This is a genomic window from Goodfellowiella coeruleoviolacea (assembly GCF_024171785.1).
Classification (GTDB): Bacteria; Actinomycetota; Actinomycetes; order Mycobacteriales; family Pseudonocardiaceae; genus Goodfellowiella; species Goodfellowiella coeruleoviolacea.
The window spans coordinates 1-57,671 of record NZ_JAMTCK010000018.1; the positions used below are offsets into that span (position 1 = coordinate 1).

Here is a 57,671-nt window from a genome sequence, read left to right on the forward strand (position 1 = left end):
TCGTGCAGCGCCTGCCCGTTGCCACCCAGGTTCGCCGCGCCCGTGCGCAGCAGCTCCGACAGCGCCCCGTCCGCGTTGGCCCCACCCGGCCCCAACGCGGTCGCCAACCCGTCCAGACTGGCGTACAACTGGTCCAACTCCACCGGCGTGGCCGTGCGCTCCCTCGGGATCACCGCGTTGTCCCCCAACCGCGGCCCACCCACGTACACCGGCGCCAACTGCACGTACCGGTCACTGACCACACTCGGCGCCACCACCACCGCCCGCGCCTGCTCCGGCACGGCCACCGCCCGGTCCACCGACAAACCCACCCGCACCCGCTCCCCCTCGGGCACCACCTCGTCCACCGAGCCCACGCGCACGCCCAACACCCGCACGTCCGACCCCACGTACACCCCCACCGCCGAGGAGAAGTACGCGGTGATCCGCCGACTGTTCGCGCCCCGGAACACCCACCACAGCGCCCCCGCCACGACCAGGACCAGCACGCAGGCCACGGCCAGGTACCTGGTCAGCCGGGCGCTCCAGCCGAGGTGGCTCATCGGCCACCGTCCTGCGGTCGGGGCGGGACGCAGCCCGAGGACGGTGTCGCCGGCGGTGCGGCGACCAGCCCGCACAGGTAGGAGTCGAGCCAGCGGCCGTTGCCCATGGCGTTGCTGAGCAGGCGGTAGTACGGGCCGAGCAGTTCCAGGCTGCGGTCCAGGTCGTCCTGGTTGCGCCGCAACACCTCGGTGACCTCGTCCAGCTGTTCCAGGGCCGGGCGCAACCGCGCGGTGTTGTCCGCGACCAGCCCGGACAGCTCGGTGGCCAGCCGCTGGGTTCCGGTCAGCAGCGCGCTGATCGCCTCCCGCCGCCGGCCCACCTCGGCGAGCACCACCTCGCTGTCGGCGAGCAGCCGCTCGAACTGGTCGTTGTGGTCGGCCAGGGTGGTGCTGAGCTGGCGGGTGTTGGCCAGCAGGGTGGCCAGCCGCTCGTCGCGCGAGGAGATCGTCCGGGACAGTGTGGACAGTCCGGCCAGCGCCTCGCGCACGCTGTCCGGGGAGTCCCGGAACGTCTGCGACAGCACGGTGAAGCTGTCGGCGAGCTGCGTGGTGTCGATCTGCCCGACCGTGGTGGCCAGGCCGTTGAACGCCTCGATCACGTCGTAGGGCGCGGCCGTGCGGGTGCGGGGGATGGGCTGGTCCGGGTCGAGGGGTGCGCTGCCGACCGGGTCCAGGGCCAGGTACTTCTGCCCCAGCAGGGTCTTGACCCGGATCGCGGCGGTGGTCTGGTCGCCGACCCAGACGTCGCTGACCCGGAAGGCGACCAGCACGTGGTCCCCGGCCAGCCGCACCGAGGTCACCTCGCCGACCTTGAACCCGGCCACCCGCACCTCGTTGTCCGGTGTCAGGCCGGCGGCCTCGGAGAACTCCGCGGTGTAGGTGGTGCCGCCGCCGATGATCGGCAGGTCCTCGGAGTTCGTCGCGGCCAGCACGAGCAGGCCGAGCAGGACCAGGCCGACCAGCCCGGTCCGCACCGGGTTGCGCGCGCGGGTGTCGCGCCGGTCGTGTCGCGTCATCCGTGGCACCTCGTTTCGGTCACCGGGATGCCCACGGGTGGGCCGCCGGGGGGTGTCGGCGCGTCGGTGGACGCCGAGCAGAGGAAGTAGTTGAACCAGGACCCGTAGGACACGACCCGGCCGAGCGCGTCGAGCTTGACCGGCAGCCGCCGCAGGAACTCGTCGAGCACCGGCTGGTTGTCCGCCAGGGTGCGCGACACCGCGCCCAGCGCGGCGATGTCGTCCTTGAGCGGCTGGCGGCCCTGCTCCAGCAGGCCGGCGGTGCTGTCGGTCAACGCGGCCAGCCCGCTGATGGCGTTGCCGATGGGTTCGTGGTCGGCGGCCAGCCCGGACACCAGCTGCTGCACCGTGGTGACCAGTGTGGACAGTTGGTCGCCCCGGGAGTTCACCGTGTCCAGCACGGTGTTGAGGTTGTCGATGACCTCGCCGATCACCTGGTCCTTGCCGGCCAGGGTGGTGGTGAGCGAGGCGGTGTGCGCGAGCAGGCTGTCCACCGTGCCGCCCTCGCCCTGCAGCACCTGGATGATCTCGTGGGAGAGCGTGTTCACGTCGTCCGGGGACAGCGCCTGGAACAGCGGCCGGAACCCGTTGAACAGCACGGTCAGGTCCAGCGCCGGCCTGGTGCGCTCCAGCGGGATCACGCCGCCGGGCGGCAGCACCGCGTTGACCGGGCCGGGCTCGCCCTGCTCCAGGGCGATGTAGCGCTGGCCGACCAGGTTGCGGTACCTGATGGTGGCGGACACCGACGCGGACAGCCACCGGTCACCGTCCACGGAGAACTCCACGGACACCTGGTCGTGGGCGAGCAGCCGCAGCCGCTCCACCTGTCCTATTCGGACACCCGACATGCGGACGTCGTCGCCCTCGGCCAGCGCGGTGACGTCCGAGAACACCGCGCGGTAGGTCCTGGCGTCGCGCACCGCGGTGTTGGCGATGGTCAGCGCCAGCACCGCCGTGGCCAGCACGGTGACCACCACGAACGCGGTCAGCTTCACCAGTGGCGCGAGCACGCCGCGCCCCGCCGCCTGTCCTGGAGAACTCATCGGCCCCCCACCGCTACCTGGTCAGGGTCATGGTCAGGGTGTTGCCCGGACCGGAGATCAGCCCGGTGAACAGCGCGTCCAACGGCTCGGACGTGCCGCAGCCGGCGAACTCGGGGATGGTGTAGGTGGCGGTCAGCGTGCCCCCCTTGGTCGGCTGCAGCGGTCCGGTGAGGTCGATCGAGGCCGGCCGGACGGTCTGGCAGCTGGGTCCGACGTTGAGCGGGGCGCCGCCCATCATCACGTCGCTGAGCTTGATGATCACCTGCGAGTTGGCGGTCGCGATCCCGCGCTGGTAGATCCCGCTGACCCGGGCCGCCGGCAGCATGTCGACATTGCTGGTGCTGGGCACGAAGTTGAAGTTGACGAAGTAGCTGGCGGAGGTCGGCAACGACATGTCGCCGACCAGGACGCCGGTCTGCAGGTTGATGCTGGTGCTCATGGAACCGGGCCCCAGCCTCATCTCGGAGCCGAACTTGGCGATCCTGGACGTGCCGTTCATGACGTAGGTCAGGTCGAGCAGCGGACGCACCTCGCCGTCCGGCGGCGGCTGTCCCTGGTCGCCGCCGCCCCGGGGGTCGCCGCCCGACCCGTCCCCGTCCGGTTCGGACGGTGGTGGGCTGGCCGGCCGCGAGGACAGCGCCAGGCTCGTTGGCGCACGCGGCGGGGACGTCCGCTGCTCGCCGGGAGCCCGCCCCGCCGCGGTGACCACCACGGTCGCCAGGGTGGCGTCCTGGTCCGCGTCCTGCGTGCAGGACAGCACCGCGGCCCCCGGGTCGGTGCCCTTGCCCTCGGGGCCGTCCAGGCTCAGGGTGACGCTGACCGCGCCCACCGCGAAGGTCACCGGGCCGGGCCGGGGCATCGCCAGCGGCGCCAGGTCGGCGCTGCCGGCCAGCACGAGTTCACCGCTGGCCGGCAGCGGGGTGGCCGGCACCACCAGGTCCGGCAGCATGACGTCCTGGGACACGTCGTGCTGCCGGGTGCTCACCCCGACCCGCACCGCGCCGTGCACCGCCCGCGCGCCGCGCGCCGCCAGGGTGAGCGCGGTGGCCTCCGGCAGCCGCAGGGTGGCCGTGAACCCGGTGACCTGGAACTGGTCCCCCACGCGCACCTCGTCGGGGAACCCGGCGGCGAACTCCACGGTCACCGGCCGCGGGTCGGCCGAGTCGACCTGGCAGGTGTAGGCCAGTGCGGTGGTGGTCGGCCCGGCCACCGCCGACCCGGCCGCCACCACCACCGCCCCGACAAGCCCCACCACCACACCGACCGCCAGCGGGCGGCGCGGCCGGTGGGGTGCGGGCAACCCGGATGTCCTCATCGCGCTGGGTGTGGTCCGGTCAGCGCCGCGGCTCGGTCGCCAGTGGGGCGGACGCGGCCACCGGGATGGACGTCAGCAGCGTGTTCTGCCCCGCGTCCACCACGCAGTCCAGGTGCAGCGGCCCCAGTTCGGTCAGTGAGCCGTCGGCCTTCTTCGGCAGCAGGTCGGAGGTGAAGTCACCCACGTTGATCGCGGCGTTTCCCGCGTGGGTGACGGTGAAGGCCGGGACCGGGCCGGAGGCGACCACCACCATGTCACCCGTGGGCGGCACGGCGGTGACCGGCACGTTCAGGTTGGGGATGGCCACCGCCTGGCTGGTGCCGGCGCCGTCGGTGACCCTGACGTTGGCCGCGGCCGAGCCCTCGACGGTGGCCCCGTCCAGCAGCCGCAGCACGTCCACGGTGTCGGCCGGCACGGTCACGGTCGCGGAGAAGCCCGTGGCCTGGATGGGCTGGTTCACCACTCCGGAGTTCGGGAAGGTGACCTTGATCGCCACGCTGAGCGGACCCGGCCCGATCAGCGGGAACTCACAGGTGTAGTTCAGCGTCTTGGTGACCGTGGCGGCGGCCGCGACACCGGAGCCGAACAACCCGCTGCCCAGCCCCGCGAGGAGCCCGACGGCGGCGACGACGCCGACGCGGCGCGCCCGTACCAACAATCCGTTCGGTCTCATTTCTCTCTCCCAACCAACAATCATCACGAGAACTGCGAAATGCCACGAGGGTCGGCCGGTCAATAGCGGCGGACAGCGCGACAAAACCACGAGAAGACCAACCGCGACGAACCGGCCAAACAATAGTTGGACGTCTGCACCTCCGACCAGCAGAACGTTACTGGCCGGTCACCTGGCACACAAGAACGCGTGAAAAAATACGCCGAACGGCATCCGCGAGCACTGTTTTTTGTAGCAAAGTGATAATTTCCGCGCCGTGACCTCATCCCTGCGGCACAACAGGAGCACCGCCAGCCGCGCACCCGTCCGGGCCGCTCACCCGCTGTCCGACCGCCCCACCAGCGGACCGGCCGACAATCCCGGTGAATCGTTTCCGAGCCCGCGCCGAAACGTTATCGAATCAGCGCCGGAGCGCCCACCCCTCACTTTTTCGCCAGCCCGTCAGTCCGCCGGACGGACCAGGTGAGCACATCCGGGAAACCGTTCCTGGTCGACCGACCGGACGAACCGGTGCGACCGGCCCGAACCGGTTCCCGCGACGCCCACCATTGTTGGCCGCGACAATCCACGCCGATCACACATCCGGTGCGGGCGGAGCGCGACCATCGAGGGACGGGTGACTCCGCTGCGTGCCCAGGCGCGCTGGTCGTCCCCACCGCTCGTACCCTCGATCGCGTGAGAGCGACGGAACCTGATGACATCGACTTCGCCAACGCCCGCGTGTACGCGGTCCCGATGCGCACACCGTTCCGTGGCATCACCGTCCGCGAGGGGATGCTGATCGAGGGGCCCGCCGGCTGGGGCGAGTTCTGTCCGTTCACCGAGTACGACGACCAGGTCAGCGCGGCCTGGCTGGCCACGGCCATCGAGCAGTGCGCGACCGGCTGGCCCAGTCCGGTGCGCGACCGGATACCGGTCAACTGCACGATCCCGGTGGTCCCGGCCGAGCGCGCGCACGAGATCGCGGCGGCGTCCGGCTGCGGCACCGCCAAGGTCAAGGTCGCCGACCGCCCCGACTCCCACCAGGAGGACCTGGCCAGGGTGGCGGCGGTGCGGGCCGCGCTCGGTCCGGGCGGCGCCGTCCGGGTCGACGCCAACGGCGCGTGGGACGTGGACACCGCCGTGCGCCGCATCTGGGAACTCGACCGGGCCGCCGGCGGCCTGGAGTACGTGGAGCAACCCTGCGCCACCATCGAGGAACTGGCTCAGGTGCGCCGCCGCACCCGGGTGCGCATCGCCGCGGACGAGTCCATCCGCCGCGCCGAGGACCCGCTGCGGGTCGCGGTCGCCGGCGCCGCCGACATCGCCGTGATCAAGTGCACGCCACTGGGCGGGGTGCGCCGCGCCCTGGAGGTGGCCGAGGCCGCCGGCCTGCCCTGCGTGGTCTCCTCGGCCCTGGAGACCAGCGTCGGCCTGGCCGGCCAGCTCGCCCTGGCCGGCGCACTGCCCCACCTCGACTTCGCCTGCGGCCTGGGCACCCTGTCCCTGTTCACCGGTGACCTGGTGCCGGCGGCCGAGTCACTGGTCACGGTCGACGGCCAGCTGCCCGTGCCCACGACGCCCCCGCGCCCGGACCCCGACCTGCTCGCCGAGTTCGAACTCACCGACCCGGAGCGCCGCGCCTGGTGGCGGGCCCGGCTGGCGCGCGCCCGCGCCGCGCTCGCCGCGTGGCGCTGACCCGCCCGCTCAGTCTCAGTCCCGGGTCTCCGCGACCAGCTCGCCGATCGCGGCCACCAACTGGCGTGCGCTCGCGGGCGTCAGCGTGACCCAGCCGCCCCGGCGCAGGTGCATGATCCGGCCGGCGGGCACGTCGTGGAACCCGACCACCCGCCGGGCCCGGCGCCACGTGCCCGTCGACCCGGACACGGTGACCCCGAACTGCCCCCGCCAGCCCGCCCCGTCCACCATGCGCGCCACGGCCCGCGCCTGCGCCGGCCGCACCCCGCGCCGGGTCAGCACGTCCGCGAGCACACCCACGTCACCGGTGCGCTCCTGGGCGGCCTCGGCCACGGCCTCGTCCAATGTGGACGATTCCAGGCTGACCGAGTCCCAGCGCGGCGCCTCGGCCGGCGGCAACAGCCCGACGAGTTCGGTGCACAGCGCCGGTTCCGGCAGCGTGCGCGTGACAACGCTGTGCTCCTCGTCGTCGATCACGGCCAGCACCGCCGAGGCGCCCGACACCGCGCCCCACGCCCGCAGCCGCCGTTCGGTGTGCAACCGGGCGTCCACCGCCCAGGAGAACCGCGCCAGCCCGGCCAGCTGCCCGGCCAGGTCCGGGTGCACGCCCCGCCGGTCGGCCAGCCCCCTGGCGGCCAGCGAGTCCAGTGTGGACTTGACGAGGGTCTCGCGCTCCGCCCAGGTGCGCCCGGGGCTGGGCAGGTCCAGGGCGTGGGGCAGCTCACCGAGTTCCAGCACCCGCCAACACACTTCGAATTCCTCGGTGGACAGCTCGACCGGTGTCCACTCACCTATGGCAGCAGTCATCGCCTCACCAGCAAGCGACCGGGGATCAGGGGTTCGGGACGTCGAACGGGACGAGAGCGCGATCAACGGTTCGGCAGCTCACCGATCACCGGTGGGGCCACCTTCTGCCCGGCCTCGTCGTCGAAGAAGTACTCATCGGTGGGGCGGGCGTACCTGTCGGAGTGCTCCAGGTCGTCCTCGCCCGGGCCGCCGGGCCGCCCGGCCGCACCCACACCCGGTCCGGGGCCGGCGCCGGCGGCACGCCCGGCGGCGGGTGCGGACGCCGGGCCGGGGCGGTTGCCCGCCGCCCCACCAGCCCGCTCGTCCGCGAACGCCCCGACACCCGGTCGAGCCACCCCGCCAGGACTCCCGCGACCGTGCCCGCCCCGGTCGGGAACGCCACCGGGGACGCCTCCGCGCACCCCAACGCCAGGAAGGCCGGGCGAGCCGACGCCACCCACACCGCCACCACCGCGCCCGGCCGGCACACCCGGTCCCGGAGCAACCCCACCTACCGGCAGCCCCCACGCCTGCTGGCGCTGCGCTTCCCGCTGCTGCCGCAGGGTGTCCGCGTACTCCCGGCGCAGCTGTTCGAGGCGCTGCCGCTCCGCCTCCGCCGTGCTGTCCACAACGGACGCCTGCTGGGTCCGCCCAGCGGTTCCCGGCACGGGCCGCGCCCCCGGCACGAGATCCCGCCCCTGCTGCGCCGGCACCGCGTACCGGTGGTCCGGTTCGGGAGTGGGCACCGCCGGCACGGGCTCCGAGCGCACCTGGCCCCCGGGCGGGACGGGCCGCGTGGGCGGGATGTCAGCCTGGCCGGCGCGCCGGTCAGCGGAGTACGTCGTCGGATCAACCGACTGGACGTGGGTGGACTCGACCGCCGGAGCCGGGTTCACCGCCATCTTCGGCGGCTCGGTCAAGCTCGGCAGGCTCCTCACCCTGTCCCGCGTGGCCGACTCGTACTCGTAGAGCGCCCGGTTCGCCTCCGCGTCCGCCTGCCGGTACGCCGCCACCTTCTCCTGCAGGTCGGTCTGCACGGCGAACACGCCGAACGTCCACGCGTTGGCCGTGATCGCCATGCCGTCCTGGAGGCGGTCGCCGAAGCTCTGCTCCAGGCTCGGCACCGGCGGCACCTTGTTGCGCACGTCGCCGACGGCGGTCGCCTGCTCCTCGACGCCCCGACTGGCCTGGCCGGTCATGTCGCCGGAATCGCTCAACCAGGCGGCGGCCGCCAGGAACCGCGCGCTCGCCGCCTCCGCCGCGGCCCCTTCCCACGATGCCCCCACATCGGAGATGGCCCGCCGCAGCCGGTCCTCGGACTCGGCGATCTCATCGCCCAGCCCGCGCAGCCCGTCCTGGGTGCTCGTCAGGGCCAGCGGTCCGGTCCCGGTCCGCATCCACTCGTTCTTCTCCTCCAGGGTCATCGCCTCGAACCGGTTGTGCCGGATCTCCGCAGCCATCGCTCCCCCTCCGCGTCGTGGTCACCTCATCGTCCGCAACGTCCGGACCGCCAGCTCCGCCCCCTGGCCGGCCTTGGCGCACATCTCGTCCTGGGTCAGCGCACCCGCCGTGATCAGCGTGAACTGCACGTCCAGGTTCTGCCCCTCGGCGACGTCCACCACCACGCTGCACGCCGTGTCCGCACCCACCCGGATCTCCACCGCGCCGAAATCCCCCACCCGCACCACCCGCGCGTCACTGGCGCGCTTCTCCCGCAACCAGACGGTCGCTCCCTCCTGGGCAACAGCCACGATCGACCAGCCATAGCGCGGCTCGCCCCGGTACTTGCTGTAGGCGCACGCGTGGTTGCCGAAGTCGTCGGCGTTGTCCACGTCCAGGCTGGGAGCGACGTCCGCACCGAGTTCCCGCTGTTGCTCGGCGGTCAGCAGCCGGCACGGGTCAACGCCGTCCACCCGCAGCTCCTCGGGGCGCGCCGGCAGGTTCTCCGCGTCAGCGCCGCGGCTCCCGCGCACGGAGTTCGCCCCGGACGACGCCCCGGGAGAAGCCACCGGCGTCCCCCCGGTGACCCCGGAAGCACACCCGACGAGCACCAGCCCGACGAGCACCAGCCCGACGAGGACGCCGGCGGTCGCGCGAGCGACAGCGCGGCGAGCGGTGGTTGGCGAAATCAAGCACGGCTCCTTCAGGAATTCCCGTCGGCTTCCCACTGCTCCGGCGACTACTGGCCGGCATTCCCACCCAGTGCGCGAGCAATGTCGTCGTCCGTGTATCCGTAGGACTTGGCCGTCACGACCAACTCGTCCGCCGTGGCCAGCAAATTGGCGACGTACTGCCGCGCCCTGGCGATGTAGGAGTCCGGCGCCTCGATCAGTCGTTCGTTGAGCACATCGGCCAGGTCCGCGCTGACCGGATCGCCCAGGGCCGGTTCCGAGCGCAGTTGTCTCGCCCGGTCATCGACGGACATGCGCATCCGGTTCGCCTCGTCCTGGCACAGCTTCGCCACCTGCAGGACGTTGTCCCTGGTGACGGTGACCTCACCGCCACCCGCACCCCACGCCTGGACCGACGGCTCAGTCCGGCTGTCGCCGTTCCACGGCCGATCCACGCCACGCCACTCATCCACTCGCCCCCCTGCGTCCACTATCGGTTTCAGCAGTGCACCGACTGTAGCAATCTGGCGACTGTGCGCAGGCGGGTCGAGGGAAACAGGTGGAATTCACACGAGTGGGCTAAAAGATCAAATCTTTCGTACCCGGGACATTTCGCCTCGGCACCCGACAATCACCCACAGCACGGCACTGCTCTCGACAACGCGCCCGACACGGTGATCGATTGTTCGCCGCGCACGTGTTTCCCCGGACAATTCCCGGTTCGCTCCCGAACAGCGGGAACGCCACGGCGGAAGTCCACAGTGGAACAGGAGGGCGGAACGAATTTCCACCGCCCCGCGAACAACGGGGCGGGGCCCCGCCAGGTGCGGCGGAGCCCCACGAACCCGGAGTCAGCCGCCGCCGTGGCGGGCGACCAGCCAGTCGACGGTGAGCGTGACGGCCTCCTCGCCGTGTTGTGGCGCCGCAAAACCGTGCTCGGCACCGGCGACGGTGTGGAACTCGCAGTCGTCCTTGGTGGCGGCGGTGCGCTGGGCGATGGCGTGCGACACGTAGGTGTCCCGGTCCCCGTGGATGACCAGGGCCGGCACGTCACTGTCCACAAAGCACTCATCGGGCCGGTGGTAGTGGAACTCCTCGAACAGCACCCGGCCCAGCTCGAAACCGCCCTCGGTAGTCAGGAAGCCCTGCTCGGCCAGGGTTTCCTGCCGTCCGGGGCCGAACTGGCGCAGGCCTCCAGGCAGCTCCGGCTCGATGAACGTGCGGTGCAGGTTGAGCACCGGGTTCCACAGCACCAGGCCGCTGTACAGCTGGTCCAGGTAGGGCAGGGTCAGGCAGGTGGGCACCGCGCCGAAGCTGGCGGCGACCACCGAGACCGGCGCGGGCAGTTCGGCGTCGGCGTGGCCGACCGCCGCCTCTAAGTCGAGCATCGCGCCGGCGATGGTCACCCCGCGCTGGGTGCCTCCGCTCGCCCCGTGGCCGCGGAAGGAGAAGCGCAGCACCGCGAAGCCGGCGGCGACCAACTCCTCGGCCAGGGTGGCCAGCCGGCCGTGCGAGCCGTCCTTGTCCGCGGTGAGGCCGTGCGCGAGCACCACCGTGCCCAGGGGCGAGGTCGCGGTCGCCGGGTGGACCACGGCGTCCAGCGCCACACCGTCCACCGAGGTCAGTTCCAGCGAAGTTGGCACCAGCGGCTCCTTACACCATGCCGAGCGGGAAAGCAGGACCTGGCCACCATCTTCCCGCACCCCGGAGCGGCCCGAGCCGAGCGGTTGACCACCGGCGTGGCCGGGCGCCTCACCGGTTCGGGGCGGCCAGCGCGACACCCGGCACCAGGCCGACCGCCTGGTGTCCACTGATCAGTGGCACCGATAGGGTTACAGCGCGGGCTTGCTTAGCATCCACAGTCGCGGCCGTCGCAGGGACTCACCTCACGCGCCCTCGAACAGGTGTTCTACCATGCCGCAAACTCGGTGGCGCGGCGACCCCGCGCGCCGAGTGCGCCGGTGGGTCGGACTTCGGCCGCCGCGACCAGCATTGCAGTACCGCAGTACCACACCGCCACTGTGCCGGAGAGGAACACACCGTGAGCCCAGACTCACCTTTCGAGCAGGATGTCAAGGAAGAGACCGACGTGAACGCCCCAGCCGCGCCGAGCTCGACCAGTGCGCAGCCGGCCTCCGCTGACGGTGACGAGCAGCAGGCCGGTGCGGACGCGGGCAAGGCCACGACCGAGGCGGCCGAGGACGAGGCCGGCGCCAAGCGCGGCCGTCCCCGCAAGCAGAGCAGCGCCCGCAAGACCCGCACGGTCGAGCTGACCCTCACGCTGACCGGCACGGCCGAGGGCGAGTGGCAGGCCGATCTCGTGCACGGGACCAACCGGGTGGTCAAGGGCCTGCAGATCCCGGCCAGCGCCGTGGCCAAGGCCGCCAAGGAGCTGCACGACGACATCTCCGAGGGCATCGAGACCGTGCTGAGCGCCGCCCGCGAGCAGCACCGCGCCAAGATGGAGGCGCTGGAGGCCGAGCTGGAGAAGGTCAAGCGCGCGCTGGCCGACCTCAGCGAGTGAGCGTCAGCGGGTAACCCTCCCGCCGAGCTGTTGTCCCGGCGAGTGACTGTCGAGGGGCGTGTCCCGACCACGGGGCACGCCCCTCGGCGTGTCCGGGCACCGGCCGGGGTCAGGCGCGGATCGCGGCGAACTGGCCGGCGGGCTGGCGGTTCTGGTCGACGGGCAGGATGCGGCGGACCGGGTCGGGCAGGCCGGACCCTCGGCGCTGCCACTCCCTCGGGTAGCCGAGCGAGACCTCCTCGAACCGCACGCCGTCGTAGAACAGGGTGAGCGGGATGTGCAGGTGCCCGGACACGGCGACCTCGGCGCGGAAGCGCACGTGCCAGTCCGCGGTCCGGGTGCTGCCGCACCACATGGCGAACTGGGGGAAGCGCAGCATCCGGGTGGGGCCCTGGTGCAGCGGCCAGTGCGAGACCAGGATGGTGCGCTGGTGCTGGGGGATCGCGGCCAGCCGGGGCTCGGTGACCTCGATGCGCTGCCGGCACCAGTCGGCCCGGGTGGGGTACGGGTCGGGGTGCAGCATGAACTCGTCGGTGCACACCACGCCGGTCTCGTAGGCGTGCTTCATGGCCGCGTCCAACGAGGTGTTGGGGTCCCGGAAGCTGTAGTCGTACAACAGGAACAGCGGAGCGACCACGTAACTGCTCTCGTCGGTCTCCCACACCGGGTAGGGGTCCTCCGGGGTGAGCACGCCCAGCCCACGGCACACCTCGACCAGGTGGTGGTAGCGGGCCTCGCCGCGCAGCTGCACCGGGTCCTGTCGGGTGGTCCACAGCTCGTGGTTGCCCGGCACCCAGATGACCCTGGCGAACCGGTCCCGCAGCAGCCGGAGCGTGGCCTCGATGTCGGCGACGGTCTCGGCCACGTCACCGGCGACGATCAGCCAGTCGCCGTCGGAGGTGGGTCGGATCCGGTCGACCACCTCGCGGTTGCGCTCGTGGGAGACGTGCAGGTCGCTGACGGCAAGCAGGGATCGCGCTGACACGAGCGCCACACTACCTCGCGGGGATCTTCACCGGACCTGGTCAACATGGCTGAATTCCCGGTGGCTGGGCCATTCCCGGTGGTCGTCGCGGGCGGCGGAGCGGAACCGGACGGCCGGCGCGCGCCCCGGTGGCGCGGCAGCGGCCTGACGGTGGTGACGGCGGCGGTCAAGTCGCCACGCCGGCCTCGCCCCAACTCCGTGCCCGACTCACAGAGCGCCGACACGCGGATCATCTTGGGGGTTGCGCAGCCACTCACCCCAACATGTAGTCTTCACGCGCCGGTTGGTTCGGCGGGCCCGATGGCTCGACGAGGCAACAGGGAACCCGGTGCGAATCCGGGACTGCCCCGCAGCGGTGAACGGGAACGACCGCCGTCACCACCCCTCCCCGGGTGGTACAGCACTGGGCGCGCGAGCGCCTGGGAAGCGACGGCCAGTAGGCCCACCGGTCCACCCGGTGGTCGCCCGTGAGTCCGAAGACCTGCCACCGGCACGCGCGCCACCGGCGTGCGTCGGGCAGAGGCCTCGTGGGAGGGCCGCGTGCCGCGTCGAGTCGCGCCCGCATGGCGCCTCGGCCGGTCACCACACCGCTTCCCCCACCGCTTCGGCCCGTTGTCGAACGCTCGCGAGGAGAGAGCTGTGCCGCACGACCTGATACCCGCCGACCCGTAGCCCCACCGCCGGGTCCGGCCCCTCACCTCACCCGCCATTCCCACCCGTCCCCGCGCGCGTTCGCCCGCGCGGCGTCGGGCGATGGCGGCTGCCCTGCGCACCCGCACCGCGCACCTGCCCGCCGCGCGGGCGTTCCGCCCTGTTCCCGCACTCGATCACGACCACCTGGAGTTGTCCGCATGAGCGTTCACCCGGCCGAGGCCGCCCCGATTCCCGCCTCCGCTGACCACGCCCCCGCCGGCCTCGCCCTGGCCACCAGCGGCATCACCGTGCGGCACGCCGACGGCCGCCGCGAGCCGCTGGACCTGGACCGACTGGCCCTGGTGATCACCGAGGCCTGTGCCGGGCTGACCGGGGTGTCCGCGCAGACCGTGCTGGCCGAGGCCAGGCAGCTGCTCTACGACGGCATCACCGCGGCCGAACTGGCCCTGGCGCCGATGCTGGCGGCGCGTGCCCTGGTGGAGACCGAGCCGAACTACTCGCTGGTCAGCGCCAGGCTGCTGCTGGACAGGCTGCGCGGGGAGGCGCTGGAGTTCCTGCGCGCCAGCGAACAGCAGGCCAGCCAGGCGGAGATGGCCGTGGAGTACCCGGCCTACTTCGTCCAGTTCGTCCGGCGCGGCGTGGCGCTGGGCCAGCTCGACCCGGAGCTGGCCACCTTCGACCTGCCCCGGCTGGGTGCCGCGCTCATTCCGCAGCGGGACATGAACTTCCAGTTCCTGGGCATGCAGACGCTCTACGACCGCTACCTGCTGCACCACGACGGGGTCCGCTACGAGCTGCCGCAGGCGTTCTTCATGCGGGTGGCCATGGGGCTGGCGCTCCGCGAGGACGACCGGGAGGCCAGGGCCATCGAGTTCTACCAGCTGCTGTCCTCGTTCGACTTCATGTGCTCCACGCCCACCCTGTTCAACTCGGGCACCACCCGGCCGCAGCTGTCGTCCTGCTTCCTGACCACCGTCGAGGACGACCTGGCCGCGATCTTCCACGGGATCAGCAACAACGCGCTGCTGTCCAAGTACGCGGGCGGCCTGGGCAACGACTGGACGCCGGTGCGCGGCATCGGCGCGCACATCCGGGGCACCAACGGCAAGTCGCAGGGGGTGGTGCCGTTCCTGAAGATCGCCAACGACACCGCGGTCGCGGTGAACCAGGGCGGCAAGCGCAAGGGCGCGGTGTGCGCCTACCTGGAGACCTGGCACATCGACATCGAGGAGTTCCTGGACCTGCGCAAGAACACCGGTGACGACCGGCGGCGCACCCACGACATGAACACCGCCAACTGGGTGCCCGACGAGTTCCTCCGCCGGGTGCGGGCCGACCAGGAGTGGACGCTGTTCTCCCCGGACGAGGTGCCCGACCTGCACGACCTCTACGGCACCGCGTTCGCGCAGCGGTACGCGGCCTACGAGCGGGCCGCCGACCGGGGCGAGATCCGGGTCTTCCGCCGGGTGCGCGCCAAGGACCTGTGGCGGCGCATGCTGACCATGCTGTTCGAGACCGGGCACCCGTGGATCACCTTCAAGGACCCGAGCAACCTGCGCTCGCCCCAGCAGCACCAGGGCGTGGTGCACTCCTCCAACCTGTGCACCGAGATCACCCTGAACACCTCGGCCGACGAGGTGGCCGTGTGCAACCTGGGCTCGGTGAACCTGGCCCAGCACGTCACGGCCGACGGCATCGACCACGCGCGGCTGGAGCGGACCGTGCGCACGGCCGTGCGGATGCTCGACAACGTGATCGACGTGAACTTCTACACCATCCCCGAGGCGCGGCGGTCCAACCTGCGGCACCGCCCGGTCGGCCTGGGGCTGATGGGTTTCCAGGACGCCCTGTTCACCCTGCGGCTGCCGATGGCCTCGGCCGAGGCCGTGGAGTTCGCCGACCGCAGCATGGAGGAGATCAGCTACTACGCGATCTCCGCGTCGGCGGACCTGGCCGAGCAGCGCGGCCACTACGAGAGCTTCCCGGGATCGCTGTGGAGCAGGGGCATCCTGCCGATCGACTCGATCGGCCTGCTCGCCTCGGCCCGGGGCGCCGACCTGGAGCTGGACACCAGCGCCCGGCTGGACTGGGCCGGCCTGCGCGAGCGGGTGCGCACGGTGGGCCTGCGCAACTCCAACGTGATGGCCATCGCGCCGACCGCGACCATCGCCAACATCTGCGGGGTGGGCCAGTCGATCGAGCCGCTGTACCGCAACCTCTACGTCAAGTCCAACATGTCCGGTGACTTCACCGTGGTGAACCCGCACCTGGTGCACGAACTCAAGGCGCTGGGCCTGTGGGACGAGCGGATGATCAGCGACCTGAAGTTCTTCGACGGCAGCCTCGGCCCGATCGAGCGCATCCCCGCGGAGCTGAAGTCGTTGTACGCCACCGCGTTCGAGATCGACAGCCGGTGGCTGGTGGAGGCGGCGGCGCGCCGGCAGAAGTGGATCGACCAGGCCCAGTCGCTCAACCTCTACATCGACCAGCCCAGTGGCCGCAAGCTGGACGAGCTGTACCAGCTCGCCTGGCTGCGCGGCCTGAAGACCACCTACTACCTGCGTTCGCAGAGCGCCACGCACGTGGAGAAGAGCACGCTGCGCGGCACCGACGGCAAGCTCAACGCGGTCTCCCCGGTGCTGACCGGGCCCGCCGCCACCCCGCAGACCGCCACCCAGCAGACCGCCGCCCAGCAGGCCGCCGCCCAGCAGGCCGGGGCAGCGCAGGCCGTGGCAGCGCAGGCGATGGCAACGGGGATGGCCTGCGCCATCGACGACCCGGAGTGCGAAGCCTGCCAGTGACGCCTGGCCGACTCCACCACCGTCAGTTCGACAGACCAGAACGAGGAACGACCACCCCATGACCGACATCCAGCCAGCCGACACCTCCGGCCTGGGCGCGATCGACCGCAACGCCGCCCGGGTCAGCGTCGACGACAAGGCGATGATCAACTGCCGGGCCGACGTCAACCAGCTGCTCCCGCTGAAGTACCACTGGGCGTGGGAGAAGTACCTGGCCGGCTGCAACAACCACTGGATGCCCACGGAGGTGTCCATGCAGGCCGACATCGCGCTGTGGAAGTCGCCGGACGGGCTGACCGACGACGAACGGCTGGCGATCAAGCGCAACCTCGGCTTCTTCGCCACCTCGGAGTCGTTGGTGGCCAACAACATCGTGCTGGCCGTGTACCGGCACCTGACCAACCCGGAATGCCGGCAGTACCTGCTGCGCCAGGCCTTCGAGGAGGCCGTGCACACCCACACCTTCGAGTACGTCTGCGAGAGCCTCGGCCTGGACGAGGGCGAGCTGTTCAACATGTACCGCGAGGTGCCCTCGATCACCGACAAGGCCGCGTGGGCGCTGAACTACACGCAGAACCTGGAGGACCCGGAGTTCCGCACCGGCACCCCAGCCGCCGACCAGGCGTTCCTGCGCGACCTGGTCGCGTTCTACGTGGTGTTCGAGGGGATGTGGTTCTACACCGGGTTCGCGCAGATCCTGTCGCTCGGGCGGCGCAACAAGATGGTCGGCATCGCCGAGCAGTACCAGTACATCCTGCGCGACGAGTCGATCCACCTGAACTTCGGCATCGACGCGATCAACCAGATCAAGATCGAGAACCCGCACCTGTGGACCGAGGAGTTCCAGCGGGAGGTGCGCACCATGCTCGCGGAGGCGTGCGAGCTGGAGGTCGCCTACGGCCGGGACACCATGCCCAACGGGCTGCTCGGGCTCAACGCCGGCCTGTGCGAGCAGTACATGCGCTTCATCACCAACCGCCGCTGCGCCCAGCTGGGCCTGGACCCGCTGTTCGGTCCCACCGACAACCCGTTCCCGTGGATGTCGGAGATGATGGACCTGAAGAAGGAGAAGAACTTCTTCGAGACGCGGGTGATCGAGTACCAGAGCGGCGGCGCCCTGGACTGGGACTGACCCCTGCCCTGGACTGACCACTGTGGACAGTTGTCCGGGTGGGCGTCCGCCCCGGCGCGACCGGCCGGGCGCCCACCCGGTGCCCGCCCGGTCGCGCGGATAACCTGACCGCGTGGCCCAAGACGACTCGCGAGAGCACGGCCTGCCGCGCGCCGCACGCGTCCACCAGCCGCTGATGTCCGAGGCGGACGCCGAGCGCGTCCGGCGCTGGCACGAGGCCGCCTACCAGGAGCTGCGCGCACAGACCGGCAGCCAGACCGTCTCCTACCTCGGCCGCCGGCTGGTGGTGCCACCGCCGACCCGGGCTACCGCGCCCTGACCAGCTTCTTCCACCACGCCAGGGCGCACCTGGCCGACGGCGGCCGGATGCTGGTCTTCTTCGGCAGCTCCGGCGACCTGGCCTACCTGGAGCACCTCATCGACGAGCAGGGTTTCCAGCGCGCGGTCGTGGCCCGGCACAGCCTGGCCAGGGACGGACAGCTGGTCGACTACGTCACCTTCCGGGTGACCGCGTGACCGCGTGACCGGACGGCCGGGTCAGCCGGGCACGGCCGTGGGGATGCCGGGCGGGTAGGGGATGAAGAAGTCCTCGACGCCCGCGCCCGCGGTGGGGACACCGGCCGGCTCCGGGCGGGTCAGCCAGCGCCGGGCGACCGCGCGCAGCGCGGCCAGCAGGCGCCGGACGTGCTCGGCGGTGACCCCGAGGTGGAAGCTCAGCCGCAGGCTCCGCCCGGTGCCGCGACCGAGGTACACGCCGTGGTCGCGGAACAGCGTCTCCCACAGCACCTTGTCCCCCACCCGCTCGGGCACGGCGATCGCGATCCGCAGCGGGTCGGCCAGGCAGTGCGGTTCGGCCGGATCACCGGGCTCCTCGCCCGCACCCGGCGGGCGGAACTCGGCGAGCAGCGGGTCACCGGCCAGGGCGGCGCGCACCTGGTCGGCCAGGGCCAGCACCCGGTCCAGCTCACGCCGGCCGCACTCCTGGGCGTGCGCGCGGGCCAGGTCCAACGAGACCAGCAGCGGCCAGGACGGGGACGGCGTGTGGTGCTCGAACACCGCCTGCTGGACCTGGCGCACCCGGTCGGACCCGCCCACCACGTGCAGGTAGGCGGTCTGCCTGGCGGCGCACAGGGTCTTGTCGGCGGCCTGGGTGACCAGCACGGCCGGCACGCGCTGCCCGGTGTCGCGGCACCGGGCGGCCAGCCGCTGGGCCGCGGGCAGGGTGGCGTGCCGGCGCAGCCCGGGGTGGAAGGCGTGCACCGCGGTCCACGCCTCGTCCACCACCAGCGCGGACAGCGGGGAGGCCGCGGCCACCGCCGGCAGGATGCGGTCCATCCGGTAGAGCAGGCCGTCGTCGGACGACGCGGCCAGCACGACCACGTCGTAGGGGCGGTGGTCGGCGTGGGCGGCGCGCAGCAGCGCGCACAGTTCGGCCAGGTCCGGCGGGCGGGTGCGCCCGTCGCCGGCCGCGGCCAGCAGCGGGACCTCGTCGACCTGCCAGCCCGGCTGCACCGCGGCGGCGTGCAGTGCGGCGGGCGCGTTGGGGTCGATCAGCACCCGGGCCTGGCGCGGCGCGAGCGCGTGCAGCGCGATCCGGTTGGCCAGGGTGGTGCCGCCGGTGAGGAAGAAGGTGTAGTCGGCGCCGAAGGCCGCCGCGGCCAGCCGCTGGGCCTGGTCCAGCGGGCCGCGCGGCTGGAAGAACGAGTCCAGCGCGGCCCCGCCGTAGCAGCGGTCCAGCCGGAGGAACGCCTGGCCGAACAGCTCGGCGTAGCGCGCGCCAACACCGCTGCCGTCCAGCACGTGGCCGTCGGTCCACGGCAGGGCGTGGAACGAGGCCACCGCCGGCCCGGCCAGCAGCCGGCTCAGCGCGTCGGCCAGCGGTGCCCTGGCCGGCTGGGACACCTCGGGGTCCCGGTGGGTCGGGAGTGCGGCCGCGACCGGGAGGTCGATGTCGACGACGGGGATGTCGAGGGTCTGGTGCTGTGGGGTGGTCATGGCGGGTGTCCCGGGGTCGGAAGGTCCGGTGAACTGAACTGACCCGCTCAGCGTGCGGGCCGCGGCTTGCAACCCGCTTCACGCCCGGTTGCACACCGGCTGGCGGCTCCCGGCCCGCACCTGCCCCCCCCGGGGCAACGGCTGGCCGGCGGCCGAACCCCTGACGCCCGCGCTGACCTGGTGCGACACCGCCGCGCGCGCCGGGCAGCCGGAGTGATTGGACCGGTGGCCACCGAGCGGGCCGGCCGGGCGGCCAAGCCGGACTGAAGCCGATTGCAAGTCGCCGCGCCCAGGCTGGCCGAGTGCCCGACTCCCACCCGCACGCCCCCGCGGTCCGGCTGGAGCCCCACCTCCGGCGGGTGCTGCCGGCCGTGCTCATCGGCTCGTTCCTGGCCGTGACCGACCTGTTCATCGTCACCGTGGCGCTGCCGAGCATCGGCCGGTCCCTGGCGGCCGGCCCGGCCGCGCTGGAACTGGTGCTCGCCGGCTACAGCATCGCCTACGCGTGCTGCCTGGTGGCCGGTGGCCGGCTCGGCGACCTTCTCGGCCGGCGTCCGCTGTTCCTCGGCGGGATGGCCGCGTTCGTGCTCACCTCGGCCGGCTGCGGACTGGCGCCGTCGGTGACCGTGCTGGTCGGCGCCAGGATCGCGCAGGGCGTCGCCGCCGCGGCCATGGTGCCCCAGGTGTTGGCCACCATCCGGGCGCTGTGCCACGGCCCGGCGCGCGCCAGGGCGCTGGGCCTGTTCGGTGCCGTGATCGGCACGGCCATTGTGTTCGGGCAGGTCAGCGGCGGGGTGATCACCTCGGCCGACCTGGCCGGGCTGGGCTGGCGGCCGGTGTTCCTGCTCAACGTGCCGATCGGGGTGGCCGGCTGGCTGCTGGCGCTGCGCCGGGTGCCGGAGACCCGCGCGCCCGGGCAGCGGGCCGGCCTGGACTGGTGGGGCGCGGCCCTGCTGGCCGGCGCGCTGGGCGGGGTGCTGGCCCCGGTCGTGCTGGCCCAGCGCGGCGGCTGGTCGGCGTGGCACTGGTCGTGCCTGGCCGTGGCGCCCCTCGCCGCGGCGGCGCTGGCCGCGGTGGAGCGGTGGCGGGAGCGCCGCGGTCGGGTGGTGCTGCTGCCGCCGGCGCTGCTGGCCCTGCCCGGCATGCGCCGGGGGCTGCTGGTCGCGGTCAGCTACTTCCCCGGGGCCGGCGGGTTCCTGTTCACCAGCGCGCTGGTGGCGCAGGACGGCCTTGGCCACACCCCACTGGCCGCCGGGCTCGCGCTGGCGCCGTACGCGGTCGCCTTCCTGGTGGCCTCGCTGCTGGCCAGGCGGCTCACCGCCCGCCACGGCCACCGGGTGATCACCGGGGGCGCCCTGCTGCTGGCCGCGGCACTGGCCGGGCTCGCGGTCCAGGTCTGGCTGGCCTACCCGGACCTGTCCGCCACCGCCGTGGTCCCGCTGCTCGCGCTGACCGGCGCGGGCAACGCCCTGGTGATGATCCCGATGTTCGAGGTCGTCCTGGCCCGGGTGCCGGCGGCGTCCGCCGGCGCGGCCAGCGGCGTGCTGACCACCACCCAACAGGCCGGGCTGGGCCTGGGCGCCGCCGTGCTGGGCGCCCTGCTGCTCGGCGTGGCGCGCTCCGGCGCCGGCTGGGCCCGGGGCGGCGCACTGGTGTGCCTGGTGGAGGCGGTGCTCGCCGGCCTGACCGCGGTCGCGGCCCAGGCGCTCACCAGGACCGTCGCCGCTCTTCCCCCGGCCCGTCCCGAACCCGTATCCGTCCACAGCGGACAGTAAGACAGAGAGGACGTGACCATGTTGATCGTCACCTGTGCCGACGCCGGCCAGTCCGGCGCGGCCGGTCCGAGGCCCCGGCTGCCGGCCGAGGCCGGGCGGTGCCGGGCCATCACGGTCGGTGCCAGCACCGTGCTGGTCACCGAACACGGCAGCGACGAGCTGGCCCGCCGGATCGCCGCGCTGCCCGGCGTGCGCCGGGTGGTCCACCCGGTGGTGGGCGCGCCCCTGGCCAGCCGCGGCTGCGTGGTCGAGGACAGCGCGGTCGCGGTGGGGCCGGTCCGCTTCGGCGGCGGCGGGTTCACGGTGATCGCCGGCCCGTGCGCGGTGGAGGGCCGGTCCCGGCTGCGGCGCATCGCCGGTCTGGTGCGCGCCTGCGGTGCCTCGGCCCTGCGCGGCGGCGCCTACAAGCCCCGCACCTCGCCGCACGCCTTCCAGGGCGTGGGCCAGCCCGGGCTGCGCGACCTGCGCGACGTCGGCCGGGGGCTGGGCCTGCCCGTGGTCACCGAGGTGGTCGACGTGCACACGCTGCCCCAGGTGGTCGAGCACGCCGACGTGGTGCAGGTGGGCACGCGCAACGCGCAGAACTTCCCGCTGCTGCGCGAGGTGGGCCGGGCCGGCTGTCCGGTGCTGCTCAAGCGGGGCTTCGGCTGCACCGTGGACGAATGGCTCGGCGCGGCCGAGTACGTGCTGGCCGAGGGCAACGACCGGGTGGTGCTGTGCGAGCGCGGCATCCGCACCTTCGAGGCCGCCACCCGGTTCACCCTGGACCTGAGCGCGGTGGCGGTGCTCAAGCACACCAGCCACCTGCCCGTGGTGGTCGACCCCAGCCACAGCACCGGCCACCCGGAACTGGTGCGGCCCATGGCGTTGGCGGCCGCCGCGGCCGGCGCCGACGGGCTGTTGGTGGACGTGCACGACGAGCCGGGCCAGGCGCGCTGTGACGGCGGCCAGGCGCTGCGGCCCGAGGGGTTCCGCGCGCTGATGGCGGATCTCGTCCCGGTGCTGCACGCCCTGGGCCGGCCGCTGGTCGGCCCGACAGCGGGGAGAACACCATGACCCACACCGAACTCCCACCCGTGCGCGTCCTGGCGATCTCCGGCTCGGAGCGCGCCGGCGGCAACACCGACCAGGTGCTGGACTACGCCGCCGAGCTGGCCGCCCGGTACGGCGCGCGGCTGTCCGTGCTCGCGCTGCGCGACCACCACATCGTCCCGTGTGGACAGTGCGGGGACTGCAACGCGCGCGGCGCGCCGTGCCTGGTGCGCGACGACGTGGCCGCGCTGGTGGAGCGGATGTGCGCGGCGGACGCGGTGATCTACGCGGTGCCGGTGCACGGTTTCGGCCCGGCCCAGCTGATGCAGACCTTCATCGAGCGCAGCGGTGTCGGCTACCTGAGGTTCCACCGGCCGCTGGCCAACAAGGTCGGCGGCGCCGTGGTGGTCTGCCGGCGCTACAACGACATGCAGGTCCACCACCAGTTGCTGCTCAACATGCTGCTCAACCGGATGCTGGTGGTGGGCAGCGGGTTTCCCGCGGTGCTGCGCGGTGGCGCGCACGACCGGCCGCTGGCCGACACCGAGGGCGTGTGCGCCCTGGACCGGATGATCGAGCGCATGGTCGGCATGGTCCGGCTGCTGCGCTCCGCGTCACCGGAGCAGCTGCGCTGGCTGGCCCGCACCGAGGACAACGAGCGGCACGAACGCACCCTGCCCGCGCCCCGCCGGGCACCCGGCGGCACCCGGCAGCCGGGCGCGGCACCGCGACTGCCGGAGGTGCGGCCATGACGGTGTTCTCCCCCACCCACCCCGGCCCGCTGCTGACCACCCGCACCCGCGTGGTGCCGGGGGCCGCGCCGGCCTTCACCGTGTACAACCGGCTGGCCGACCGCTACGGGCCGGGATCGGTGTTCCTGCTGGAATCACTGGGCGGGCCGGACAGCGAGTGCCGGCGCTCGTTCGTCGGGGTCAATCCGGTGCTGCGGGTCCGCCTGGCCGGTTCCCGGCTGCGCTGGTCGGGCAGTCCCCTGCTGGTCACCGCGATCACCACCGCGCTGGCGCGGGCCGGCCTGCTCGACCGGCCCGGTCCGTGCGTCGACCTGCCCGACCGGCGCCGGGTGTGGGACGTGTTGCGGGGCGTCCGGGACGTGGTGCTGGCGTCCACATCGGACTCGGCCGACGCCCGCCGGCACGGGCTGCGCCTGGGGTTGTTCGGCTATCTGGGCTACGACCTGGCCGGCACCATCGAGCGGCTGCCCCGGCTGATCCCCGCCGACCACCCCGAGCCCGACCTGGACCTGGCGCTGTACCAGGGAGTGGTCGAGCAGGACCGGGCCACCGGCACGGCCGTGGTCACCGCGCACAACAACCCCGCCGGCTGGCCGGTGCTGGACGTGGCCGCGCTGGCCGACACCGCGGCCCGGCCACCGCGGCGCCCGCCCGAGGCGGACCGGGTGCCCTCGGTGCCGCCGCCCGTCCACAGCAGCGACAGCACCTGCCGGGAGGACTACCTGCGGGCGGTGGACCGGGCGCTGGAGCACGTCGCCGCCGGTGACGTCTACCAGGTGCAGCTCGGCCACGAGCGGCGGGTGCGCTCGGCCGCCGACCCCCGGGCGGTGTACGCGCGGCTGCGCGCCGCCAACCCCTCGCCCTACTGCTACCTGGCGCCGTTCGGCACCCACACCGCGCTGGGCGCCAGCCCGGAGCTGTTCGTGGCCACCCGCGCGGGCCAGGTGGTGATGCGGCCCATCGCCGGCACCGCGCCGCGCGGCGGCGACCCCGCCGAGGACGCCGCGCGCGTCGCGGCGCTGCGCGCCGACGAGAAGGAACAGGCCGAGCACGTGATGCTGGTCGACCTGTGCCGCAACGACATCGGCCGGATCTGCGCCCGCGACGGGCTGGCCGTGCCGGAGCTGCTGACCGTCGAGCCGTACTCCCACGTGCACCACCTGGTGTCCACGGTCACCGGGGTGGTGCGCGCCGGCTGCGACGAGTACGACGTGATCACCTCGGCGTTTCCCGCCGGCACCATGACCGGTGCGCCCAAGATCCGCGCGATGGAGGTCATCGAGTCGCTGGAGACCAGCCGGCGCGGCATGTACGCGGGCGCGCTGGGGCTGATCGGGTTCTCCGGCGAGGTGGACCTGGCCCTGTGCATCCGGGGTGCCACCGCGCGCGGCGGCCGGTTCAGCTACCGGGCCTCGGCCGGGGTGGTGGCCGACTCGGTGCCCGCCGGTGAGTGGGCCGAGACCTGCCAGAAACTGGCCGCCGTGCACTGGGCGGTCACCGGAGCGGAGGTGTGCCGTGCGGGCACTGCTCGTTGACGCCTACGACAGCTTCGTCCACATCATCGACCACTACCTGCGCGCGCTGGACGTGCGCGTGCGGGTGCTGCGGCGCGACGACCCCGCCGTGTCCCCGGCGCTGGCCGACGCCCAGGCGCCACCCGACTTCGTGGTGCTCGGCCCCGGGCCGGGCCACCCGGCCGACAGCGGCTACGTCCCGCTGCTGCGCGGTCTGGACCCGGCCGTGCCGGTGCTCGGGATCTGCCTCGGCCACCAGGCGATCGGGCTGGCCTTCGGCGGCCGGGTGGGCCGGGCCGCCCGGCCCCGCCACGGCAAGTCCAGTCCGGTCCACCACGACGGCGCCGGCTGCTTCACCGGCCTGCCCGACCCGCTGCGGGTGACCCGCTACCACTCGCTGGTGGTCGACGACGCCGGGCTGCCCGACCAGGTGGCCGTCACCGCCCGCGCGCACGACGACGGCCACGTGATGGGCCTGCGCCACCGGGCCCGACCGGTGGAATCGCTGCAGTTCCACCCGGAGAGCATCGGCACCGAGCACGGCCTGGTCCTGTTCGGCAACTTCATCGACACCCAGGTCCGCCGCACCGCCCGGGTTAGGGTGCCGCATGCACATCAGTGACCAGCAGGCCCTGTCCGCGTTCCGCGCCCAGATCGACGACCTCGACCGGGAGATCGTCGCCCTGATCGCGCGCCGCGCCGCGATCGTGGCGCGACTCGTCGAGGTCAAGCACGACGACGAGGCGGTGCGCTCCACCGCGCGCGTCGAGCAGGTGATCGACCGGGTCCGGGCGCTCGCCGTGGCACAGGGGCTCGACCCGGACATCGTCGAGCCCACCTACCGGGCGCTGATCACCGCGCTCACCGAGTTCCAACACCGCCACCTGGCCGAGCGCGCCGCGCGCGGGCCGGCCCAGGCACCGGGAGGACACCGTGATCACGATCTATGACGACGTCGCCGCGCTGCGGGCGATCAAGGCCAAATACCACCTGAGCACACCGGCCGCCATCCGGGTCGGCGAACTGGTCCACGTCGGCGGCCTCGCCGCGCTCGACCCGCGCACCGGGGAGTGCGTCGGCGGGGACATCCGGCGCCAGGCCGACTCCGTGCTGTCCACACTGGACCTCGTGCTGACCGAGATCGGGCTCGGCCTCGACCACGTGGTGACGGTCAACGCCACGCTGGCCGACCCGGTCCGGGACTTCGCCGGGTGGAACGCGGCCTTCCAGCGGGCCTTCCGCGCACCCCGCCCGGTGCGCACCACCGTGGGCGGCACCCTGGTGGTGGGGCTGCTGGAGGTCGAACTGTGCGCGGCGACGCGGCCGCGCACCGGGTGAACCCGGTCCGCGCCGGCGCCGGTCCCGTGCCGATCAGTGCCGATCAGTGCCGGTCCGTGCCGATCAGTGCCGATCGGCCAACACCTGTTCGGCGACAACCAGGTCGTGCGCGTAGGTGATCTTGAAGTTGCGCCGGCTGCCGGGAATCCAGCGCACCGGGACCGCCGAGAAGCGCTCCATGCAGGAGGCGGTGTCGGTGCCGGCGAAGCCCTCCCGCGCCGCCTGCTCGTAGGCGGCCAGCAGCGGCGCCGAGGCAAAGCCCTGCGGGGTCTGCACGCCGACCAGGTCGGCGGCCACCGCCTCGACCAGCTCCGCACCGTCCTGCTCGCGCACGGTCACCAGGTCCTCGGCCGGCAGGCCGGGAACCGCTCCGCCGTGCTCGCGCGCCGCCCGCAGCACCCGGGTCACCAGCTCCGGGGTGACCAGCGGGCGCGCCGCGTCGTGGATCAGCACGGTGTCGACCTGCCCCGACCGGATGCGCGGGGCCAGGTGGCGCAGGGCCATCAGCTCGGACTCCTGGCGGCTGCTCCCGCCGTGCACCACCTCCACGGCGACCCGCGACTCGGCCCGGTCGAGCACCTCGGCCACCAGGTCGGCGTCCTGCGGCCGGGTCACCAGCACCAGCACCCCGATGTCGGGCACCTGGCCCAGCGCCGCCAGCGACCAGGACACCAGCCGCCGGCCCCCCAGCGGGAGGTACACCTTGTTCACCGCACTGCCCACCCGGGTGCCCGAGCCACTGGCCAGCACCACCCCGGCCGCGGTCGGCGCGGACGCCGGCCGCTGGTTCACGCCACCCGGTTCGCCTCTGGTCGGTGCGTCCGCTGCCACGCCGCCGATCATAGGGCGGCGGCCCTGCCCGATCGGGCACGGCGCTATGCCTGCGGGTGCACCTCCGCCCAGGCCAGCTCGGACCTGGGGGCCGCGGTCTGCCCGGGCGCCGCGCTCGGGATCTGCTCCACCGGCGCGCCCATCGACTCGGAGATCTGCCTGGCGGTGGCCGTGACCATCTCCCCCCGGCTCTGGATCGAGCCCATGTCCGGCCGGAACACCAGGGTGGCCGCGCTGACCGCGCCCACCACCTGTCCGGTGTGGTCGAAGACGGGGGCGGCCACCGCGCGCACCCCGGGCTCCAGTTCCTCCCGGTCCTCGGCGTACCCGCGGCGCCGGGTCTCGGCGAGTTCCGCGATCAGCACCTCGGGCACGGTGATGGTGTTCGGCGCCCAGCTCGGCATGCCGGTGCGCGCGAGCAGGGCCCGCACCTCCTCGTCGGGCATGGCCGACAGGATCGCCTTGCCGGTCGAGCTGCAGTGCAGCGGAATGCTCACCCCGACCCGCCGGGACAGCTGGTAGGACCCGGTGCCCTCGGCCTTGGCGATGACGACCGCCTCGTCGGCGGACAGCAGCGACAGGAACACCGTCCACCCGGAACGCTCCTGCAACTGCCGCAGCAGCGGGTAGACCTGCCCGGAGAGGTTGAGCCGCTGCAGGAACCTGCCCGCCAGGCTGAGGATGCGCGGCCCACCGGTGTAGTCCCCGCGTCCGTTGCTGCTGGCGAAGCCGTGGTGCACCAACGTCTGCAGGATGCGGTGCACCGTGGGTCGTGGCAGCCCGGTGATCGACGCGATGTCGGCGATCCTGGAGTGGTTGGCCAGTGCCTCCAACACATCCAGGGTCTTGTCGGCGGCGGTCTCCCGGTGCTGGGTGGTCTCCTCATGCTGGCTGACCATAGATTTCAATGTAACCGCGAATGCCCTGCCCCGCCCCGTGGAACGCGGCGGGCGGCCACCCGCACCGGCCGTCCCCGCCTGCCGGTCACCCCGGGGACCTCACCCGGGTGAGGCGCGGCGCGCCGGCCCGCGACTACAGGTCGGGCAGCGGGTCCGGGGGCAGGCAGTCGGCCGAGGACTCCGCGTCCGCCGCGTTGATGACCGGGACGTACTCCTCGTCCACTTCGAACACGGTGGTGCCGAGCACGAAGAACGGGATCTGCGAGGTGTCCACCGGGCCGAGGCGGGTGCCGCTGGGGTACCGGCAGGTCACCTCCTTGGGGTTGGTGCGCGACCCGAACCCGGTGAACAGCAGGGTGACCGAGGCGTCGGTCACCACGAAGATGTAGTGCGCACTGATGAACGCCGAACTCGGCGAGGACGCCGGGAAGATGTACCGGATCGTCTCTCCAGGGCGCAGGAACGCGCGCGCTCTCTCACGTACGGCTGTCGGCAGCGGCATCAGAAACTCTCCCCCCGCCCACCTTGTCTGGGGCCGCGGTCCCGGACCTGACCGGGCATGGCACGCGGCACCGCCCAAGCACATGGAAGCACACCGTGCCCGGTGGACGGGCAAACAACGCCCAAAAGGCACCCGTCTCGCCCAGTGCGCGGGTGGGCGACCGGCCACACAGGCCGGTCCGCCCGCCCCACTGGTCCCGCCCGCCACAGTGGTCACCCGGGCGGCGGGCCGTTCAGCCGAACACCCGGCCGGGGTTGAGGATGCCCCTCGGGTCGAGGCTGTTCTTGAGCTGGTGGTGGGTCCACAGTGCGGTCTCGTCGAGTTCCCTGGCCAGCCACTCCCGCTTGAGCACGCCCACGCCGTGCTCGCCGGTGATGGTGCCGCCCAGGTCCAGGCCGAGCCGCATGATCTCCTCGAACGCCCGCTCGGCCGCGGCGGCCTGGGCCGGGTCGGACTTGTCGAAGATCACCGTGGGGTGCATGTTGCCGTCACCGGCGTGGCCGGCGCAGCTCATCAGCACGCCGTGCGCCTCGGCGATGCGCGCCACGCCCTCGACGAGTTCGGCCAGCCGGCGCCGGGGCACGCACACGTCGTCCACCAGGGTGGCGCCCAGCCGTTCCTGGGCGTGGCCGACCAGCCGCCGGGCCCGCATCAGCAGTTCTCCCTCGGCCGGGTCGTCGGCCACGACGACGTCGGTGGCACCGCAGGCCCTGGCCGACAGCTCGAAGGCGCGCAGCTCCTCGGGGGCGCCGGCGCCCACGTCGGACTGGGCGATCAGCACCGCGCCCAGGTCGTCGGGAAAACCCAGATCGGCCATTGCGGACACGGCGTCGACCGTGGGGCGGTCCATGAACTCCAGCACGGACGGCCGGTGGCCGGCCCCCAGGTGGTGGGCCACCGCGCGGCAGGCGTCGGCCGGGGTGGCGAAGAAGGCCACCGCGGTGAGCGGGCGCTGGGTCGCCGGCCGCAGCGCCAGGGTGATCTCGGTGATCACCCCCAGGGTTCCCTCGGAGCCGACGAACAACCGGGTGAGGTCGTAGCCGGCCACGCCCTTGGCGGTGCGCCGGCCGGTGCGCAGCACCCGGCCGTCGGCCAGCACCACCTGCAGGCCGCGCACGAAGTCGGCGGTCACCCCGTACTTCACGCAGCACATGCCGCCGGCGTTGGTGGCCACGTTGCCGCCGATGGTGGAGATGTCCCGGGAACCGGGGTCGGGCGGGTAGTACAGGCCGTGCTCGGCCACGGTCGCGGCGAGCCTGGCGTTGACCACGCCGGGCTGGACCACGGCCAGCTGCTCCTCGGTGTCCACCTCCAGCACCCGGTCCATCTTCTCCAGGCACAGCAGCACACCGCCGTCGATGGCGTTGGCCGCGCCGGACAGCCCGGTGCGCGCCCCCTGCGGCACCACCGGCACCCGGTTGGCGTGCGCCCACCGCAGGGTGGTCACCACGTCGTCCACCGAGCGCGCCCGCACGAGCACGGCCGGTGTCCCACTGGGACAGAACTGGGCGTGGTCGTTGCGGTAGGCGGCGAGCACGTCCGGGTCGGCCACGGCCACCCCGTCCGGTAACAGGTCCAGCAGCGCCGGCCGGCTCATCGCTGGCCGCTCGTCAGGTGCGCGCTGGTGCGAGGACGTCTGGCATCGGCTGAGTAGGTACCCACGCCGCCGGAGTGTAGTTCCGCGGGATGGCCACCCACCCCGGTCGGCGTCCACCGGGTGGGCGGGCGCGCGCGCCGGCGGTGCTCACCGGGCCGGCACCGCTCCCCGGGTGGTCAGCTCGGCCAGCCGGTCGCCGCCGTGCGCGCACGCGCCACCGACCAGGGTGGCCAGCACCTCGATCGCGTCGATGCGCGCGCTGGGCACGGTGACCGGGTCGTCGGCCAGCAGCACCAGGTCGGCCAGGTAGCCGCGGGCGATCCGGCCGCGCCGGTGCTCCTGGTGCGCGGCGTGGGCGGCGTGCGTGGTGTAGGCGCGCAGCGCCTCGGCGGCGGTGACCCGCTCGGCCGGGCCGAGCACCGCGCCGGTGCTGCTGGTGCGCTCGACCATGGACCGCATGCCCAGCAGCGGCGCGCCCAGGGCGACCGGCCGGTCGGAACTGCCCGGCACCGGGATGCCGGCGTCCACAAAGGACTTGTGCCGGTACAGCCACCCGGTCCGCCGCACACCCAGCGCCTCGGCCATGGTGTCGCCGATCTCGTGCAGGAACCGGGCCTGGGGCACCGGGATCACGCCCAGCGCGGCCATCCGGGCGAGCTGGTCGGGGCGGACCACGGCGGCGTGCTCGACGCGGTGGCGCGCGTCGGGGCGCGGCCGCAGCCGCTGCGCCTGCTCCACCGCGGTCAGCACCAGGTCGACGGCGCGGTCGCCGATGGCGTGCGCCGCCACCCGCCAGCCGCCGAGGTGCGCGGCCACCACCAGCTCGCGCAGCCGGTCCGGGTCGTCCTGGAAGTAGCCCCGGGTGCGGCCGTGGTCCAGGAACGGCTCGGTCACCGCGGCGGTGCGGCTGGTCAGCGCACCGTCCACAAAGACCTTGACCGGTCCCAGGCGCAGCCAGTCATCGCCGAACCCGGTGCGCAGCCCCAGGTCCAGCCCGATGCCGGCGTCGTCGGCGGGGTGGCCGGGCAGCGGGTGCAGCGCGTCGCTGACCGTCATCAGCTCCACCCGCAGCGGCAGGTCGCCGCGCTGCCTGGCCACCTGGTAGGCCAGCGCCTCCACCGGGCTGTGGCCGATCCACCCGCCGCCGATGCCGGCCTCGGTGACGTGGGTCAGCCCCTCGGCCACGTACACCCGGGCGGCCCTGGCGATCGCGGCCGCCAGCTCGTCGACCGGGTAGGGCACCACCAGGTCCAGCACCAGCCGCTGGGCCTGCTCCTCCAGCACGCCGGTGGGTGCGGCGTGCTCGTCGCGCACCACCACGCCCCCGTCCGGCACCCGCGCCGAGCCGTCCAGCACGCCGGCCCGGTCCAGCACGGCACTGCTGACCGCGCACACGTGGCCGGAGCGGTGCTTGAGCCAGACCGGGCGGCCACCGGCGGCGCGGTCCAGCGCGGCCCGGTGCGGGTGGCCGCCGAGCGCGGCGTTGTCGTAGCCGCTGCCGACCACCCAGGCGTCCGGGGGCAGGGTGGCGGCGCGCGCGGCCACGGCCGCGTACAGGGCGGTCAGGTCGGTGTGCCCGGACAGGTCCAGTTCACCGAGGGCCAGGCCGAACCAGGCCATGTGGTTGTGCGCGTCGGCGAAGCCGGGTGTCAGGGTGGCGCCGGCGCAGTCGACCACGGCGCGGGCCGGCAGTCCGGTGACCTCCTCGTCCACCCCGACCACCCGGTCGCCGAACACGCCGACCGCGCGGGCCGTGGGCCGGTCCTCGACCATGGTGTGCACGTTCGCGTTGGTCAGCAGCACGTCCAGCACGGCGGCTCCCCTCACTGTCAGCGACTCGGCACTGTCAGCGTCACCCTGCCGGGTGGCCCCGTGCGAGCACACCGCCCGGATGGACTAGCGGTGCGCGCTCACGCCCGCTCTCCGGAGACCTGCAGGGCGGGCCCGCCGTCCTGCTGGCCGGTCGCGTCCACATCGGACGGCGCGGGCCACCGGTCGCGCGGGTAGGCGCGGTCCAGTGCCGAGTCCAGTGCGGCGTAGTCGCGGCGCAGCGTGGCCAGCGCCCCGGACGCGGTGCCACGGATCGCGGTGATGGCCGCGCGGTAGGCGGCCTGGTAGCCGGCGCCGAGCCCGGCCACCCCGAAGTGCTCGGCCACGTGCGCCCGGCAGGCGGCCGGGTCCAGGCTGGTCACCTCGTGCAGCGCGGCGGGCAGTTCCGCGGGATCGTCGCGGATCAGGCCGGTGACGCCGTCCACGACGACCTCGGGCACGGCGCCGGCGCGCAGCGCCACCACGGGCGTGCCGCAGGCCATGGCCTCGATCATGACCATGCCGAAGGGCTCCTCCCAGCGGATGGGGAACAGCAGGCAGCGCGCCTCGGCCAGCAGCCGGCGCTTGGCCACCGCGTCGGCCACGCCGTACACGTGGTCCTGCTCGGTCAGCCGGGGCCGCACCTCGCGCTCGAAGTACTCCTTCTCGATCGGCTCGGCGCACTTGCCGGCCAGCACCAGCGGCAGCCCGGCGGCGTGCGCCGCCTCCAGGGCCAGGTGCGGTGCCTTGTCCGGGTGGAACCGGCCGAGGAACAGCGCGTAGTCCCGCTTGTCCCGCTGGAACGGCCAGTCCTCGACGCGCAGCGCGTTGTGCACGGTGCCGATCCAGTTCAGGTCCGGGGCCAGGGCCCGCTGCCGGTCGCTGATCGCCACCAGGTGCACGTCCTCGCCCAGCGCCCGGTAGTACCGGTGCATGTCGGCGTCGACCGGGCCGTGCACGGTGACCACGGTCGGCAGGTCCAGCGCGGTGTAGGCGGGCACGTTCAGCGGCCCGGCGAGGGTGTGGTCGTGCACCACGTCCACGCCCTCGGTCTCGGCCAGCCGGCGCACCTGCGCGCGCACCGCCGCCGCGTGCATGACCTCCGGGTAGGGCTCGCCGAGCCGGTCGGGCACGGTGTGCTCCCAGACCGGCACGAACCGGGCGGCGGTGCCCGGGCGGCCCGCGCCGATCAGGGTCACCCGGTGGCCCAGGCCCACCAGGGCGTCGGCCAGGTCGGCGACCACGGCCTCCACGCCGCCGTAGGCCTTGGGCGGCACGTCGAAGTAGGGCGGGGCGACCAGGACCACGCGGAGCGGGTCCCCGGCGGGGGCGGTGTCCCGGGCCTGGCGCGGAATGCTGTGCGGCGCCCGGTTCGTCGTGCGGTGAGCGGACACGCTGCTCAAGTCTTTCCTCCTCAACGTGGGCTGAGAAGCAAACCCTGTTAGCACTCGTCGCCATCGAGTGCTAACAAACCCGGGATCTTCGACGCAAGCGGCGTCCCGGCAAGCGAGAGCGCGATCACACCGGGCCGCGGGAGCACGTTCTCCGCCCTGGGCTTTTGCATACGAAAGTCTGTATGCTCGGTGCCCGGGAAACCGCCAGGACCACCGCCGTGCCCAGCCGTCGAGCGCAAGCAGGTGCCGTCGTGAACCACAACGCCTCCCCCGCAACCCCGGGCTCCCCCAGTGGTCGCCGCCGCGGCCGGGGCGCGCTCGGCTCGTCCCCGGTGCAGCGGGTCCAGCGGCCGGCGCCGCTGCGCCAGGCGGTCTACGACGCGCTGGTCGAACTGATCATCAACGGCACCCTCAAACCCGGCCAGCACCTGGTGGAACTGGAGCTGGCCGAGCTGCTCGGGGTGAGCCGGCAGCCGGTGCGGGAGGCGCTGCAGCGCCTGCAGACCGAGGGCTGGGTCGACCTGCGGCCGGCCCAGGGCGCGTTCGTGCACCTGCCCACCGAGGCCGAGGCCGACCAACTGCTCGGGGTGCGGTCGGTGCTGGAGACCTACTCGGCGCGGCTGGCCGCGCAGCAGGCCGACGCCCAGGACGTCGAGCGGCTGTGGGAACTGCAGCGCGAGGGCGAGCGGGCGCTGGCCGACGACGACGTGGACGGACTGGTCAGCACGAACGCCCGGCTGCACGCGTTCATCACCGAACTGTCCGGCAACGCGGTGCTGGCCGAACTCATCGCCCTGGTGGACCGCCGGGTGCGCTGGTACTACACGCCCATCGCCCGGCCCCGCGGCCACGACTCCTGGGCGGAGCACGCCGAACTCATCCGGGCGATCGCGGCCGGCGACGCCGACACGGCCAGTCAGGTCATGAACCGGCACACCGAGCGCACCCGGCAGACCTACCACGAGCGGCGCACCGCGGCCGGCGACGAGAACACCTCCGGCTGATTCCGCCCCGCGCATTCACCTCGGCGGAATCCGCGTCCTTTCCGCGAAACCACACCTTTCCCCCGGTGCGCCGCCGCACGCGGTGATTTCCCGCCATATCCGACAGGGCTGACAAGCGTTTCCTTTTCCACCAAAACGGACAGCTGATCGCCCGGTCCAGCCTTTTGTGGCAATGGTCGCCGGTGTCCGAATTCCCCACGTTCCCCTTTTTGGCGCACTGGACAAGCACCGTCACCAGGAGTAGGCATAACTCCATACGGTATGCAGTATGAAAAGTGGCCCGGAGCCCCTCGCGCAGCCGGTTCCCCGCCCCAGTCGGCTTTCGTCACCACCTCGAACGAGCCGCCCAGCCGTCCCGGCCGGGCTGGCCGAAGCATCCCGGCGCGCCCGGGTGTCCCTCGCACGTGAGGAGTTGAGGACGCAGATGACGCAGACAGTCCCGCCGTCCACCACCGCCGTCGCCGGTGCGCCGGCCGAGCCCACCGCCGCCCGGGCCGGCGCGACCGAGCCGGAGCTGATCTCCGGTGGCCACCTGGTGGCCAAGGCCCTCAAGGCCGAGGGCGTCGACGTGGTGTTCACCCTGTGCGGCGGCCACATCATCGACATCTACGACGGCTGCGTCGACGAGGGCATCGACGTGATCGACGTGCGGCACGAGCAGGTCGCCGCGCACGCCGCCGACGGGTACGCCCGGATCACCGGCAAACCCGGCTGCGCGGTGGTCACCGCCGGCCCCGGCACCACCGACGCGGTCACCGGGGTGGCCAACGCGCTGCGCGCGGAGAGCCCGATGCTGCTGATCGGCGGCCAGGGCGCGCTCAGCCAGCACAAGATGGGCTCGCTGCAGGACCTGCCGCACGTGGACATGATGGCGCCGATCACCAAGTTCGCCGCCACCGTGCCGGCCACCGAACGGGTCGCCGACCTGGTGTCCATGGCCTTCCGCGAGTGCTACCACGGCGCACCAGGACCGTCCTTCCTGGAGATCCCGAGGGACGTGCTGGACGCCAGGGTGCCGGTGGAGAAGGCCAGGGTGCCGCGGGCCGGCCACTACCGGGCGTCCACCCGCTCGGTCGGCGATCCCGAGGCGGTGCAGCGGCTCGCCGACCTGATCACCCACGCGGCCAAGCCGTGCGTGCTGCTGGGCAGCCAGGTGTGGACCTGCCGGGCCACGGACGCGGCCGTGGAGTTCGTGCGCGCGCTCAACGTGCCGGCGTACATGAACGGCGCCGGCCGGGGCACCCTGCCCCCGGGCGACCCGCACCACTTCCAGCTCTCCCGCCGGTACGCGTTCAGCAACGCCGACCTGATCATCATCGTCGGCACCCCGTTCGACTTCCGGATGGGCTACGGCCGCCGGCTCTCGCCCACCGCCACCGTGGTGCAGATCGACCTGGACTACCGGACCGTGGGCAGGAACCGGGACGTCGACCTGGGCATCGTCGGCGATGCCGGGCAGGTGCTGGCCGCGGTCACCGCCGCCGCGTCCGGGCTGGGCGACCCCGGTGCGGCCGGCCGCCGGGACTGGCTGGCGGAACTGCGCGCGGTGGAGACCGCCGCCTACCAGAAGCGCCTGCCCCGCCAGCTCTCCGACGCCTCGCCCATCGACCCCTACCGGCTGGTGCACGAGATCAACGAGTTCCTCACCGAGGACTCGATCTACATCGGCGACGGCGGCGACATCGTCACCTTCTCCGGCCAGGTGGTGCAGCCCAAGGCACCGGGGCACTGGATGGACCCGGGCCCGCTGGGCACGCTGGGCGTCGGCGTTCCCTTCGCCATGGCGGCCAAGCACGCCCGGCCGGACGCGGAGGTCGTCTGCCTGTTCGGCGACGGCGCGTTCAGCCTGACCGGGTGGGACTTCGAGACCATGGTGCGGTTCAACCTGCCGTTCATCGGCGTGGTGGGCAACAACTCCTCGATGAACCAGATCCGCTACGGCCAGATCCAGAAGTACGGCGCCGAGCGCGGCCGGGTCGGCAACACCCTCGGCGACGTGCGCTTCGACGAGTTCGCCCGGCTGCTCGGCGGCCACGGCGAGGAGGTGCGCGACCCCGCCGACATCCGGCCGGCCCTGGAGCGCGCCCGCCAGTCCGGCAAGCCGTCGCTGGTCAACGTGTGGGTGGACCCGGACGTCTACGCGCCGGGAACCATGAACCAGACGATGTACAAATAGGACAGTCCCACCCGGAAACGCCCTGTCCCCCAACGGTTTTCGGTTCGAGGGAGCACACTCATGGGAAAGGCACTCGACGGCGTCCGCGTCCTCGACATGACCCACGTCCAGTCCGGGCCGTCCTGCACCCAGATCCTCGCCTGGCTGGGCGCGGACGTGGTGAAGCTGGAGGCCCCCGGCGGTGACATCACCCGGCGCCAGCTGCGGGACGTGCCGGACGCGGACAGCCTCTACTTCACGATGCTCAACTGCAACAAGCGCAGCATCACGCTGAACATGAAGGCCGGGCGCGGCCACGACCTGTTCGTCAACCTGGTGCGCCGCTCCGACGTGCTGGTGGAGAACTTCGGCCCGGGCACCCTGGAACGGCTGGGTTTTCCGTGGGAGCGCCTGCGCGAGATCAACCCCCGGCTCATCTACGCCTCGATCAAGGGCTTCGGCGAGGGCCCCTACACCCACTTCAAGGCCTACGAGGTGGTCGCGCAGGCCATGGGTGGGTCGATGAGCACCACCGGTTTCGAGGACGGCCCGCCGCTGGCCACCGGCGCGCAGATCGGTGACTCGGGCACCGGCGTGCACACCGTGGCCGGCATCCTGGCCGCGCTCTACCAGCGGGTGTCCACCGGGCGCGGCCAGCGGGTCAACGTGGCCATGCAGCACGCCGTGCTCAACCTGTGCCGGGTCAAGCTGCGCGACCAGCAGCGGCTGGCGGCCGGCCCGCTCGCCGAGTACCCCAACGACGAGTTCGGCGCGGAGGTGCCGCGCTCGGGCAACGCCTCCGGCGGCGGCCAGCCCGGCTGGGCGCTGCGGTGCAGCCCGGGCGGCCCCAACGACTACATCTACGTGATCGTCCAGCCGGTCGGCTGGGCACCGATCACCCAGCTGATCGGCCGGCCCGAACTGGCCGACGACCCGGAGTGGAGCACACCGGAAGCCCGACTGTCCAAACTGGACAAGGTGTTCCAGCTGATCGAGGAGTGGACGATCCACCACGACAAGTGGACCGTGCTGGAGAGGCTGAACGCGCACAACATCCCGTGCGGCCCGATCCTGTCCACCCGGGAGCTGATCGAGGACGAGTCGCTGGCCGCCAACGACATGATCGTCAGCGTCGACCACCCCGAGCGGGGCGAGTTCAAGACCGTGGGCTGTCCGATCAAGCTGTCCGACTCCCCGGTCCAGGTCGAGCGCTCGCCGCTGCTCGGCGAGCACAACGAGGACGTCTACCTGCGCGAGCTGGGGCTGGGCCGCGCCGAATTCGCCAACCTCAAAGCGAACGGGGTGATCTGACCGATGACAGCCAGCGACCGGACCAGCACCACCGGCCAGCCCGACTACGACCGCGCCGAGGTGCGGGCGGTCCTCGCCGAGGCGATCGCCGCCGGACGCACCGCGCTGACCGCGCCCGAGGGCCGGCGGATCTGCGCCGCCTACGGCATCCCCACTCCGGGCGAGGCCCTGGCCACCAGCGCCGACCAGGCCGCGGCACAGGCCACCCAGCTCGGCTTCCCGGTGGTGATGAAGATCGTCTCACCGGACATCCTGCACAAGACCGAGGCCGGCGGCGTGGTCGTGGGCGTGGCCGACGCGGACGCGGCGCGCGCCGCCTACCAGCGGATCGTGGCCAACGCCCTGGCGCACCGGCCGGACGCGGCCATCACCGGCGTGCAGGTGCAGCAGCTGCTGACCGGCGGCCAGGAGGTGATCGTCGGCGCCACCACCGACCCCACCTTCGGCAAGGTGGTGGCCTTCGGCCTGGGTGGCGTGCTGGTCGAGGTGCTCAAGGACGTCACCTTCCGGATGGCCCCGATCAGCCGCGCCGAGGCCGAGGGCATGCTCGACGACATCGCCGCGGCCGAGGTGCTGCGCGGCGTCCGCGGCGCCGCGCCGGTCGACGCCGCCGGCCTGGCCGAGGTGATCGCCCGGGTCGGCGACCTGGTCACCGACTTCCCGCAGATCAGCGAGTTCGACCTGAACCCGGTGTTCGCCACCGCCGACGGGGTGTGCGCGGCGGACGTGCGCGTCCTGCTGGACCCCGAGCCGGCCGCGCCGCCGCCCCGACCGTCCGAAGAGGACATCCTGCGGGTGATGAACCGGCTGATGAACCCGGCGGCGATCGCGGTCATCGGCGCCTCGGCCGAGCCGGGCAAGATCGGCAACTCGGTCATGCGCAACCTGGTCGACGGCGGCTTCGCCGGGCAGATCTTCCCGATCAACCCCAGGGCCGACGAGATCATGGGGCACAAGGTCTACCGCAGCGTCACCGACGTGCCGGTGGACGTGGACGTGGCGGTGTTCGCGGTGCCCGCCAAGCTGGTGCCCTCGGCGCTGACCGAGTGCGGCCACAAGGGCGTGCCCGCCGCGGTGCTCATCCCGTCGGGTTTCGCCGAGACCGGCAACACCGCGCTGCAGGACGAGGTGGTGGCGATCGCCAGGCAGCACGGCATCCGGCTGCTCGGCCCCAACATCTACGGCTACTACTACACCCCGCGCAACCTGTGCGCGACCTTCTGCACGCCCTACGACGTCACCGGCGGGGTGGCGCTGACCTCGCAGAGCGGTGGCATCGGCATGGCCATCCTCGGTTTCAGCCGCACCACCAGGATGGGCGTGTCCGCGATCGTGGGGCTGGGCAACAAGTCCGATGTGGACGAGGACGACCTGCTCACCTTCTTCGAGCACGACGACAACACCCGGTGCGTTGCCATGCACCTGGAGGACCTCAAGGACGGGCGGGCGTTCGTCGAAACCGCGCGCCGGGTGACCAGGCGCAAGCCCGTGGTGGTGCTCAAGGCCGGGCGCACCGCCCTGGGGGCGCGCGCGGCCAGTTCACACACGGGCGCGCTGGCCGGCGACGACAAGGTCTACGACGACATCCTGCGGCAGGCCGGGGTGGTGCGGGCGCCGGGCCTGAACGAGATGCTGGAGTACGCCAGGGGGCTGCCGCTGCTGCCCACGCCCGCCGGGGAGAACGTGGTGATCATCACCGGCGCCGGCGGCTCGGGTGTGCTGCTCTCGGACGCCTGCGTGGACAACGGCCTGCGCCTGATGGAGATCCCCGACGACCTGGACGCGGCGTTCCGCCGGCACATCCCGCCGTTCGGCGCGGCCGGCAACCCGATCGACATCACCGGGGGCGAGCCGCCGTCGACCTACGAGGCCACCATCCGGCTCGGCCTGACCGACCCGCGCGTGCACGCGCTGGTCCTCGGCTACTGGCACACCATCGTCACGCCCCCCATGGTCTTCGCCGAGCTGACCGCCCGGGTCGTGGCACAGGCCAGGGCCGAGGGGATCGACAAGCCCGTGGTGGCCTCCCTGGCCGGGGACACCGAGGTGGAGCAGGCCTGCGAGCACCTGTTCGACCACGGGATCGTGGCCTACCCCTACACCACCGAGCGGCCCGTGGCCGTGCTGGGCGCCAAGTACCGGTGGGCGCGGGCGGCCGGGCTGCTCGGCGGCTGAGGCCACCGCACGCGGCAGGTCAGGGGCGTCACCGGTACCACAAACTCGGGAGAAAGGTCCTGCTGTGGACGCTTCGAACGCACCAACCGCCGGACCGTCCGACGGTCACCTGGCGGCATCGCACGGTCCAGAACGGGTGTGGCGGGCCGGCCGGCTCGACCCCATGCCCATCCGCAAGCTGCCCGAGGCACCACCGTCGATCCACCTGCTCGGCCCCACCGTCTTCCTGGTCGCACTGGGCGTGGGCATGGGCGAGTCCTACATGTGGCCGCGCCTGGTCCTGGTCTTCGGCCCGGAGATCCGGTGGCTGTTCCTGATCGGCGTCACCCTCCAGGCCGTGGTCATGCTGGAGATGGCCCGCTACGCCATGGCCACCGGGGAGAGCATCTTCTTCGGCGCCGCCCGCGTGTTCAAACCGCTGATGTGGTTCTTCTTCGCGGTGGCGATCCTGGTCTACATCTGGCCGGGCCACCTCTCCGCCGGTGCCGCGGCGTTCGAGCGGATCACCGGCATCCCGTGGGTGATCGCGGCCTGCGTGGGGCTGGTGCTGGTCGGCGTGGTGTTCAGCCTGGCCAAGGTGATCTACAACCTGCTGGAGAACGTGCTGTCGCTGCTGATCGGCGTGCTCGTGGTGGGCACCGCGGTCATCGCCGCGCTGGTCGGCGACTGGCACGACCTGAGCAGCACCCTCGCCGGCATGTTCCACTTCGGATACTTCCCCAGCCAGGCGCTGTCCGAGTCCTGGTTCCCCATCGTGGTCGGCTCGATCGCGTTCGCCGGGCCGTCGGGCATGCAGCAGATGTGGTACACGCTGCACCTGCGGGACAGCGGCGCCGGCATGGGCGCGCACGTGCCCAGCATCCGGGGGCTGCGCCACGCCGGCGCGGAGGAGGCCATGCCGGCCAGGGGTTTCATGTTCGACACCAGCGACCCCGGCGAGATGGCCAAGTGGCGCGGCTGGCGGCGCTGGGTGACCTTTGACGCGCTGCTGCTGTTCTGGGGCATCACCATGCTGGTGACCATCTCGTTCACCGTGCTGGCCCAGGCCGCCTCCCGGCAGAACCCGGACGTGCGCTCGCTGATCGAGTCCGGTGACCGGGAGGCCGCGCTGAACGCCATGGCCGACGCGTTCTCCTCGGTGGGCGGTTCCGCGCTGGGCACGGTCTTCTTCGGGTTCATCGCGCTGATCGGGCTCAACGCCACCCTGGGCCTGTTCGACTCGTTCTCCCGGGGCCAGGCCGACATGACCTACTTCTTCGTGCGGGGCGCCCGCCGGTTCCGCATGGCCCACCTCTACGCCGCCTACCTGTGGGGCCTGATCGCCTTCGGCATCCTCATCCTGCTGTTCGGCCCGGCCGACGGCCCCAGCTCCATTCTGGACATCCTGGCGTTCCTGTCCACGTTCGCCATGGGCGCCTACTGCGTGGTGCTGCTGCTGGTCAACAACACCCTGCTGCCCAAACCCATCCGGCCGAAGCTGCCCACCAACCTGGTCATCGGCTTCGGCGCGGTGTTCTACCTGGGCATGCTCTTCTACAGCCTGGTCCGCTTCGGCGTGGTCGTGGGCTGAGATGACCACGCCGACGATGATCACGACGACGATGACCGCACGGACCCGACTGCGCAGCGCGGCCGAACTCGCCTTCCCCGGATTCGTCGTGGGTCTGCTGGCCGGAGCCGCCGGCGGCGCGCTGACCGCGTTCGTCGCCGGCTCCGCCGGCTGGGCGCTGCTGGCCACCCTGGCCCTGGGTGTCCCGCTCGGACTGCTCGGCGGCGGCTACGGCCTGGTCCTGGCCACCGGCCGGGTCCGGCTCGGGGTGTTCGCCCCGGCCGCGCTCTACTGGCTGGTCGGCTTCCCGCTCGCCCGCCTGGTGCACGAAGTGGTGACGCGGCTGGCCGTGACTGGCCGGGTGGCGCTACCCGATGATCTACTGGGTTTCCTGACCTACCAGGCCGTGATCAGTGCCGGATACGCGATCGGCTTCCTCTGGCTGCACGAGCGGATCGCCCCGCACTGGTTCGCCCGGGTGGGCGGGCACAACCCCGCGGCCCAGCGGCTGGTCACCCGCTACGTGGCGCACGCGCGCAGCGTGCGGGCGGCGCGACAGCGGGCCAGGTCCCGCCGGCCCGGCAGCCGGCGCCGACCGAACCGGCCCGGCCAACCGGACTGGTCGGACTGACCGGACCACCGGAGGCGCACCACCGCAGTGACCGGACCGGCTGGCGGCCGGCCGCGGTACCGGCCGCCACACCGCCGCGACCCGAACCGGAGGACATCGCCATGGGCTTTCCCACCTGGGTGTGGATCGCGACGATCGGCGCGCTGGCCGCCGTGGTCGCCGTCGACTTCTACCTGGTCGCCCGCAACCCGAGGCAGCCGTCGCTGCGCGAGTGCACCACCTGGGTGGTGTGCTACGTGGTGCTGGCGGTGGTGTTCGGACTCGGCCTGCTGGTGCTGGCCGGCCCCGGCTCGGGCGGCGAGTTCTTCGCCGGCTGGATCACCGAGTACTCCCTGTCCGTGGACAACCTGTTCGTGTTCGTGCTGATCATGAGCAGGTTCGGGGTGCCGAGGCGGTTCCGGCAGAAGGTGCTGCTGGTGGGCGTCGTGCTGGCGCTGCTGCTGCGCGGGGTGTTCATCGCGGTCGGCGCCGAGGCGGTGCGCCGGTTCGACTGGGTCTTCTACCTGTTCGGCGCGTTCCTGGTCTACACGGCCTGGAAGCTGCTCCGCGAGGACCCCGCCGAGGAGACCGAGTTCACCGAGAACGCGGTGGTGCGGCTGGTCCGCCGGGTGGTGCCGACCAGCACCGCCTACGGCCGGGGCACGCTGTTCACCCGCGAGGCCGGCCGCCGGGTGGTCACCCCCATGCTGGTGGTGATGGTCGCGGTCGGCACCACCGACGTGCTGTTCGCGGTGGACTCGATTCCCGCCATCTTCGGTCTCACCACCGAGCCGTACCTGGTGTTCACCGCCAACGCCTTCGCCCTGATGGGGCTGCGGCAGCTGTTCTTCCTGATCGGCGGGTTGCTCGACCGGCTGGTCCACCTGAGCAGGGGCCTGTCGGTGATCCTGGCCTTCATCGGGGTGAAGCTGGTCCTGGAGGCCCTGCACGAGCAGGGCGTCGGCTGGGCGCCGGCGATCCCGATCTGGGCCTCGCTGGCGGTGATCGTCGGCACCCTGGCGATCACCGCGGTGACGAGCCTGGTCAGGACCGCCCGGGACAGGCGGGCGCCGACCGCGCCCGCCCGGGACCGGACCGTGTCCGAGGAGGTGGAGGCGGGCTGACCGCCGGGTGATCGGACGCCTCAGCCGGGTCCCGACACCCGGCGCGCGGCGTCAGCGCTGGGCGCGCTGCTGGTCGTCCTCGGTGTGCTGGCGGAGGAACTCCTCGACCTCGGCCACCTCGTTCTCGCGCGCCCGGTCCATCGCGGCCGCCAGACCGAGGCCGAGCACCCGGCCGTCCGCGCGGTGTCCGGGCGGCGGCTGGGTGAGTGAACGAACCACGTCCCGCCATGCTGGCATGACTGCCATCTCCTTTCCCTCGCGCTGACCGGCAATGGCCGACCAGCCGATTCCGGGTGGGGTCGACCGGGATGATCAGGCGGACCGCCGGTTACCCGGCCCCGCCGTTCTCATTCGTCGTCCCGGCCGCCGTTCTCGGTGTTCTCCCCGTTGTCCGGACCGGCCGACTCGGCACCGGAAACGGTTTTCTGGTGTTGTTCCCGGAGTCGCCGGCGACAACACCGGCGGGTGCGCTCGGTGTGCGCCCGCATGATTCGCGCGGCTTCCTCGCCGTTGTTCCTGGCGATCGCCGCCACCAGGTCGGCGTGCTCCTGCCAGGACTCCGCACCGCGCAGCCGGGCCGCCAGCGCCGCGCACCACCGCGCCCGGCGCTCCACCTGCTCGGCGAAGTCGATGAGCACCTGGTTGCCGGACAGCTGGGTGATCAGCGCGTGCAGCCGCGCGTTGGCCCGCACCTGCCCCGGGATGTCCGTGGCCGCCGCCGAGGCGCGGCCCTGTTCGCACAGCTCGGCCAGGCGCTCGGCGTCCGAGGCGGTGGCGCGCGGCGCGGCCAGCCTGGCGGACTCGGTTTCCAGCAGGCAGCGCATGGCCAGCAGCTGGTCGGCCGCGTCCTCGTCCGGCAGGTGCACGCACGCGCCCTCGCGGGGGCGCAGGTCCACCCAGCCCTCGGTGTGCAGCCAGTGCAGTGCCTCGCGCACGTGCTGGCGGGGCACGCTGAGCCGGTCGGCGAGTTCGGCCTCCACCAGCGGCTGCCCCGGAGCGAGATCACCCGTGGTGAGCCAGCCGAGCAGGGCCTCGTAAACGCGCCGGCGCAGCGGCATCGGACCGGATATTCCTCGTGCCGGCGAAAGATTCGCCAGGGTGGACGGCACCATTGTCAGCTCCCGTTGACCACCGGACCGCCGCCGGCATCAGCGTGACGTCGGCTACCTTTTCCCATCGATTTCCCGAAGGATACAGTCTCTTTACCAAAAGGGTTTGCCGAACGCCCACACACCGGTAATTCCCCGTGGCCGCGTTATCCGGGCCCATCACGTGGAATCACCGTCGAAAAGCGGCGGCCACTCCTCCTCGATCACGCGTTGTCTACTGTATTCAGTATACAGTCCACCACGGCCAGCGACCACCCCTCGCGGGTGTTGTCCACCCGCCCGCGACCGCTCCGGTCAGACCACAGTGGACGGTCAGGGCACGGCGCGGCCCCGCACCCCGCGGTCGTCAGCCGCGCGCGACGAGTTCGGGGGCGGCGCCGAGCCCGAGCCGGTGGGCACCCGTGTAGACGTTCATGGAGGCCCCGCGCAGGAAGCCGACCAGGGTCATGCCCTGCTCCTCGGCCAGGTCCACGGCCAGCGACGACGGCGCCGACACCGCCGCGAGCACCGGGATGCCCGCCATCACCGCCTTCTGCACGAGTTCGAAGGACGCGCGGCCGCTGACCATCAGCACGGTCGCGGTCAGCGGCAGCCGGTCCTGGCGCAGCGCCCAGCCGACCACCTTGTCCACGGCGTTGTGCCGGCCCACGTCCTCGCGCAGGCACAGCAGTGCGCCGTCCGCGGTGAACAGGCCGGCGGCGTGCAGCCCACCGGTCCGGTCGAACACCCGCTGGGCGGCCCGGAGCCGGTCGGGCAGCCGCGACAGCGCGGCCGGGTCCAGCCGCAGCGCGTCGTCGCGCACCGACCAGAACGCGGTGGCGCGCACCGCGTCCAGGCTGGCCTTGCCGCACAGCCCGCACGAGGAGGTGGTGTAGAAGTTGCGCCGCACCGAGGCGTCCGGCTCGGCCACCCCCTCGGCCAGCGCCACGTCCAGCAGGTTGTAGGTGTTCTCGCCGGTCTCGGTCGCGCCGGCGCAGTAGCGGATCGCGGCGATCTGCGCGGAGTGGCGCACCACGCCCTCACCGACCAGGAAACCGGCGGCCAGGTCGAAGTCCGCGCCCGGCGTGCGCATGGTCACCGTCAGGGACTGGCCGTTGACCCGGATCTCCAGTGGCTCCTCCACGGCCAGCGTGTCCGGGCGCGCCGAGGACACGCCGTCCACCACGCGCAGCACCCGCCGCCGGCTCGTCACCCGTCCCATCGCGCCCACCACCCGTTCCGTCGCACCTGCTCGACACACCCCGTGCCACAGCCACTATCACCCGCGGCACCGCCGCCGCACGATTGCATACAGTATTTCCCCAATGCGCCCCGGTGGCGACCCCCATCCCACCGGGCGAGGATGATCGAGAAGCCCCACCACCCCACCCGACAGGAGACACGCGGTGAACACCCTGGACACCTGGGCCGCACAGGTCCTCGCGGAGTTCGACCTCGACCCCGGCCTGCTCGACCGCACCGCCGTGCTCGACGTGGCCAGGGACGTCGCCCACGGCGTGGCCCGGCCGGCCGCCCCGCTGACCACCTACCTGCTCGGCATCGCCGTGGGCCGGGGCGCGGATCCGACCGAGGCGGCCGCCAGGATCAGCCAGCTCGCCACCGAGTGGGCCGCCACCCAGCCGGCCGACTCCGCACACCCACCGGCGGGTCACACGGCTGACAAATCACGGTGAGTGATCAGCACTCACCCCGTTCAGCCGGCATCCACTGCTCCACACGGCCTATTTGCCCCCGGGTGGGAACCGATCAGTTGATCGCTGCGTCATGCTGCTAGAACCGTGACGACCACGATCGGGGGAGAGCGCGATGCCGGACAGCGTCGAGGCCGCCGAACAGATGGTCTCCCAGTGGGAGAAGAACATCGCCGACCGGGCCCAGCGCTACCAGCAGATGGCCGACCGCGTGCAGGGCATGTCGATCACGGAGGCCAGCAGGGACGGCTCGGTCCGGGTGACCATCTCGTCCAACGGTCTGCTCACGAACCTGACCATCGCGGAGAGCGCGCGGGACAAGCGGATGTCCGAGTTGTCCGCGCAGATCATGACCTGCCTGCAGCGGGCCCAGTCGCGCATTCCCGAACTGCTGCAGCAGGCCATGGCGGAGACGATCGGCACGACCGACCAGACGGCCAACGCGCTCTTCGCCGACGCCAAGAAGCGCTTCCCCGCTCCCCCACCCGAGGAACCGGGGCCGGCGGCGCACCAGGTGACCCGGGAGATGCGGTTCGGCCCGGCCGACGAGGACGCCCCACCCCCGCCGCCACCCGCGGCCACCCCGCCCGCCGGGCCACCGCCGCCCGCGCAGCCGCGGGCCACACCGCCACCGCGCCGGCGTCCGCCGGAGGGCGCGGACGAGGAGGACTTCGGCGGCCAGTCGTATCTGTCCTAATCGGACGGGCAAGGAGGGGGAGGTCCGATGACGGACGGTTATGAGCTGGTCAGCGGCGGCCTTGAGGAGCACGGCGGGCAGCTGGACGGGCTGGTCGACCGGTTGCGCCAGGCGGTGGACGCGGCCAAGCAGGTGAGCATGCCCACCGACGCCTACGGCATCGTCTGCCAGCCGTTCCGCATGATGCTGGACCCGGTGGAGCAGTTCGGCATCAACGCGCTGCAGAAGGCGGTGGAGGCCATGGAGTCCACCGCCAAGGGCATCCGCGACACGGCCAGGACCTACCAGGACATCGAGGACAACAACGCCCAGCTGTTCCAGGGCGGACAGGGCTGATGGCACAGGACAACCCACTCGTCGCACAGGCACCGCAGGACCCGGACGGCCCCGGCCCGTTCACCGCCGGCACCGGGGACAACGGCTGGGCCACCGGCATCGGGATCGCCGAGTCGGCCATGGACGCCTTCAACGGCATCAAGGACGGCAACTGGGTCGAGGGCGGCCTCGGCGTGCTCAGCTTCGCCGCCGAGGCGGCCGGCATGGCCATCGACCCGTTCGGCACGCTGCTGTCCTCGGCCGCGTCGTTCCTGATGGAGCACGTCCAGCCGCTCAAGGACATGCTCGACTCGCTGGCCGGCGACCCGCCGGTGATCCAGTCGTACTCGGAGACCTGGGGCAACGTGGCCAAGGCCCTGGGCGAGGTGCAGGCCGACTACGGCGCGGCGGTGCAGTCGGGCACGGCCAGCTGGCAGGGCGGGGCCGCTGACGCCTACCGGTCGCACGCCAGCGAGCAGGCCGAGGCGATCGGCGGCGCGGCCACGGTGGCCAGCGCGATCAGCACCGTTGTGATGATCATGGGCGAGGTCGTGTCGTTCGTGCGGGAGACCGTGCGCGACCTGATCGCCGACCTGGTCGGCAAGCTGATCGCATGGGTGCTGGAGGTCGTGTTCTCCCTCGGGTTCGGCACCCCGGTGGTGGTGGCCCAGGCGGTCGCGGCGGTCGCCAGGTGGGCCAAGAAGATCGGCGACCTGATCAGGAAGCTGATCTCCACGATCAAGAAGGTCTCGCCCCTGCTCGGCAAGCTCGCCGAGGTCTTCACCAAGATCATCAAGGTGCTCGGCAAGCTGGTCGGCAAGGTCACCGGCCTGGACGGGATCAACACCAACGCGATCATCCCCGGCGGCTTCGTCCAACGCCGCGGCCGCACCGCCCCCGACCTCAACGGCTCGGGCAGCCCCGACGGCTCCCCCGGCTCCGGCGACGCCGACGGCCCCGGCGACTCGGGCGGGTCCGACAACCCCGGTGGTTCCGACAACCCGGCCACCACTCGCTCCGCCGATCCGGGTTCGACCGGCTCCAGCGGCACCACTCCCAGTACCTCCCCCGGTTCCCCCACCTCACCCAACCCGGTGGTGGACTCGTCCGCCCGCACTCCCTCGTCCGTGTCCCCCTCGGCCGGTCCCAGCACCTCCGCTGACTCCCCCAGCCCCCGTTCCACCGGGGGCGGCACCGGCTCGGCCGATCCCAGCGACCACCCCACCGGTCCCGCTGGCGGCGGCTCCCACCCCACCGGCACCACCAACGCCCCCTCCGGCACCCGCCCCACACCCGACGCGGACGCACCCGGCGCCGGCCCGCGCAGCTCGTCCAGTCCCGGTTCCCGAGGCTCCGACTCGCCCACCGGGTCCGGGAGCAACCCCGGCGGCGGCAGCCACGCCTCGGCTGGTGCCAGCGACAGCGGCGGCCCCGGCTCGACCGGTACCAGCCACTCCGGTGGTGCCGGCAGCGGCGCGGGCAGCGGTGTCCACTCGCCCAGTTCCTCGGGTGGCAGCGGCGCCCACCCGACCAGCCCTGCCGGTGGCAGCGGCTCCCCCACCTCGCGCGAGACCCACACCAGCGCGGTCGCGACCGAACCGGACGCCCGCCCGCAGCCCGACCAGTCCAGCCACCACCCCGGTGGCCAGCGCGAATCCGCTGGCAGCGGCCACCAGCAGGGCCAGCCCCAGCCAGCCATGTCCGGTGCCGCCACGTCCGGTGCCGCCACCCCCAGCGCGGCCAGCCCCGGTGCCACCGGCACGTCCGGCGGTTCTCCGGGACCGCGGCCTGGCGCTGGTGGCGGCTGGACCGGCACCCCCGGCAGCCCGGCCGCGCCCACACCACGCACCCCGGACGCGGCCCCCAGGGGCGGCGGCCATTCCGGGACCCCGGACCGCGGACCCGGCGCTGGCGGCACGACGCCCACCACCACCCCGAGCAACCGCCCGCACACCACACCAACCAGCTACCAGCCCCAGCCAAGCCGCCCCGGCGACTTCGGCCCCGGCACCGGCGGACCAGCACCCCGGCCGGACGGCTCCGGTCCCACGCACCCCGGCGGCAGCCAGCACCCCGGTCCCACCGGACCGACCGGCAACCATCCCGGTGGCCCGGCCGGCCCCAACGCCACCCACCCGACCGCCGGCCAACGCCCCAACACCCCGACCACACCGCACAGCCAGGGCGCGTCCCCCACCGGCGCCCAGCCGACCGGCCCGCACGTCCCGCCGGGCAGCCGACCCCCGGCCAGCCACACCGGCACCCCAACGCACCCGGGGCCTGGCTCGCCCCCCGGCGCTCCCCACCGCCCCGCCACGCCGGGCTCCCACGCACCAGCGCACCCCCACCCCCCGGCGGGCCCCGCCACCCGACCCGGCGGCACGCACCCGGGCGGCCCGCCCACGAACCGGCCACCAACCGGACCGGGCACACCCCACCGCGCCGACACCACACCCAGCGGCGGGCGCCCCGGCGGCCCGGACACCCACCGGTCACCGACCGCCGACACCCCCCGCCGCCCCGACGGCACCTCACCCCACTCACCCCACTCCCCCGACCGCCCGGACTCCGCCGCGCCCAACCGCCCCCGCACCGACGGTCCCACCACCCCACACCGCGACCGGTCCAACAGCACCCACGAATCCGCCGACACCCCGCACCGCGACCCCAACGGCCGAGACCGCGCGCCGAATCCGAACCAGGACCGGCCGCACGACCGGGACCACGGCACCGAGAACCGGCCGCACACCGACCGTGCCCGCCACGACGAGCACAACCGCCGTGACCACGACGCCGACGGCGGCAACGACCACCACGGCACCCCTTCCGACCACGGTGAGGTCCACCCGGAGCACGTCAACAACACCCAAGCCGAAACCACGCCGGCAGGGGTCTCCTATCACCAAGGCGACCCGAACATGGGTGACCTGCCCAGCAGAGTGCGGCCCGACCCGAACCGGTTCACCGTGGACGTGCACGTCACCGCGGACGGCAGGGCGCGCATCGGCGACCGCACCTACAGTCCGGAGGAGTTCGCGCGCATCCTGCGCAACAATCCGAACTTCGACGGCCGCCCCATCCGACTGATCGGCTGTGACGCCGGCTCCAACGGCTTCGCCCGAGACCTGTCCCTCCACCTCGGCGTACCCGTGACCGCGCCGCGCACCCCCGCCTGGACCGACAGCAGCGGCCGCGTCTTCGCCTCGAACTACGCGGTTGGCCCCGACGGTTCTGTCCGTCCCAAGTGGCCACCAGACGGCGGCTGGGACACCTTCACCCCACCCGACGGCGCCTCCCATCCCGCCAGCGACGACGCCTTCCCGCCAGACCATCACAACGACTCAGACAACCTTGGTGACCGCCCAGACGACGCCGAGGCCCGGGGTGATGACAGCCAGAAGGTCGAGAAGACATTTGACTTGGGCGACCCAATCGAGCGGAACCCCGACTTCGTCGAGCGCCATCCTGACCACCTCCCAGCGGACCATCAGCACCCTCAACTCCTTGAGACACTGGACCGAAACCTCTGCGAACCGCGCAACCCAGCAGACGGCCCGATAACCCATTACAACGGCAAGCTGATCGAGGATTACCTGCGGGAGGTGATGATTGACCGCGCCAAGCTGATTCACCTCAAGATGGCGGACAGATCGATCGCCCCCGGATGGAAAGGAGAGAAGATCGGAAACTGGGCCAACAAGAATATCGGCTGCCTCTCGGTCACAGTCGACCGGCAGACTGGCAACATCTATGAGTCGATAAACGGGCCACGCACCTCAACCATCCCTGATCCACACCCCGCCATCAGCAACCGCAGGGAGCAGATGCGGCAGCCACTTGATGATGGTGGGGGCTACCAGCAGTACGATCGGGCAACGGGGCAACCCATGCTGAGGAACGGCGAGCCTTGGAAGACAGAATTCCCCTTCAACGACGAGCCGTTTAGACACGCCGAGGTCAAGAACGTTAATCAAATACTTCACGACCGGGGCGTACCGGCGGACATCTCCCCGGAGGAACTCGACAAGATTCTCGCGGAACTGCGCGTAGACAACGTCTTCGCACAGTGGGATCCCCCCAAGATGGCTCCCTGCTGCCCCAACTGCCACCGCATGATCTCCGGTGTGGCAAGCAGCGCCAGTAGGCTAGAATGGCCAGAAGGGCACCCGAACTTCAAGGTGATTCCAGAGTGACAGAACGAATCCGAGTGCACGAAGATGACACTGAGCGCGACATCGACGACTGCGTGCTCTACCAAGGTAAGCCGTTCACAGGAGAGGCGATAGACACCGCCGAAGACGGCTCCTTGGTATCTGTCTATTCATACTTCATGGGGTTCCCGGACGGCCCATATCAGGAGTGGTACACCCCGGAGCAGCTACACAAACAGGGACAGATGCGGGATGGCCGCCCCGTCGGTATCCATCGCGAGTGGCACCCCAATGGTCAACTTGCCGTAGAAATGGAGTTCAATGAGCACTCCAATCTGCTTCGCCAGAAAAAATGGGACAACCAAGGAAACCTTGTTTCCACCACTCCGCACCACCAGAGCTGACCGTTGACAGCATGGACCAGAGACCGCTCACCCAAGTGAGATTTCCGCAGCAGAAGGCGCGCGATTCAACCTCGGAGAATCAACGACAGCACCGCCACGCAGAAAAGCGTCGGAACACACTCCCCACCCTGACTCTTCGGGTAACTGAGGGGAAACCAACAGCATGCCGAAATGGCAGCAGCTCAGTCCAGCTGAGCAACAGCAGAAGCTCGTCGATATCACCTCACGAGTGGTCGCAACCTTGCCACAGGGCTGGCAGCGGTTCGTTCTCAGGACGGCCGTGATCGGTTCACACAGTGAGATGTCGACAGGGATCCGCATGCCTGACGGCACCATCCGCAACTGGGCCTTTCCGGCCGAAGTGTGGCGAATGTTCCAGCAGTTGCGCAAGGGCATGTACATCGAAGGAATCGGCACGTGGATCGAATTCGAATACGTTGTAACCCCTCCAGCCCACTTCAGCATCCGCTTTAACCACGAGAACGAGCCAGGATTCACCGCTCCACCAACCGAACAGAATTTCGCGACCGAGTTCCGATGGTTTCCGCGAACAGATGGGAACATGCCAGCGTGGTTTCGTCGTGGCTTGAACGGCACCACTCCCACCACTTGAGACAAGAACAACGCGCCGAACCTGGAACGCGGCCCATCGGGTAACGCGCCACAGCGAGGTTGAAAGTATTCACAACTGAGCAACTTCGGGCGGTTGAATGGCCTCGCCGCGTCAACCGGCGGTGCCCGGTTATAACCCCGCTGCGCACACCTGCCCCTAGTCAACGAGCCGTTGGCCGTTCGCGAACACGCGTGGACGCCACTGGTGGGAGCGGGCAGGACCCGAATCGCTCCGAGCGCGCTGATTTCAGGTCAGTCCTCGGTATCCATGCCCTGTCAGCACTCCAGGTTGTCGCTACACGCGTCCCCTCGCCTGGCCGTCTGACGTCGGGAGAAAACGGAGTAGTCAGTCCGGGCGGGGCTGGGTCATGAGAAGGTATGGGCGCCCACCGCACGAGAGCCCGGTTCCGGTGTTGCTCGTGCGGCTACGTCAAAGAGATCCACACGACTTCAGGAAAGCAGGGCGACTGGCGGCCTGACAGCAGACAGCCGTTCCCGGATGCGACGTACCACATCACCGACCAAAGCTGCAGCGTCTACACATTCCACACCGATGGTGAGGGCCGGACCGACCGCATGTCTGGGGACCTGGTGCACACCGGGTCCGACAATGCGCGGCGCAGTCCGGACCAGGCACCGGTCGGGCACGAGGGACGCGACGAGTACCGCGAGCACAACAGGAAGACGATCGCGGAATTCCGCCAGCAACATGGCCGCGCCCCGGAGCCGCACGAGGTGGTCCTGTACGAAGACGTCGGCTGGAATGGCGGTCACCTCGCCGGCACCGAATTCGATGGTCCAGGCGAGTACATCAACATGGTGCCGATGCTGGAAACACTGAATCAGCGTCAGGCGGGTTCAACTTTTCTGGACAATTACCGGGCCCTGGAGGAGCACTGGGGAGACCTCCTGAGCCGCACGCCAAAGCCGAAACTCAGCGTTCAGGTCGAGATGGACTACCCGTCAAGTGGTAAGAAGACACCTGACTACATCAGGGTCCAGTACTGGGTCGACGGCGTGCCTGCCGATCCGCTGGTCTACAAGAACGTGCCACCGCGCAAGCGCTGAGCAGCGACCGAAGAAGGAAGCAGATGACGGAGCCGTTGAACCCGGTCGAGCAGGAGGAACTCGTTCGCGAGGTTGGCAGTGCCCTCCTGTCCGACGCCCCAGAGGGTTGGCAGGAATTGACGCTGTCCTTCCGCTCGACGGTGGCGATCGACACCGCGACGTTCCTGTGTGTCGACGGCAGCGGCCAGCAGGTTCGACTGGTACCGCCGACGCGGGCACTCCGCGTGCTCAGCCGGTTGCGGGAAGGCATGTACGTCGAAGGCAAGGGCACCTGGTTCACGGCGCGCATGACCATCCAACCGCCTGGGCGGTACGAGATCGAGTACGACTACGACAACGAACCAGCGTTCACCCCCCCCCCCCCCCCCCCCCCCGGGCACCTACGCCCCCCCCCCCCCCCCCCCCCCCCCCCCCCCCCCCCCCCCCCCCCCCCCCCCCCCCCCCCCCCCCCCCCCCCCCCCCCCCCCCCCCCCCCCCCCCGCTGACCGCGGGCACCTACGCCATGGATTTCGACTACTTCCCCCGTTCGGAAGACAACATTCCAGAGTGGCTGCGGCAGAAGCTGGCTGAAGCGGAGAGCGGGGGCAAGCGCTGACAGCTCACTCACAGAACTCCTTTTTGCCGCCGAGGACGTCTCGGTGTCCAATACCGGTGACCCGCAACCGCAGACGTTCCAGCGAAACATCGAGAAGCGTCTGCTCGTCACACGCATCACGCGCGGACCCGCCCCCAGCGCTCAGCACCCGCCTGTTGGGTGAGTCCGTACTGACAACATATGAGCGTGTCGTCCTCGGGCGCCGCGGACACCGCCAGTGGGACGAACAGCGGCTGAGCCGACCCAACGGGGTATTGACGCAGAAGGCGCGCCTCGCTGGCGGTGTCCTACGAGTTCTCCGCGTTGCCACGCCACGCCGTCCTCGCCTGGCCGTCTGACGTCGGGAGAAAACGGAGTAGTCAGCCCGGGCGGGGCTGGGTCATGAGAAGGTATGGGCGCCCACCGCACGAGAGCCCGGTTCCGGTGTTGCTCGTGGTGACTCGTCGAGCACGACTCGGCCAACCTCTTCCGGAGTGCCCGGCGCGCGTCGGAGGCGAAAGGTAAGGTCATCGTGCCTTGTTGGGGGACCGAGGAGAAGGACGCATGACACAGCCACCAAGGCCGTTGGACCCGGAACAGCAGGAGCAGCTCGTCCGGCAGATAGGACGGGCCATGCTGCAGGTCGCGCCGCCGCAGTGGCAGCACATCCGTGCCGAGTACCGGGCGGCCGGCCGGCACATCGAAGTGGATCTGGTCATCACCGGCCCCGACGGGACGCCCCGCCCGGTGCAGCCGCCCATGGACGTCGTGCAGATGTTCGGCCAGCTGCGCACCGGGATGTACCAGCCTGGTCGGGGCACCTGGCTCAGCGCGGTCTACCAGATCGAGCCCCCGGCCAGTTACAGCGTGGACTTCGAGCCGGACCAGGAACCCCAGTGGCGGCGGGTGCCCCCGCCCATCGGCTTCCAGGACGAGCTGCGCTTCTTCCCCCGCGTTGACGAGCAGATCCCCGCCTGGCTGCGGCAGCGCGTGGGGCTTCCGCCGGTGCCACCACCGGCCCAGCAGGCACCCGGCCAGCCCGGTGTTCCAGGCCAGCCCGGGCAGCCAGGCCCTGGACAGCAGCCGGGGCCGGGCACTCCCCCGCACGGCACACCGCAGCAGCCCGGCGCGCCGGCTCCGGGCATGGGGTCGCCGAACACCCCGGCCGGCGGTTTCGCCGCGCCCGGTGGCCTGCCCACGCCGGGCGGTGGTCTGCCCATCCCGGGCGGCCTGCCCACGCCGGGTGGCGGTCTGCCCGTTCCAGGGGGCCAGCCAACTCCGGGTGGCGGCCTGCCCATCCCCGGTGGCCCGCCCACCCCGGTCGGCGGTCTGCCCACGCCAGGCCAGGCAGGGGGACCGCCCGCCCCGCCGCAGGGCCAGCAGCAGCCGGTCCAGGGTGGACAGTTGCGGACCGCCCGGGTGTTCGACGGCAACGACGAGAACGGTCGGCCCATCGTCAACCGTCCCGGGGTGTCCCCGGACGAGCGCGAGCGGCTGATGGCCTACCTGGAGGGCGCTCCGGTGGTGCTGGCCGCCCGGTCGTTCGCGGTCGACGAGTTCGCCCCGGACCAGCAGCCGGCCGTGCCGCTGACCTTCATGACCGACGGCACCTGGATCTGGCCCGGCGCCGTGCCCTACTACCTGCGCAACTACTCGGTCCCGCCGGACCCGAACCTGCTCGCCCACATCCGAAGCAGTGGCTTCCAAGTTCCGGAGGTCAGCGAGGAGACCAAGGACAGGGCGGTGGCCGTGATCACCGGTCAGCAGGCGCCGCCGAATCGCTGAACGGGCGTTCGCCCCGAGGGGGTGGCCAGGCTGCCGGTGGGCGCACGGCCGCCCCCATCGCTGTCGCCGCCATTCCGGTCACCCCCAGCGACCGGAATGGCACGCCGCACCGGATTCCTGGCCACGGCGGCGCGGTTCGGCCACCCGGTCCGAGATCCCGCGCCAGCGCGACGTCGGGCACGTATTCCACGTACCCCCTCACGCACCGGGTGTGACGCCCGCAATCGGTGGCTGGTTCCCGTCGAGAACTGTTCACGCCACGTTTGGGCATTGCGGTGATTTGGCAACAACAACAGCGTCCGCGCCCCGGCACGACCCGCCCGGGGCAGCCAGACCACTGCCGCCGCGCCGTACCGGCGCCCAGCCGGGACCACAGGTGACGGGCCCAGCCCCGGGCACGAGCACCGGGCAAGGCCACGTCGTGGCCGACGACCGGATCGCACGCACCTCTGCCCCTCGCCCACCGCGCGCAGCCCGCCAGTGGCCGGCGCGGCCAGCACAAGAACGCGTGTTTTCCTTCGGGTGTGCGGATTCCGGAAATGGACCGGAATCCGAATTGGCGAGCGCCCGCCACCGGCGCTCAATCTGGAATCGCCGACGTGATCACCGCACCGCGATTCGTGTCAACGGGAAAACCGCGCACGAGGAATTCGGCCGCCCCGGTCACCGACCAGCAGGCCCCTCGGGGCTCACCGCTGCTCGCCCTGCCCGACGAGCTGGTGCTCACCGGTGGGCGGCTCGGCCGTGGTGTCGTCGGTGTCCTCGGTGGGCGCCGGGGTGACCGGCCGGGTCAGCAGGTACCAGCGGTCGACGAACGCGGCGAGCACCAGCAGGGCCAGCCCGACCAGCACGTAGCTGTCCCCGATCAGGTGCTGCCACCAGGCCCAGCCCAGTTCCCGGTCGTTCTCCCTGGGCAGCAGCCAGTGCGGGCCGACCACGAACACCAGCACCACCAGGGCGCCCGCGCCCCTGGCCAGCCAGCGGCCGCGCCAGAGCACCAGGGTCAGCGGCACGAGCGCGGGGACGATCCACACCCAGTGGTGCGACCACGACACCGGTGAGACGAGCAGCCCGGCGACGGCGACCGCGAGCAGCGCGGTCACCTCGTCGCCGCCACGGCGGGCGCGGGCCGCGCCCAGCCAGGCGAGGGCCACCACGACCAGTGAGAGCAGCATCCAGGTGATCGTCTCGGCGCCCTCGGCCAGGCCGAACCGGTGCAGCACTCCCCGCAGTGACTGGTTGGTGGCGTAGGCCAACCCACCGACGCGGCCCGGGTCGAGCAGCGCGCCGAACCAGTACTGCGCGGTGTCCTCGGGTGCCAGCACCCAGCCGAGCAGGCCGAAGGCGGCAAAGGCGGCGAGGGCCACCGCCATCGGCCGCCACTGCCGCCTGGCCAGGAAGAACAGCACGAAGATCACCGGGGTCAGCTTGATCGCGGCGGCGAACCCGATCAGCAGACCGCGCGGCCACCTGGTCCTCGACACCAGGCAGTCGGCCGCGACCAGGCCCATCAGGATCAGGTTGATCTGGCCGAAGCTCAGCGTCTGCCGGACCGGCTCGACGGCCAGCGCGGCCACGGCCACGGCCAGACCGACCAGCACGGCCAGCTCGCGTCGCCGGTGCGTGCGGCGGGCGACCGCCAGCGCGGTCAGACTCAGGCCGGCCAGGCCGAGCAGGGTGAACACCACGATGGCGGCCGGCCACGGCAGCAGGGCGAACAGGCTGAACAGCACCGCGGCGATCGGCGGGTAGGTGAACGGCAGCGCCGGGCCGGACAGCGGGGCCGGGAATCCCTCGGCGTACAGCCGCACGTCGGACAGCCAGGCCTGTCCTCCGGTCCGGTACACCTGGAGGTCGATGAGCGCGTGCAGGCCGCTCAGCAGCACGGCGACCGCGGTGGCCACCATCGCCAGCAGCCACAGCACCAGCGCCAGGCGCCCCCACCGGGCCGACGCCGCAGCGGTGCCGCACGTTGATCCGTCCGGCCTTGCCTTGCCCCTGGAGATCCCGATCACCCCCGAACGATGCGGCGCGCCCGAGGTGGCGGCGCCCGCTGGATGTTAGCGAGCGGGCCCCTCGGGGGTGGCGACCGGTCGCGGGGGCTGGTGGACGCGCCGCCATCCGAGCGAAGTGCGGGAACCGATACCAGCCCAACGGGCGATGTTGTGCGCCCTGTTTGCGGATATACGTTTACTGAGCGTTCTGATCCGTGCGCTCTCAGTCGAAAATCACGGTGAATTGACCCACATCGGCGCACAAAGGCGCACGCGCGGGATACTCTGTGCGCATGAGCCCTGCGTTGGAAACGGTGTTGGCCAAAGCTGGCCTCAACGTCACCGCCACCGAGTTTCTGTCCTACGTCGAGGATGCGACCCGCAAGCTGGCTCCGCCGCATCCCGATCCGGCCACGTACTTCTCCGTGGACCAGCGCGAGGCGCTGCTCGACGTCGGGCTCGACCTGAGTTCGCGCTACTCGCGGGAGGCCGACCCGAGGGCACGCGCCGTGGCCGCGCACGCCGTGCTGCGCGACTCCGCGCTCACCGTGGCCGAGGCCGCCCAGCGGCTGGGCGTGGACACCAGCAGGATCCGGCACCGCATCGCGGCCGGCCGGCTGGTCGGCTGGAAGGACAAGGGCGGCTG

General features: G+C 72.1%; 51 protein-coding genes and 1 riboswitch (1 of these 52 running past the window's edge). Of the genes, 29 read left to right on the plus strand and 22 right to left on the minus strand.

The features are described from left to right. From LX83_RS31405 to LX83_RS31425, 5 genes are all read right to left on the minus strand, one after another. Positions 1 to 542: MlaD family protein (locus LX83_RS31405; protein WP_253778011.1), on the minus strand; the 542-nt coding region annotated here is incomplete at its 3' end. Further along, positions 539 to 1,558 (minus strand): MCE family protein, encoded by a 1,020-nt coding sequence (locus LX83_RS31410; protein ID WP_253778013.1) that lies wholly within the window; start codon positions 1,556 to 1,558, stop codon positions 539 to 541. The genes LX83_RS31405 and LX83_RS31410, both read right to left, overlap by 4 nt. Continuing rightward, the gene (locus tag LX83_RS31415) at positions 1,555 to 2,601 is read right to left on the minus strand and encodes an MCE family protein (protein WP_253778015.1); all 1,047 of its coding nucleotides are present in this window, start codon (positions 2,599 to 2,601) and stop codon (positions 1,555 to 1,557) included. Before LX83_RS31415 ends, LX83_RS31410 begins: the two co-directional genes overlap by 4 nt. Positions 2,602 to 2,614: 13 nt before the next feature. Further along, the gene (locus LX83_RS31420) at positions 2,615 to 3,901 is read right to left on the minus strand and encodes a DUF6801 domain-containing protein (protein ID WP_253778018.1); all 1,287 of its coding nucleotides are present in this window, start codon (positions 3,899 to 3,901) and stop codon (positions 2,615 to 2,617) included. Positions 3,902 to 3,935: 34 nt separating this feature from the next. Beyond that, a complete protein-coding gene (locus tag LX83_RS31425) occupies positions 3,936 to 4,589 on the minus strand; it encodes a DUF6801 domain-containing protein (RefSeq protein ID WP_253778020.1) in 654 nt (217 codons plus the stop codon). A gap of 675 nt (positions 4,590 to 5,264) precedes the next feature. On the opposite strand from LX83_RS31425, the gene LX83_RS31430 reads away from it, so the two are divergent. Further along, a complete protein-coding gene (locus LX83_RS31430; protein ID WP_308204084.1) occupies positions 5,265 to 6,266 on the plus strand; it encodes an o-succinylbenzoate synthase in 1,002 nt (333 codons plus the stop codon). 15 nt (positions 6,267 to 6,281) lie between these two features. Here LX83_RS31430 and LX83_RS31435 read toward each other — a convergent pair whose 3' ends face one another. The 5 genes from LX83_RS31435 to LX83_RS31455 form a co-directional block, all read right to left on the minus strand. Continuing rightward, positions 6,282 to 7,073 carry an ESX secretion-associated protein EspG gene (locus tag LX83_RS31435; protein WP_253778021.1) on the minus strand — a complete coding sequence of 264 codons (792 nt, stop codon included), beginning with the start codon at positions 7,071 to 7,073 and terminating at the stop codon, positions 6,282 to 6,284. A 62-nt stretch (positions 7,074 to 7,135) separates the two neighbouring features. Further along, complete coding sequence (locus LX83_RS38155) at positions 7,136 to 8,512, minus strand: PPE domain-containing protein (protein ID WP_301329226.1); 1,377 nt, start codon at positions 8,510 to 8,512, stop codon at positions 7,136 to 7,138. A 21-nt stretch (positions 8,513 to 8,533) separates the two neighbouring features. Beyond that, positions 8,534 to 9,220 (minus strand): DUF3558 domain-containing protein, encoded by a 687-nt coding sequence (locus LX83_RS31445; protein ID WP_308204085.1) that lies wholly within the window; start codon positions 9,218 to 9,220, stop codon positions 8,534 to 8,536. A gap of 11 nt (positions 9,221 to 9,231) precedes the next feature. Continuing rightward, a complete protein-coding gene (locus LX83_RS31450; RefSeq protein ID WP_253778023.1) occupies positions 9,232 to 9,636 on the minus strand; it encodes a hypothetical protein in 405 nt (134 codons plus the stop codon). A 378-nt stretch (positions 9,637 to 10,014) separates the two neighbouring features. Beyond that, the gene (locus tag LX83_RS31455) at positions 10,015 to 10,806 is read right to left on the minus strand and encodes an alpha/beta hydrolase (RefSeq protein WP_253778025.1); all 792 of its coding nucleotides are present in this window, start codon (positions 10,804 to 10,806) and stop codon (positions 10,015 to 10,017) included. A gap of 446 nt (positions 10,807 to 11,252) precedes the next feature. On the opposite strand from LX83_RS31455, the gene LX83_RS31460 reads away from it, so the two are divergent. Further along, the gene (locus LX83_RS31460) at positions 11,253 to 11,687 is read left to right on the plus strand and encodes a DUF6319 family protein (protein WP_253778027.1); all 435 of its coding nucleotides are present in this window, start codon (positions 11,253 to 11,255) and stop codon (positions 11,685 to 11,687) included. Between the two features lie 109 nt (positions 11,688 to 11,796). On the opposite strand, the gene LX83_RS31465 is transcribed toward LX83_RS31460, so the two are convergent. Continuing rightward, positions 11,797 to 12,672 (minus strand): metallophosphoesterase family protein, encoded by an 876-nt coding sequence (locus LX83_RS31465; protein ID WP_253778029.1) that lies wholly within the window; start codon positions 12,670 to 12,672, stop codon positions 11,797 to 11,799. 266 nt (positions 12,673 to 12,938) lie between these two features. Then, positions 12,939 to 13,175: riboswitch (cobalamin riboswitch) on the plus strand. 348 nt (positions 13,176 to 13,523) lie between these two features. On the opposite strand from LX83_RS31465, the gene LX83_RS31470 reads away from it, so the two are divergent. The 4 genes from LX83_RS31470 to LX83_RS31485 all read left to right on the plus strand — a co-directional run bounded on the left by LX83_RS31470 (position 13,524) and on the right by LX83_RS31485 (position 17,775). After that, on the plus strand, positions 13,524 to 16,127 hold the full coding sequence (locus LX83_RS31470) for a ribonucleoside-diphosphate reductase subunit alpha (RefSeq protein ID WP_253778031.1): 2,604 nt from the start codon (positions 13,524 to 13,526) through the stop codon (positions 16,125 to 16,127). Between the two features lie 58 nt (positions 16,128 to 16,185). Continuing rightward, positions 16,186 to 17,259: a ribonucleotide-diphosphate reductase subunit beta gene (locus LX83_RS31475; RefSeq protein ID WP_253778033.1), complete on the plus strand. Its 1,074-nt coding sequence runs from the start codon at positions 16,186 to 16,188 to the stop codon at positions 17,257 to 17,259. 112 nt (positions 17,260 to 17,371) lie between these two features. After that, positions 17,372 to 17,578: a hypothetical protein gene (locus LX83_RS31480; RefSeq protein ID WP_253778035.1), complete on the plus strand. Its 207-nt coding sequence runs from the start codon at positions 17,372 to 17,374 to the stop codon at positions 17,576 to 17,578. A gap of 47 nt (positions 17,579 to 17,625) precedes the next feature. Beyond that, on the plus strand, positions 17,626 to 17,775 hold the full coding sequence (locus tag LX83_RS31485; RefSeq protein WP_253778037.1) for a hypothetical protein: 150 nt from the start codon (positions 17,626 to 17,628) through the stop codon (positions 17,773 to 17,775). A 21-nt stretch (positions 17,776 to 17,796) separates the two neighbouring features. Here LX83_RS31485 and LX83_RS31490 read toward each other — a convergent pair whose 3' ends face one another. Further along, entirely contained in the window at positions 17,797 to 19,254 is a 1,458-nt protein-coding gene (locus tag LX83_RS31490) for an aminotransferase class I/II-fold pyridoxal phosphate-dependent enzyme (RefSeq protein WP_253778039.1), read from the minus strand. 302 nt (positions 19,255 to 19,556) lie between these two features. On the opposite strand from LX83_RS31490, the gene LX83_RS31495 reads away from it, so the two are divergent. From LX83_RS31495 to LX83_RS31525, 7 genes are read left to right on the plus strand one after another with little or no spacing between them, the layout of a single operon-like run. After that, positions 19,557 to 21,029, plus strand: coding sequence for an MFS transporter (locus LX83_RS31495; RefSeq protein WP_253778040.1), 1,473 nt, complete (start codon positions 19,557 to 19,559; stop codon positions 21,027 to 21,029). Between the two features lie 18 nt (positions 21,030 to 21,047). Further along, positions 21,048 to 22,085 (plus strand): 3-deoxy-7-phosphoheptulonate synthase, encoded by a 1,038-nt coding sequence (gene aroF / locus LX83_RS31500; protein ID WP_253778041.1) that lies wholly within the window; start codon positions 21,048 to 21,050, stop codon positions 22,083 to 22,085. After that, positions 22,082 to 22,813 (plus strand): flavodoxin family protein, encoded by a 732-nt coding sequence (locus LX83_RS31505; RefSeq protein ID WP_253778042.1) that lies wholly within the window; start codon positions 22,082 to 22,084, stop codon positions 22,811 to 22,813. The genes aroF and LX83_RS31505 overlap by 4 nt, the downstream gene beginning before the upstream one ends. Further along, a complete protein-coding gene (locus LX83_RS31510; protein WP_253778043.1) occupies positions 22,810 to 24,348 on the plus strand; it encodes an anthranilate synthase component I family protein in 1,539 nt (512 codons plus the stop codon). The genes LX83_RS31505 and LX83_RS31510 overlap by 4 nt, the downstream gene beginning before the upstream one ends. Then, entirely contained in the window at positions 24,329 to 24,949 is a 621-nt protein-coding gene (locus LX83_RS31515) for an anthranilate synthase component II (RefSeq protein ID WP_253778044.1), read from the plus strand. Before LX83_RS31510 ends, LX83_RS31515 begins: the two co-directional genes overlap by 20 nt. Further along, complete coding sequence (locus LX83_RS31520; protein WP_253778046.1) at positions 24,936 to 25,277, plus strand: chorismate mutase; 342 nt, start codon at positions 24,936 to 24,938, stop codon at positions 25,275 to 25,277. The genes LX83_RS31515 and LX83_RS31520 overlap by 14 nt, the downstream gene beginning before the upstream one ends. Next, complete coding sequence (locus LX83_RS31525; RefSeq protein WP_253778048.1) at positions 25,261 to 25,665, plus strand: RidA family protein; 405 nt, start codon at positions 25,261 to 25,263, stop codon at positions 25,663 to 25,665. Before LX83_RS31520 ends, LX83_RS31525 begins: the two co-directional genes overlap by 17 nt. Positions 25,666 to 25,728: 63 nt before the next feature. On the opposite strand, the gene LX83_RS31530 is transcribed toward LX83_RS31525, so the two are convergent. The 6 genes from LX83_RS31530 to LX83_RS31555 all read right to left on the minus strand — a co-directional run bounded on the left by LX83_RS31530 (position 25,729) and on the right by LX83_RS31555 (position 32,697). Then, positions 25,729 to 26,496, minus strand: a complete 768-nt coding sequence (locus tag LX83_RS31530; RefSeq protein WP_407649704.1) for an IspD/TarI family cytidylyltransferase — start codon at positions 26,494 to 26,496, stop codon at positions 25,729 to 25,731. 44 nt (positions 26,497 to 26,540) lie between these two features. After that, positions 26,541 to 27,395 carry an IclR family transcriptional regulator gene (locus LX83_RS31535; protein ID WP_253778050.1) on the minus strand — a complete coding sequence of 285 codons (855 nt, stop codon included), beginning with the start codon at positions 27,393 to 27,395 and terminating at the stop codon, positions 26,541 to 26,543. 133 nt (positions 27,396 to 27,528) lie between these two features. Then, positions 27,529 to 27,897 carry a hypothetical protein gene (locus LX83_RS31540; protein ID WP_253778052.1) on the minus strand — a complete coding sequence of 123 codons (369 nt, stop codon included), beginning with the start codon at positions 27,895 to 27,897 and terminating at the stop codon, positions 27,529 to 27,531. 232 nt (positions 27,898 to 28,129) lie between these two features. Beyond that, positions 28,130 to 29,494 (minus strand): FAD-binding oxidoreductase, encoded by a 1,365-nt coding sequence (locus tag LX83_RS31545; RefSeq protein ID WP_253778054.1) that lies wholly within the window; start codon positions 29,492 to 29,494, stop codon positions 28,130 to 28,132. Positions 29,495 to 29,641: 147 nt separating this feature from the next. Then, entirely contained in the window at positions 29,642 to 31,306 is a 1,665-nt protein-coding gene (locus tag LX83_RS31550; protein WP_253778055.1) for an amidohydrolase, read from the minus strand. Between the two features lie 98 nt (positions 31,307 to 31,404). Further along, on the minus strand, positions 31,405 to 32,697 hold the full coding sequence (locus tag LX83_RS31555) for a glycosyltransferase family 4 protein (RefSeq protein WP_253778310.1): 1,293 nt from the start codon (positions 32,695 to 32,697) through the stop codon (positions 31,405 to 31,407). Positions 32,698 to 32,948: 251 nt separating this feature from the next. On the opposite strand from LX83_RS31555, the gene LX83_RS31560 reads away from it, so the two are divergent. The 7 genes from LX83_RS31560 to LX83_RS31590 all read left to right on the plus strand — a co-directional run bounded on the left by LX83_RS31560 (position 32,949) and on the right by LX83_RS31590 (position 42,625). Continuing rightward, a complete protein-coding gene (locus tag LX83_RS31560) occupies positions 32,949 to 33,701 on the plus strand; it encodes a GntR family transcriptional regulator (RefSeq protein WP_308204086.1) in 753 nt (250 codons plus the stop codon). A gap of 424 nt (positions 33,702 to 34,125) precedes the next feature. Further along, positions 34,126 to 35,877: a thiamine pyrophosphate-binding protein gene (locus LX83_RS31565; RefSeq protein WP_253778057.1), complete on the plus strand. Its 1,752-nt coding sequence runs from the start codon at positions 34,126 to 34,128 to the stop codon at positions 35,875 to 35,877. Between the two features lie 60 nt (positions 35,878 to 35,937). Next, positions 35,938 to 37,167 carry a formyl-CoA transferase gene (gene frc, locus LX83_RS31570; protein WP_253778060.1) on the plus strand — a complete coding sequence of 410 codons (1,230 nt, stop codon included), beginning with the start codon at positions 35,938 to 35,940 and terminating at the stop codon, positions 37,165 to 37,167. A 3-nt stretch (positions 37,168 to 37,170) separates the two neighbouring features. Next, positions 37,171 to 39,342, plus strand: a complete 2,172-nt coding sequence (locus LX83_RS31575; protein WP_253778062.1) for an acetate--CoA ligase family protein — start codon at positions 37,171 to 37,173, stop codon at positions 39,340 to 39,342. Between the two features lie 163 nt (positions 39,343 to 39,505). Continuing rightward, positions 39,506 to 40,912, plus strand: a complete 1,407-nt coding sequence (locus LX83_RS31580; RefSeq protein WP_253778064.1) for an Nramp family divalent metal transporter — start codon at positions 39,506 to 39,508, stop codon at positions 40,910 to 40,912. A 31-nt stretch (positions 40,913 to 40,943) separates the two neighbouring features. Next, the gene (locus LX83_RS31585) at positions 40,944 to 41,522 is read left to right on the plus strand and encodes a hypothetical protein (RefSeq protein ID WP_253778066.1); all 579 of its coding nucleotides are present in this window, start codon (positions 40,944 to 40,946) and stop codon (positions 41,520 to 41,522) included. A 101-nt stretch (positions 41,523 to 41,623) separates the two neighbouring features. Further along, positions 41,624 to 42,625: a TerC/Alx family metal homeostasis membrane protein gene (locus LX83_RS31590; protein ID WP_253778068.1), complete on the plus strand. Its 1,002-nt coding sequence runs from the start codon at positions 41,624 to 41,626 to the stop codon at positions 42,623 to 42,625. 51 nt (positions 42,626 to 42,676) lie between these two features. Here LX83_RS31590 and LX83_RS31595 read toward each other — a convergent pair whose 3' ends face one another. From LX83_RS31595 to fdhD, 3 genes are all read right to left on the minus strand, one after another. Beyond that, positions 42,677 to 42,862, minus strand: a complete 186-nt coding sequence (locus tag LX83_RS31595; RefSeq protein WP_253778070.1) for a hypothetical protein — start codon at positions 42,860 to 42,862, stop codon at positions 42,677 to 42,679. Between the two features lie 110 nt (positions 42,863 to 42,972). Then, positions 42,973 to 43,683, minus strand: a complete 711-nt coding sequence (locus tag LX83_RS31600; RefSeq protein WP_253778072.1) for a GntR family transcriptional regulator — start codon at positions 43,681 to 43,683, stop codon at positions 42,973 to 42,975. A gap of 397 nt (positions 43,684 to 44,080) precedes the next feature. Then, complete coding sequence (fdhD, locus tag LX83_RS31605; protein WP_253778074.1) at positions 44,081 to 44,935, minus strand: formate dehydrogenase accessory sulfurtransferase FdhD; 855 nt, start codon at positions 44,933 to 44,935, stop codon at positions 44,081 to 44,083. A 184-nt stretch (positions 44,936 to 45,119) separates the two neighbouring features. Here fdhD and LX83_RS31610 point away from each other — a divergent pair, with 184 nt between their 5' ends. The 8 genes from LX83_RS31610 to LX83_RS31655 all read left to right on the plus strand — a co-directional run bounded on the left by LX83_RS31610 (position 45,120) and on the right by LX83_RS31655 (position 55,031). Further along, positions 45,120 to 45,407 (plus strand): DUF6457 domain-containing protein, encoded by a 288-nt coding sequence (locus LX83_RS31610; RefSeq protein WP_253778077.1) that lies wholly within the window; start codon positions 45,120 to 45,122, stop codon positions 45,405 to 45,407. A 133-nt stretch (positions 45,408 to 45,540) separates the two neighbouring features. Next, positions 45,541 to 46,122, plus strand: coding sequence for a YbaB/EbfC family nucleoid-associated protein (locus LX83_RS31615; RefSeq protein ID WP_253778078.1), 582 nt, complete (start codon positions 45,541 to 45,543; stop codon positions 46,120 to 46,122). 27 nt (positions 46,123 to 46,149) lie between these two features. Continuing rightward, positions 46,150 to 46,458: a type VII secretion target gene (locus tag LX83_RS31620; protein WP_253778080.1), complete on the plus strand. Its 309-nt coding sequence runs from the start codon at positions 46,150 to 46,152 to the stop codon at positions 46,456 to 46,458. Beyond that, a complete protein-coding gene (locus tag LX83_RS38160; protein ID WP_301329229.1) occupies positions 46,458 to 50,630 on the plus strand; it encodes a hypothetical protein in 4,173 nt (1,390 codons plus the stop codon). The genes LX83_RS31620 and LX83_RS38160 overlap by 1 nt, the downstream gene beginning before the upstream one ends. Beyond that, positions 50,627 to 50,992: a toxin-antitoxin system YwqK family antitoxin gene (locus LX83_RS31640; RefSeq protein WP_253778084.1), complete on the plus strand. Its 366-nt coding sequence runs from the start codon at positions 50,627 to 50,629 to the stop codon at positions 50,990 to 50,992. The genes LX83_RS38160 and LX83_RS31640 overlap by 4 nt, the downstream gene beginning before the upstream one ends. A gap of 163 nt (positions 50,993 to 51,155) precedes the next feature. Further along, positions 51,156 to 51,605: a hypothetical protein gene (locus LX83_RS31645; RefSeq protein ID WP_253778085.1), complete on the plus strand. Its 450-nt coding sequence runs from the start codon at positions 51,156 to 51,158 to the stop codon at positions 51,603 to 51,605. A gap of 377 nt (positions 51,606 to 51,982) precedes the next feature. Further along, the gene (locus tag LX83_RS31650; protein WP_253778086.1) at positions 51,983 to 52,672 is read left to right on the plus strand and encodes a DNA/RNA non-specific endonuclease; all 690 of its coding nucleotides are present in this window, start codon (positions 51,983 to 51,985) and stop codon (positions 52,670 to 52,672) included. A gap of 1,138 nt (positions 52,673 to 53,810) precedes the next feature. Beyond that, on the plus strand, positions 53,811 to 55,031 hold the full coding sequence (locus LX83_RS31655; protein ID WP_253778087.1) for a hypothetical protein: 1,221 nt from the start codon (positions 53,811 to 53,813) through the stop codon (positions 55,029 to 55,031). A gap of 689 nt (positions 55,032 to 55,720) precedes the next feature. Here LX83_RS31655 and LX83_RS31660 read toward each other — a convergent pair. After that, on the minus strand, positions 55,721 to 57,046 hold the full coding sequence (locus LX83_RS31660; RefSeq protein WP_253778088.1) for a glycosyltransferase 87 family protein: 1,326 nt from the start codon (positions 57,044 to 57,046) through the stop codon (positions 55,721 to 55,723). A gap of 272 nt (positions 57,047 to 57,318) precedes the next feature. Between LX83_RS31660 and LX83_RS31665 the strand changes: the two genes are divergently transcribed. Further along, positions 57,319 to 57,671, plus strand: partial view of a helix-turn-helix domain-containing protein gene (locus LX83_RS31665; protein WP_253778089.1) — the 5' portion only. Its footprint extends 232 nt past the window's final position; 353 of the gene's 585 nt are visible here — the first part of the coding sequence; it begins with the start codon at positions 57,319 to 57,321; its stop codon lies off the right edge, out of view.

What these genes read in the sequence shown, in the direction of transcription:
- LX83_RS31415 (WP_253778015.1), bottom strand. Translation starts at nt 2,601, where the DNA reads ATGAGTTCTCCAGGACAGGCGGCGGGGCGCGGCGTGCTCGCGCCACTG.
- frc (WP_253778060.1), top strand. Translation starts at nt 35,938, where the DNA reads ATGGGAAAGGCACTCGACGGCGTCCGCGTCCTCGACATGACCCACGTC.
- LX83_RS31615 (WP_253778078.1), top strand. Translation starts at nt 45,541, where the DNA reads ATGCCGGACAGCGTCGAGGCCGCCGAACAGATGGTCTCCCAGTGGGAG.
- LX83_RS31435 (WP_253778021.1), bottom strand. Translation starts at nt 7,073, where the DNA reads ATGACTGCTGCCATAGGTGAGTGGACACCGGTCGAGCTGTCCACCGAG.
- LX83_RS31425 (WP_253778020.1), bottom strand. Translation starts at nt 4,589, where the DNA reads ATGAGACCGAACGGATTGTTGGTACGGGCGCGCCGCGTCGGCGTCGTC.
- LX83_RS31650 (WP_253778086.1), top strand. Translation starts at nt 51,983, where the DNA reads ATGGGCGCCCACCGCACGAGAGCCCGGTTCCGGTGTTGCTCGTGCGGC.
- LX83_RS31535 (WP_253778050.1), bottom strand. Translation starts at nt 27,395, where the DNA reads ATGGTCAGCCAGCATGAGGAGACCACCCAGCACCGGGAGACCGCCGCC.
- LX83_RS31485 (WP_253778037.1), top strand. Translation starts at nt 17,626, where the DNA reads ATGCTGGTCTTCTTCGGCAGCTCCGGCGACCTGGCCTACCTGGAGCAC.
- LX83_RS31545 (WP_253778054.1), bottom strand. Translation starts at nt 29,494, where the DNA reads ATGAGCCGGCCGGCGCTGCTGGACCTGTTACCGGACGGGGTGGCCGTG.
- LX83_RS31600 (WP_253778072.1), bottom strand. Translation starts at nt 43,683, where the DNA reads ATGCCGCTGCGCCGGCGCGTTTACGAGGCCCTGCTCGGCTGGCTCACC.
- LX83_RS31590 (WP_253778068.1), top strand. Translation starts at nt 41,624, where the DNA reads ATGGGCTTTCCCACCTGGGTGTGGATCGCGACGATCGGCGCGCTGGCC.
- LX83_RS31575 (WP_253778062.1), top strand. Translation starts at nt 37,171, where the DNA reads ATGACAGCCAGCGACCGGACCAGCACCACCGGCCAGCCCGACTACGAC.
- LX83_RS31410 (WP_253778013.1), bottom strand. Translation starts at nt 1,558, where the DNA reads ATGACGCGACACGACCGGCGCGACACCCGCGCGCGCAACCCGGTGCGG.
- LX83_RS31580 (WP_253778064.1), top strand. Translation starts at nt 39,506, where the DNA reads ATGCCCATCCGCAAGCTGCCCGAGGCACCACCGTCGATCCACCTGCTC.
- aroF (WP_253778041.1), top strand. Translation starts at nt 21,048, where the DNA reads ATGTTGATCGTCACCTGTGCCGACGCCGGCCAGTCCGGCGCGGCCGGT.
- LX83_RS31490 (WP_253778039.1), bottom strand. Translation starts at nt 19,254, where the DNA reads ATGACCACCCCACAGCACCAGACCCTCGACATCCCCGTCGTCGACATC.
- LX83_RS31585 (WP_253778066.1), top strand. Translation starts at nt 40,944, where the DNA reads ATGACCGCACGGACCCGACTGCGCAGCGCGGCCGAACTCGCCTTCCCC.
- LX83_RS31565 (WP_253778057.1), top strand. Translation starts at nt 34,126, where the DNA reads ATGACGCAGACAGTCCCGCCGTCCACCACCGCCGTCGCCGGTGCGCCG.
- LX83_RS31520 (WP_253778046.1), top strand. Translation starts at nt 24,936, where the DNA reads ATGCACATCAGTGACCAGCAGGCCCTGTCCGCGTTCCGCGCCCAGATC.
- LX83_RS31655 (WP_253778087.1), top strand. Translation starts at nt 53,811, where the DNA reads ATGACACAGCCACCAAGGCCGTTGGACCCGGAACAGCAGGAGCAGCTC.
- LX83_RS31470 (WP_253778031.1), top strand. Translation starts at nt 13,524, where the DNA reads ATGAGCGTTCACCCGGCCGAGGCCGCCCCGATTCCCGCCTCCGCTGAC.
- LX83_RS38155 (WP_301329226.1), bottom strand. Translation starts at nt 8,512, where the DNA reads ATGGCTGCGGAGATCCGGCACAACCGGTTCGAGGCGATGACCCTGGAG.
- LX83_RS31620 (WP_253778080.1), top strand. Translation starts at nt 46,150, where the DNA reads ATGACGGACGGTTATGAGCTGGTCAGCGGCGGCCTTGAGGAGCACGGC.
- LX83_RS31595 (WP_253778070.1), bottom strand. Translation starts at nt 42,862, where the DNA reads ATGCCAGCATGGCGGGACGTGGTTCGTTCACTCACCCAGCCGCCGCCC.
- LX83_RS31510 (WP_253778043.1), top strand. Translation starts at nt 22,810, where the DNA reads ATGACGGTGTTCTCCCCCACCCACCCCGGCCCGCTGCTGACCACCCGC.
- LX83_RS38160 (WP_301329229.1), top strand. Translation starts at nt 46,458, where the DNA reads ATGGCACAGGACAACCCACTCGTCGCACAGGCACCGCAGGACCCGGAC.
- LX83_RS31645 (WP_253778085.1), top strand. Translation starts at nt 51,156, where the DNA reads ATGCCGAAATGGCAGCAGCTCAGTCCAGCTGAGCAACAGCAGAAGCTC.
- LX83_RS31475 (WP_253778033.1), top strand. Translation starts at nt 16,186, where the DNA reads ATGACCGACATCCAGCCAGCCGACACCTCCGGCCTGGGCGCGATCGAC.
- LX83_RS31505 (WP_253778042.1), top strand. Translation starts at nt 22,082, where the DNA reads ATGACCCACACCGAACTCCCACCCGTGCGCGTCCTGGCGATCTCCGGC.
- LX83_RS31540 (WP_253778052.1), bottom strand. Translation starts at nt 27,897, where the DNA reads ATGCCGCTGCCGACAGCCGTACGTGAGAGAGCGCGCGCGTTCCTGCGC.
- fdhD (WP_253778074.1), bottom strand. Translation starts at nt 44,935, where the DNA reads ATGGGACGGGTGACGAGCCGGCGGCGGGTGCTGCGCGTGGTGGACGGC.